At 60.6% G+C, this 54084-nt stretch carries 55 protein-coding genes and 2 tRNA genes (2 of these 57 cut by a window edge); 32 read left to right on the forward strand and 25 right to left on the reverse strand.

Annotated features, from left to right (window positions below; all coding sequences use genetic code 11):
* The 3 genes from msrB to IOD17_RS07330 all read left to right on the forward strand — a co-directional run.
* Nucleotides 1-290, forward strand: the 3' portion of a protein-coding gene (gene msrB / locus IOD17_RS07320) for a peptide-methionine (R)-S-oxide reductase MsrB (protein ID WP_233684400.1). 109 nt of this gene lie to the left of the window's left edge; the window shows 290 of its 399 coding nt (coding positions 110-399); its start codon lies off the left edge, out of view; it ends in the stop codon at nucleotides 288-290.
* A gap of 110 nt (nucleotides 291-400) precedes the next feature.
* Nucleotides 401-886 (forward strand): glutathione peroxidase, encoded by a 486-nt coding sequence (locus IOD17_RS07325; protein WP_233684401.1) that lies wholly within the window; start codon nucleotides 401-403, stop codon nucleotides 884-886.
* Nucleotides 883-1359: a MarR family winged helix-turn-helix transcriptional regulator gene (locus IOD17_RS07330; RefSeq protein ID WP_233684402.1), complete on the forward strand. Its 477-nt coding sequence runs from the start codon at nucleotides 883-885 to the stop codon at nucleotides 1357-1359. The genes IOD17_RS07325 and IOD17_RS07330 overlap by 4 nt, the downstream gene beginning before the upstream one ends.
* Here the strand turns inward: IOD17_RS07330 and IOD17_RS07335 are convergent.
* On the reverse strand, nucleotides 1335-3647 hold the full coding sequence (locus IOD17_RS07335; RefSeq protein WP_233684403.1) for a response regulator: 2313 nt from the start codon (nucleotides 3645-3647) through the stop codon (nucleotides 1335-1337). The two genes, IOD17_RS07330 and IOD17_RS07335, sit on opposite strands and share 25 nt — an antisense overlap.
* Before the next feature lie 99 nt (nucleotides 3648-3746).
* On the opposite strand from IOD17_RS07335, the gene IOD17_RS07340 reads away from it, so the two are divergent.
* Entirely contained in the window at nucleotides 3747-4640 is an 894-nt protein-coding gene (locus IOD17_RS07340) for an ATP-binding protein (protein ID WP_233684404.1), read from the forward strand.
* A complete protein-coding gene (locus tag IOD17_RS07345) occupies nucleotides 4633-5115 on the forward strand; it encodes a GAF domain-containing protein (RefSeq protein WP_233684405.1) in 483 nt (160 codons plus the stop codon). The genes IOD17_RS07340 and IOD17_RS07345 overlap by 8 nt, the downstream gene beginning before the upstream one ends.
* Nucleotides 5116-5187: 72 nt before the next feature.
* Here IOD17_RS07345 and IOD17_RS07350 read toward each other — a convergent pair whose 3' ends face one another.
* On the reverse strand, nucleotides 5188-5958 hold the full coding sequence (locus IOD17_RS07350) for a hypothetical protein (RefSeq protein WP_233684406.1): 771 nt from the start codon (nucleotides 5956-5958) through the stop codon (nucleotides 5188-5190).
* Nucleotides 5959-6182: 224 nt separating this feature from the next.
* On the opposite strand from IOD17_RS07350, the gene IOD17_RS07355 reads away from it, so the two are divergent.
* Nucleotides 6183-6258, forward strand: a tRNA-Glu gene (locus IOD17_RS07355).
* A gap of 22 nt (nucleotides 6259-6280) precedes the next feature.
* A tRNA-Gly gene (locus IOD17_RS07360) sits at nucleotides 6281-6356 on the forward strand.
* A 126-nt stretch (nucleotides 6357-6482) separates the two neighbouring features.
* On the opposite strand, the gene IOD17_RS07365 is transcribed toward IOD17_RS07360, so the two are convergent.
* A complete protein-coding gene (locus IOD17_RS07365) occupies nucleotides 6483-6893 on the reverse strand; it encodes a PA2817 family protein (RefSeq protein WP_233684407.1) in 411 nt (136 codons plus the stop codon).
* A gap of 64 nt (nucleotides 6894-6957) precedes the next feature.
* The gene (locus IOD17_RS07370; RefSeq protein WP_233684408.1) at nucleotides 6958-9405 is read right to left on the reverse strand and encodes an acyl-CoA dehydrogenase; all 2448 of its coding nucleotides are present in this window, start codon (nucleotides 9403-9405) and stop codon (nucleotides 6958-6960) included.
* 152 nt (nucleotides 9406-9557) lie between these two features.
* Here IOD17_RS07370 and IOD17_RS07375 point away from each other — a divergent pair, with 152 nt between their 5' ends.
* From IOD17_RS07375 to IOD17_RS07395, 5 genes are all read left to right on the forward strand, one after another.
* Nucleotides 9558-10217, forward strand: a complete 660-nt coding sequence (locus tag IOD17_RS07375) for a transglutaminase-like domain-containing protein (RefSeq protein ID WP_233684409.1) — start codon at nucleotides 9558-9560, stop codon at nucleotides 10215-10217.
* A 204-nt stretch (nucleotides 10218-10421) separates the two neighbouring features.
* Nucleotides 10422-11354 (forward strand): ABC transporter ATP-binding protein, encoded by a 933-nt coding sequence (locus tag IOD17_RS07380; protein WP_233684410.1) that lies wholly within the window; start codon nucleotides 10422-10424, stop codon nucleotides 11352-11354.
* Between the two features lie 11 nt (nucleotides 11355-11365).
* Complete coding sequence (locus IOD17_RS07385) at nucleotides 11366-12145, forward strand: ABC transporter permease (protein ID WP_233684541.1); 780 nt, start codon at nucleotides 11366-11368, stop codon at nucleotides 12143-12145.
* A 91-nt stretch (nucleotides 12146-12236) separates the two neighbouring features.
* Nucleotides 12237-13268: an efflux RND transporter periplasmic adaptor subunit gene (locus tag IOD17_RS07390; RefSeq protein ID WP_233684411.1), complete on the forward strand. Its 1032-nt coding sequence runs from the start codon at nucleotides 12237-12239 to the stop codon at nucleotides 13266-13268.
* On the forward strand, nucleotides 13265-16333 hold the full coding sequence (locus IOD17_RS07395; protein ID WP_233684412.1) for an efflux RND transporter permease subunit: 3069 nt from the start codon (nucleotides 13265-13267) through the stop codon (nucleotides 16331-16333). Before IOD17_RS07390 ends, IOD17_RS07395 begins: the two co-directional genes overlap by 4 nt.
* A 164-nt stretch (nucleotides 16334-16497) precedes the next feature.
* On the opposite strand, the gene IOD17_RS07400 is transcribed toward IOD17_RS07395, so the two are convergent.
* Entirely contained in the window at nucleotides 16498-17505 is a 1008-nt protein-coding gene (locus IOD17_RS07400; RefSeq protein WP_233684413.1) for an NADP-dependent oxidoreductase, read from the reverse strand.
* A gap of 224 nt (nucleotides 17506-17729) precedes the next feature.
* On the opposite strand from IOD17_RS07400, the gene IOD17_RS07405 reads away from it, so the two are divergent.
* Nucleotides 17730-18491 carry an SDR family oxidoreductase gene (locus IOD17_RS07405; RefSeq protein WP_233684414.1) on the forward strand — a complete coding sequence of 254 codons (762 nt, stop codon included), beginning with the start codon at nucleotides 17730-17732 and terminating at the stop codon, nucleotides 18489-18491.
* 153 nt (nucleotides 18492-18644) lie between these two features.
* A complete protein-coding gene (locus IOD17_RS07410) occupies nucleotides 18645-19529 on the forward strand; it encodes a bile acid:sodium symporter family protein (RefSeq protein WP_233684415.1) in 885 nt (294 codons plus the stop codon).
* A gap of 61 nt (nucleotides 19530-19590) precedes the next feature.
* Here IOD17_RS07410 and cysB read toward each other — a convergent pair whose 3' ends face one another.
* The 5 genes from cysB to IOD17_RS07435 all read right to left on the reverse strand — a co-directional run bounded on the left by cysB (nucleotide 19591) and on the right by IOD17_RS07435 (nucleotide 23570).
* Nucleotides 19591-20565 (reverse strand): HTH-type transcriptional regulator CysB, encoded by a 975-nt coding sequence (gene cysB / locus IOD17_RS07415; protein WP_233684416.1) that lies wholly within the window; start codon nucleotides 20563-20565, stop codon nucleotides 19591-19593.
* Between the two features lie 112 nt (nucleotides 20566-20677).
* Nucleotides 20678-21178, reverse strand: coding sequence for a universal stress protein (locus tag IOD17_RS07420; protein WP_233684417.1), 501 nt, complete (start codon nucleotides 21176-21178; stop codon nucleotides 20678-20680).
* Between the two features lie 143 nt (nucleotides 21179-21321).
* The gene (locus IOD17_RS07425) at nucleotides 21322-22227 is read right to left on the reverse strand and encodes a 5'-nucleotidase (RefSeq protein ID WP_233684418.1); all 906 of its coding nucleotides are present in this window, start codon (nucleotides 22225-22227) and stop codon (nucleotides 21322-21324) included.
* A 9-nt stretch (nucleotides 22228-22236) separates the two neighbouring features.
* The gene (locus tag IOD17_RS07430; protein WP_233684419.1) at nucleotides 22237-23184 is read right to left on the reverse strand and encodes a putative 2-dehydropantoate 2-reductase; all 948 of its coding nucleotides are present in this window, start codon (nucleotides 23182-23184) and stop codon (nucleotides 22237-22239) included.
* Nucleotides 23184-23570, reverse strand: coding sequence for a thioredoxin (locus tag IOD17_RS07435; protein ID WP_233684542.1), 387 nt, complete (start codon nucleotides 23568-23570; stop codon nucleotides 23184-23186). Before IOD17_RS07435 ends, IOD17_RS07430 begins: the two co-directional genes overlap by 1 nt.
* Between IOD17_RS07435 and IOD17_RS07440 the strand changes: the two genes are divergently transcribed.
* Nucleotides 23569-23988, forward strand: coding sequence for a PilZ domain-containing protein (locus tag IOD17_RS07440; RefSeq protein WP_233684420.1), 420 nt, complete (start codon nucleotides 23569-23571; stop codon nucleotides 23986-23988). The genes IOD17_RS07435 and IOD17_RS07440 overlap by 2 nt on opposite strands.
* Before the next feature lie 226 nt (nucleotides 23989-24214).
* Nucleotides 24215-25291, forward strand: coding sequence for a 3-deoxy-7-phosphoheptulonate synthase (locus IOD17_RS07445; protein ID WP_233684421.1), 1077 nt, complete (start codon nucleotides 24215-24217; stop codon nucleotides 25289-25291).
* A gap of 192 nt (nucleotides 25292-25483) precedes the next feature.
* Here IOD17_RS07445 and IOD17_RS07450 read toward each other — a convergent pair whose 3' ends face one another.
* The 3 genes from IOD17_RS07450 to IOD17_RS07460 all read right to left on the reverse strand — a co-directional run bounded on the left by IOD17_RS07450 (nucleotide 25484) and on the right by IOD17_RS07460 (nucleotide 27886).
* The gene (locus IOD17_RS07450) at nucleotides 25484-26680 is read right to left on the reverse strand and encodes a benzoate/H(+) symporter BenE family transporter (RefSeq protein WP_233684422.1); all 1197 of its coding nucleotides are present in this window, start codon (nucleotides 26678-26680) and stop codon (nucleotides 25484-25486) included.
* Nucleotides 26680-27291 carry a LysE family translocator gene (locus tag IOD17_RS07455; RefSeq protein ID WP_233684423.1) on the reverse strand — a complete coding sequence of 204 codons (612 nt, stop codon included), beginning with the start codon at nucleotides 27289-27291 and terminating at the stop codon, nucleotides 26680-26682. Before IOD17_RS07455 ends, IOD17_RS07450 begins: the two co-directional genes overlap by 1 nt.
* A 151-nt stretch (nucleotides 27292-27442) precedes the next feature.
* Nucleotides 27443-27886 (reverse strand): MarR family winged helix-turn-helix transcriptional regulator, encoded by a 444-nt coding sequence (locus tag IOD17_RS07460; protein ID WP_233684424.1) that lies wholly within the window; start codon nucleotides 27884-27886, stop codon nucleotides 27443-27445.
* 111 nt (nucleotides 27887-27997) lie between these two features.
* Here IOD17_RS07460 and IOD17_RS07465 point away from each other — a divergent pair, with 111 nt between their 5' ends.
* The 5 genes from IOD17_RS07465 to tatA all read left to right on the forward strand — a co-directional run bounded on the left by IOD17_RS07465 (nucleotide 27998) and on the right by tatA (nucleotide 33702).
* Nucleotides 27998-29155 carry a PLP-dependent aminotransferase family protein gene (locus tag IOD17_RS07465; protein ID WP_233684425.1) on the forward strand — a complete coding sequence of 386 codons (1158 nt, stop codon included), beginning with the start codon at nucleotides 27998-28000 and terminating at the stop codon, nucleotides 29153-29155.
* Nucleotides 29156-29188: 33 nt separating this feature from the next.
* Entirely contained in the window at nucleotides 29189-29791 is a 603-nt protein-coding gene (locus tag IOD17_RS07470) for a glutathione S-transferase family protein (RefSeq protein ID WP_233684426.1), read from the forward strand.
* A gap of 113 nt (nucleotides 29792-29904) precedes the next feature.
* On the forward strand, nucleotides 29905-31839 hold the full coding sequence (locus IOD17_RS07475) for a DEAD/DEAH box helicase (protein ID WP_233684427.1): 1935 nt from the start codon (nucleotides 29905-29907) through the stop codon (nucleotides 31837-31839).
* Nucleotides 31840-31980: 141 nt separating this feature from the next.
* A complete protein-coding gene (locus IOD17_RS07480; RefSeq protein WP_233684428.1) occupies nucleotides 31981-33456 on the forward strand; it encodes an inorganic phosphate transporter in 1476 nt (491 codons plus the stop codon).
* A gap of 30 nt (nucleotides 33457-33486) precedes the next feature.
* Nucleotides 33487-33702, forward strand: a complete 216-nt coding sequence (gene tatA / locus IOD17_RS07485) for a twin-arginine translocase TatA/TatE family subunit (RefSeq protein WP_325175661.1) — start codon at nucleotides 33487-33489, stop codon at nucleotides 33700-33702.
* An 81-nt stretch (nucleotides 33703-33783) separates the two neighbouring features.
* On the opposite strand, the gene IOD17_RS07490 is transcribed toward tatA, so the two are convergent.
* Nucleotides 33784-34185, reverse strand: a complete 402-nt coding sequence (locus IOD17_RS07490; protein WP_233684429.1) for a hypothetical protein — start codon at nucleotides 34183-34185, stop codon at nucleotides 33784-33786.
* 114 nt (nucleotides 34186-34299) lie between these two features.
* Here IOD17_RS07490 and IOD17_RS07495 point away from each other — a divergent pair, with 114 nt between their 5' ends.
* Both IOD17_RS07495 and IOD17_RS07500 read left to right on the forward strand, forming a co-directional pair.
* On the forward strand, nucleotides 34300-34698 hold the full coding sequence (locus IOD17_RS07495; RefSeq protein ID WP_233684430.1) for a hypothetical protein: 399 nt from the start codon (nucleotides 34300-34302) through the stop codon (nucleotides 34696-34698).
* An 82-nt stretch (nucleotides 34699-34780) separates the two neighbouring features.
* Nucleotides 34781-35287 (forward strand): cupredoxin domain-containing protein, encoded by a 507-nt coding sequence (locus tag IOD17_RS07500; protein ID WP_233684431.1) that lies wholly within the window; start codon nucleotides 34781-34783, stop codon nucleotides 35285-35287.
* Nucleotides 35288-35360: 73 nt separating this feature from the next.
* On the opposite strand, the gene IOD17_RS07505 is transcribed toward IOD17_RS07500, so the two are convergent.
* The gene (locus IOD17_RS07505; RefSeq protein ID WP_233684432.1) at nucleotides 35361-35732 is read right to left on the reverse strand and encodes a glutaredoxin family protein; all 372 of its coding nucleotides are present in this window, start codon (nucleotides 35730-35732) and stop codon (nucleotides 35361-35363) included.
* Between the two features lie 123 nt (nucleotides 35733-35855).
* Here IOD17_RS07505 and IOD17_RS07510 point away from each other — a divergent pair, with 123 nt between their 5' ends.
* The gene (locus IOD17_RS07510; RefSeq protein ID WP_233684433.1) at nucleotides 35856-36092 is read left to right on the forward strand and encodes a DUF3820 family protein; all 237 of its coding nucleotides are present in this window, start codon (nucleotides 35856-35858) and stop codon (nucleotides 36090-36092) included.
* A gap of 131 nt (nucleotides 36093-36223) precedes the next feature.
* Here the strand turns inward: IOD17_RS07510 and IOD17_RS07515 are convergent, their stop codons facing one another.
* The 4 genes from IOD17_RS07515 to IOD17_RS07530 all read right to left on the reverse strand — a co-directional run bounded on the left by IOD17_RS07515 (nucleotide 36224) and on the right by IOD17_RS07530 (nucleotide 40146).
* Nucleotides 36224-37819, reverse strand: coding sequence for a malate:quinone oxidoreductase (locus IOD17_RS07515; protein ID WP_233684434.1), 1596 nt, complete (start codon nucleotides 37817-37819; stop codon nucleotides 36224-36226).
* 425 nt (nucleotides 37820-38244) lie between these two features.
* Complete coding sequence (locus IOD17_RS07520) at nucleotides 38245-39108, reverse strand: lipopolysaccharide biosynthesis protein (RefSeq protein ID WP_233684435.1); 864 nt, start codon at nucleotides 39106-39108, stop codon at nucleotides 38245-38247.
* A 58-nt stretch (nucleotides 39109-39166) separates the two neighbouring features.
* A complete protein-coding gene (gene folE, locus IOD17_RS07525) occupies nucleotides 39167-39715 on the reverse strand; it encodes a GTP cyclohydrolase I FolE (RefSeq protein WP_233684436.1) in 549 nt (182 codons plus the stop codon).
* 89 nt (nucleotides 39716-39804) lie between these two features.
* Complete coding sequence (locus IOD17_RS07530; protein ID WP_233684437.1) at nucleotides 39805-40146, reverse strand: winged helix-turn-helix transcriptional regulator; 342 nt, start codon at nucleotides 40144-40146, stop codon at nucleotides 39805-39807.
* Nucleotides 40147-40233: 87 nt separating this feature from the next.
* Between IOD17_RS07530 and IOD17_RS07535 the strand changes: the two genes are divergently transcribed.
* Nucleotides 40234-40782 carry a carboxymuconolactone decarboxylase family protein gene (locus IOD17_RS07535; protein WP_233684438.1) on the forward strand — a complete coding sequence of 183 codons (549 nt, stop codon included), beginning with the start codon at nucleotides 40234-40236 and terminating at the stop codon, nucleotides 40780-40782.
* 8 nt (nucleotides 40783-40790) lie between these two features.
* On the opposite strand, the gene IOD17_RS07540 is transcribed toward IOD17_RS07535, so the two are convergent.
* From IOD17_RS07540 to IOD17_RS07550, 3 genes are all read right to left on the reverse strand, one after another.
* A complete protein-coding gene (locus tag IOD17_RS07540; protein ID WP_233684439.1) occupies nucleotides 40791-41348 on the reverse strand; it encodes a Smr/MutS family protein in 558 nt (185 codons plus the stop codon).
* A 326-nt stretch (nucleotides 41349-41674) separates the two neighbouring features.
* A complete protein-coding gene (locus tag IOD17_RS07545; protein ID WP_233684440.1) occupies nucleotides 41675-41995 on the reverse strand; it encodes a hypothetical protein in 321 nt (106 codons plus the stop codon).
* Nucleotides 41996-42110: 115 nt separating this feature from the next.
* On the reverse strand, nucleotides 42111-42707 hold the full coding sequence (locus IOD17_RS07550; protein ID WP_233684441.1) for a cysteine hydrolase family protein: 597 nt from the start codon (nucleotides 42705-42707) through the stop codon (nucleotides 42111-42113).
* Nucleotides 42708-42861: 154 nt separating this feature from the next.
* Between IOD17_RS07550 and IOD17_RS19305 the strand changes: the two genes are divergently transcribed.
* Together IOD17_RS19305 and prmB are read left to right on the forward strand one after the other, a co-directional pair.
* Nucleotides 42862-42996: a hypothetical protein gene (locus IOD17_RS19305; protein ID WP_267925363.1), complete on the forward strand. Its 135-nt coding sequence runs from the start codon at nucleotides 42862-42864 to the stop codon at nucleotides 42994-42996.
* A 71-nt stretch (nucleotides 42997-43067) separates the two neighbouring features.
* A complete protein-coding gene (gene prmB / locus IOD17_RS07555) occupies nucleotides 43068-44000 on the forward strand; it encodes a 50S ribosomal protein L3 N(5)-glutamine methyltransferase (protein WP_233684442.1) in 933 nt (310 codons plus the stop codon).
* On the opposite strand, the gene IOD17_RS07560 is transcribed toward prmB, so the two are convergent.
* Nucleotides 44001-47477 (reverse strand): PAS domain-containing hybrid sensor histidine kinase/response regulator, encoded by a 3477-nt coding sequence (locus IOD17_RS07560; protein WP_233684443.1) that lies wholly within the window; start codon nucleotides 47475-47477, stop codon nucleotides 44001-44003.
* A 242-nt stretch (nucleotides 47478-47719) separates the two neighbouring features.
* On the opposite strand from IOD17_RS07560, the gene IOD17_RS07565 reads away from it, so the two are divergent.
* Nucleotides 47720-48289 (forward strand): GNAT family N-acetyltransferase, encoded by a 570-nt coding sequence (locus IOD17_RS07565; RefSeq protein WP_233684444.1) that lies wholly within the window; start codon nucleotides 47720-47722, stop codon nucleotides 48287-48289.
* 3 nt (nucleotides 48290-48292) lie between these two features.
* A complete protein-coding gene (locus IOD17_RS07570) occupies nucleotides 48293-49123 on the forward strand; it encodes an AraC family transcriptional regulator (RefSeq protein WP_233684445.1) in 831 nt (276 codons plus the stop codon).
* Here IOD17_RS07570 and IOD17_RS07575 read toward each other — a convergent pair.
* Together IOD17_RS07575 and IOD17_RS07580 are read right to left on the reverse strand one after the other, a co-directional pair.
* Complete coding sequence (locus IOD17_RS07575) at nucleotides 49120-49911, reverse strand: hypothetical protein (protein WP_233684446.1); 792 nt, start codon at nucleotides 49909-49911, stop codon at nucleotides 49120-49122. The genes IOD17_RS07570 and IOD17_RS07575 overlap by 4 nt on opposite strands.
* A gap of 64 nt (nucleotides 49912-49975) precedes the next feature.
* On the reverse strand, nucleotides 49976-50959 hold the full coding sequence (locus tag IOD17_RS07580) for an alpha/beta hydrolase (protein ID WP_233684447.1): 984 nt from the start codon (nucleotides 50957-50959) through the stop codon (nucleotides 49976-49978).
* Nucleotides 50960-51121: 162 nt separating this feature from the next.
* Between IOD17_RS07580 and aroC the strand changes: the two genes are divergently transcribed.
* From aroC to IOD17_RS07595, 3 genes are all read left to right on the forward strand, one after another.
* Entirely contained in the window at nucleotides 51122-52213 is a 1092-nt protein-coding gene (gene aroC, locus IOD17_RS07585) for a chorismate synthase (RefSeq protein ID WP_233684448.1), read from the forward strand.
* A gap of 128 nt (nucleotides 52214-52341) precedes the next feature.
* Entirely contained in the window at nucleotides 52342-53493 is a 1152-nt protein-coding gene (locus IOD17_RS07590; protein ID WP_233684449.1) for an MFS transporter, read from the forward strand.
* A 58-nt stretch (nucleotides 53494-53551) separates the two neighbouring features.
* Nucleotides 53552-54084, forward strand: partial view of an acireductone dioxygenase gene (locus IOD17_RS07595; RefSeq protein ID WP_233684450.1) — the 5' portion only. The gene runs 16 nt beyond the window's last position; only the first 533 of its 549 coding nucleotides appear in the window; its start codon is at nucleotides 53552-53554; its stop codon lies off the right edge, out of view.

A 54084-nucleotide genomic window follows, 5' to 3' on the forward strand; every position in this document is an offset into this window, starting at 1 on the left:
ACGACAGCAAAGTACCGGGCATTTATCACTGCGCCTGCTGTCAGGCCGAGCTGTTTGATTCGGATGCCAAATTCGATTCCGGTAGCGGCTGGCCCAGCTACTTTCAGCCGGTCAGCAGTGAAGCCATCGCCAGCCTGGATGACTTCAGCCACGGCATGCACCGTATCGAAGTGAAATGCGCCAAGTGTGATGCCCATCTGGGGCACGTGTTTCCCGATGGGCCGGTGCCGACGGGGTTACGCTATTGCATCAACTCTGCGGCGCTCAAGCTGGTGCCGCGCGCCGAGTAGTCATGCCACAGGCCTGCCATCAGCAGGCCTTATTTATGAGCAATTAAATTGCATGCAATTTAATTGCTCGCTATTGTGTGCCGACTTTAACTCTTCTAGGGATGACGCACATGAGCAATGCACTCTTCGATATTCCGGTCACCACCATCAAGGGCGAGCAGAAAACCCTCGCGGATTTCGGCGGCAAGGCCGTGCTGGTGGTCAACACGGCCAGTAAGTGCGGCTTTACCCCGCAGTACAAGGGTTTGGAGAACGTCTGGCAGCAGTACAAGGACAAAGGTCTGGTGGTGCTGGGCTTCCCCTGCAATCAGTTTGGCAAGCAGGAGCCAGGTGACGAGGGGGCGATTTCCGAGTTTTGTGAGCTGAACTTCGGCGTCAGCTTCCCGCTGTTCAAGAAGGTTGATGTGAATGGCAGCGATGCCCACCCGCTGTTCGTCAACCTGAAGAAAAGTGCGCCAGGCCTGCTCGGCAGTCAGGGTATCAAGTGGAACTTCACCAAATTCCTGGTCAGTGCCGATGGCAAGGTGATCAAGCGTTTCGCTCCAACCACCAAACCTGAAGACCTGACAGCCGAGATCGAAGCGCTGCTGAAATGACTCAGGCCAGTCTGTACGCGGATGAGGAGGGGCTGCAGCTGGACAACCAGCTGTGCTTCAAGCTGTACGCCGCTTCACGGGCGGTGATCCGCGCCTACAAGCCGATGCTTGATCAGCTCGGCCTGACGTACCCGCAGTACCTGGCGATGCTGGTGTTGTGGGAATGGCAGCAACAACCGCCGGCACTGCCGACGGTCAAAGCGTTGGGCGAGAGGCTGTTGCTGGACTCCGGCACGCTGACGCCGCTGCTCAAGCGCCTGGAGTTGCAGGGGCTGTTGCAGCGTAGGCGTTCGCTCAGCGACGAGCGTGAGGTGCACCTGGCGCTGACGGACGCCGGCTGTGCTCTGCGTGAACAGGTGTTGCCGTTGAAAAGCCAGCTGCTGTGTGAGCACGGTGTTGATCTGGATGCGCTTGCGGCGTTGCGCAGCCAGGTTGGCGGGCTGCTGGATCAGTTTATGGCGCTTAACCACTGATCGAGCAGTGCCGCCAGCTCATCTTTGCGGAACGGCTTGGCCAGGTAGTCGTCCATCCCGGCCGCGCGGCAACGGTCGCGCTCGTCGGCCAGGGCATTGGCTGTCAGTGCGATGATTGGCAGTTTGGCGATGGCCTCTTTCTGGCGAATCCGGCGAGTGGTCTCGTAGCCGTCCATAACCGGCATGTTGCAGTCCATCAGGACCAGATCGACATGCTGCGTTTCCAGCAGGCTCAGGGCCTCAGCGCCATGGTTGGCCAACAGCACTTCGCAGCCGAGTTTGCCCAACATGCCCTTGGCCACCAGTTGATTGACCGGGTTGTCCTCAACCAGCAATACGCGCGCCTGACGGCTGCGTGGCGGTTCGTTGTGGGTCTGGCGTGGCGGGTTGTCGTCCTGGTTCAGGCTGTGGCGCAAGGCCTGCAACAGCGCCTGGCGTGACAGCGGCCGGGCCAGTTGTTCGATGGGCGCGAGGTTGTCCACCTGCTCGCTGCTGAGAAAATTGCCGTAGGCACTGACCAGTAGGATGGGCAGGCTGGAGGTCTGCCGCCATTCCTGTAAGCGCTGCGGACAGTCACTGATCAGCAGGTCAGCGTGCAGGTCATTCAGTGGGCTGTCGGTATCCAGTTGCTGATAGTCCAGGCCCCAGTTCGGCAGCAGGCTGGCCAGTTGTGCGTTGAGCCCTGAGCTGGCTGGGGTCAGGCCGATGATGCGGCCGTGCAGCTGCGTAGGCTGCAGTGTGCCACCCAGGCTGGGCAGGGGCAGGTCGATGCAGAAGGTGCTGCCAAAGCCTTCGCGGGTTTCCAGGCTGAGCTGGCCGCGCATGGCTTCACACAGGCGGCGGGTCAGCGCCAGGCCCAGCCCGGTGCCGCCAAACTGACGGGTAATGCCGACTTCGGCCTGGGCGAAGGGGTGGAAGATACGGCTCTGCGCGTCCTCGGCGATGCCGATACCTGTGTCGCGCACGATAATCCTGACGCCATTGGCCTGTGGGCTGACGCTGATATCGACGCGACCAAAACGGGTGAATTTCAGGGCATTGGACAGCAGGTTGCTGACAATCTGCCTGACCCGGGTCGGGTCGCCCAGCAATTGGTTCGGCAGTTGTGGGTCGATCAGGCAGGTCAGTTCTACCCCAGGTACGGCATTCTGCGAGAGCAGGCTGGCGGTTTCCTCGACCATGCTGCCGAGATCGAAGGGGATGTGTTCCAGTTCGAGCTGGCCGGCTTCGAATTTCGACAGGTCGAGAATGTCGTTGAGCAACTCGACCAGCACTTTGCCGGAGTCGTGGGCAATCGACAGCTGCTGGCGTTGTTCATTGTTTAGCGGCCCGTCCAGCGACAGTGCCAGCATGCCCAGCAGGCCATTGAGCGGGGTACGGATCTCGTGGCTCATGTTGGCGAGAAATGCCGAACGCGCCTGGGCCATGTCCAGTGCGGTGCGTTTGGCCTGTTCCAGCTCACGATTGGAGTCGAGCAGGCGGCTGTTGGCCGCTTCCAATTGCTCGGTACGGGCTGACACCATGTCTTCCAGCTCGGCCAGGTAGCGGGTCAAGCGGTCTTCGGCCTGCTGACGCTGCTCGATTTCGTTGGCAATGCTGCTCAACTGGCGGTTGGTCACGTCGACCAGCACGCCGATCTCATCGCGCTCATGGTTGGCCGGGTAGGGTAGTTTGGCGCTGCTTGGGCTGCGCAGGTCGCGCTCGCTGAGCGCGCGGATAAAGCCGGTCAGTGGCTTGGTCAGCATGAAGTAGAACAGCACCAGCAGGATCAGCGACAGCAGCAGGCTGCGGGCGAAGCCGGTCAGCAGGGTCAGTAGCGAGCGTTTGAGAAAGTGGCTGCCAAAGGCGTAGGTGTCGACTTCCAGGCTGAGGCGGCCCAGTGCTTCATCGGGGGAATGGCTGACAAACAGGGCGGTTTCAAAGTGCCGGCGCTGGCCGAACATGAAGTCGCTGAGTACCCGGTAGCGACTTTCCATGGCGGGACGGCTGACGCTGGCCAGGGTCATCTGGTTGTTGTCGATGATCTGCGCGCTGATCACTGCTGGTGAGCGCAGCAGGCCCAGCACCAGCTCCTGCGCCAGCTCGGCGTCGATGTTGTAGGCGATACGCGCAGCCGGGTTGTGGCTGATTTCCATCAACGCATTGATCTCGCGGTTGATGGAGGCATCTTCGCTGGCATAATCGATGCCCACTTGAATCAAGCTGAGCGCCGTGCCGAGGATAAAGGCCACCAACACGGTCAAGCCTGCCTGTTTGAACGACAGGCGTTGGGTTAGCGCTATATCCATATGGGCTGGTAATTCTCGTGTTGAATCGCCTGCCAAGCATAGCCCAAGTGATTTACCACACGGCAGTGTCTGGGCTGCCGGAAAACTCTGGAGTGTGTCGTGGATTCGCGTTTAGGTGATTTTTTAGTGCGTGCGGATGCGTTACTGGCGCGTTTGGAGCCTTTGCTGCCGGTTTTGCGCCCGCAGATCGACTGGCAGCAGAGCCTGGCGGCACGTTGGCAGCGTGAGGGGCGCAGTGGTTTTCTTGCGCCGCTTCAGGTCAGTCTGGATATGAATCTGGATGATCTGATCGGGGTGGATCGTCAGCGCGCCCAGTTGGCGCGCAACACCCAGCAGTTTATCCAGGGCCTGCCGGCCAACCATGCCTTGCTCTGGGGCGCGCGTGGTACGGGTAAATCATCGCTGGTGCGGGCGCTGCTGGCCGAGCACGCGCCAGCCGGGTTGCGCCTGATTGAAATCGAACGCGATCACCTGGCCGATCTGCCGCGTATCGTCGAGCAATTGAGCGGCTTGCCGCAGCGTTTTGTGCTGTTCTGCGACGATTTGTCGTTCGAGGACGGCGAGGGTGATTACCGCATGTTGAAAACCGTGCTCGATGGTTCTCTGGAGCGTGCGCCTGACAATGTGCTGCTGTATGCCACCTCCAACCGTCGTCATCTTCTGCCGGAAAAACAGAGCGACAACGAGAACTGGCAGCGGGTAGATGGCGAGTTACATCCCAATGAGGCGGTGGAGGACAAGATCGCGCTGTCCGATCGTTTTGGTTTGTGGTTGTCGTTCTATCCCTTTACCCAAGAGCATTTTCTCGATGTGGTCAGGCATTGGGTGGGGGTACACGCTGCCCAGGCCGGGTTGGTCTGGCAGTGGCATGAGGAACTGGAAAAGGCTGCGATACGTTGGGCCTTGGGGCGCGGCAATCGTAATGGACGCTGCGCCTATCAATTCGCCCGTGACTGGGTGGGGCTGCAATTACTGAGTAAGGCTGATGATTGATCTACAACAACGCGGGCAAGGGCTCGATGGCTATCCATTGCTGGTGGCGCAGTTGCAGGCGCTGCTGGCCGATGAGCGGGATTTTATTGCCAACGCGGCGCAGTTTTCGGCGTTTCTGTTTCAGGAACTGAGTGACCTGAATTGGGCGGGGTTCTACCTGGCTCGTGGCGAAGAACTGGTATTGGGGCCGTTCCAGGGCAAGGTGGCGTGTGTGCGCATTCCTTTTGGTCGGGGCGTCTGCGGTGCGGCAGCGGCCAGTGGTGAAACCCAGCGGGTTGAGGATGTGCACGCCTTTGCCGGGCATATTGCCTGCGACAGTGCCTCCAATAGTGAGCTGGTGGTTCCGTTGTTCAAGCATGGACGTCTGCTCGGCGTGCTGGACCTCGACAGCCCACGGCTGGCGCGTTTCAGCGCCGAAGACCAGGCCGGCATCGAGCAGCTGGCCCAGGTATTTATCGAGCTGACGGATTGCTGAGTGCCTGAGTTGATAAGAAAAGCCCGGCTTTGCCGGGCTTTTCTTATGCAGTGGGTTTGTACGTGCCTGGGTTCAGTCGTAGATGTTCTTCTTCTTCCACTCGTCATCGCCGCCGAGCGAGTCCAGGCCTGCGTCCAGCTCACTGGTCTGGCTGCTGCTGGGCTTGCTGTTCTCCAGCACCAGGGCGTTGGCACGTGCCAGTTGTTCCTCGAATTTCTTCAGAGCGTTTTGATAGGGCGCTGGATCAGGTTGCTTGCGCAGGTATTGCACGCCACGTTCGAATGCCAGACGTGCCTGGCCGGGTTGATTCTGCTGCAGCGCTTGGTTGCCGAGGTTGCCGAAGAACTCGATGTGCACCTGGGTCAGCATATGGCGGACTTCTTTTGCCCAATGTTTGGCTTCGCTGGCATTGATGATGCCTTCCTTGGTGCAACGGCTCAGTTGGCCGTGCAGGTTTTCCAGCTGGAAGCGCACATCCTTGGCTTTGGCTTCATTGATGATGGGTTGCGGCGGGTTGTTTACGGTGACGGCTTCGCCCTGGGCAATCAGTTTGCGCAGCTCCTCAATGCGCGCCTTGAGCGCATTGTTGCCCTTGTCAAAAGGCAGCATGCGTTCGCTGAAGTGCAATTGCAGGCGGCTTAGCAACAGCTTGAGGGCAGGCGTCATCAATTGGCCGGGGAGTGCTTCGGCGAGGTCCGTGCAGCGGCGCAGGCGATCATTGAGGTCGGCCTTGATGCGCGCTTTCTCCAGTTTGTTGTTCTCGACCATATGATTGATGTAGGCAATGCCCATCAGAATGACGATGCCTGCAACAATCAAAATGGTAATCACGAGTGGGGACATGGTGGAGCCTCTCGTTCACCGGTTTTTCCGTCCGAGTGTAGTGCCTTAGCCTGGAGGCTGATAGAGCTGCATCACATTCGTAGCTGAAGTCGTTGATTTATAAAATTTTTTACGCGGAGGTTGACGAGCCTTTAAAGGCTCCATAGAATGCGCGCCACTTCGTAGCGCAAAGCCTCACGGCAAAACGTGTAGAAGCCGGATAGAAGTTGTAGTTTCCGGGCAGCGTCCCCTTCGTCTAGTGGCCTAGGACACCGCCCTTTCACGGCGGTAACAGGGGTTCGAGTCCCCTAGGGGACGCCATTTTTGTTGTACCAAGTTGTATGCGGGAATAGCTCAGTTGGTAGAGCACGACCTTGCCAAGGTCGGGGTCGCGAGTTCGAGTCTCGTTTCCCGCTCCATTTTCTTTCGATAGAAAGCAACAGAAACGCCGCTCACTGAGCGGCGTTTTTGTATCTGCTGTTTTTACAGCATGTAAAAAAGCCCGCCGGTGGTGCCGTGCGGGCTTTTTTATTTCTGGCTACGGCTTAGTGTGTGCCGCCCTGAGCTGGCATGGCCAGCAGTTGCTTTTCCTGATTCCAGTCGAAGGGCTCGTCGTTTTCTTCGGCGTAGAAGCGGCGTTCCTCGAGGGTCTGGTACATCTCGATTTCTTCGTCCGGCATAAAGTGCAGGCAGTCACCGCCGAAGAACCACAGCAGATCGCGCGGTACCAGGTGGGCGATTTGCGGGTAGCGCTGAAATATCTGGCTGATCAGATCCTGGCCCAGGTAGAGGCTGGCTTCCGGGTCGCTAGGCAGGTCGCTGAGCAGTTCGTCGTAGCGCTCCAGGTACATGGCGTGGCTGTCATCGAGAATCTGCTCGGCTTCGCCCAGGGCGACCAGGATGGTGCGCAGGTGCTGCAGCAGAGTGAGGTGATGGTCGATGTGGGTGTTGGCCATGGGGTAATCCTGTAGGGGTAAAACGGGCGCGCAAGTATAAGGCTCACGTCGCCCGCTGTCCTCGTTAGCGCACCTTGCCGGCTTCCAGCGTCAGTTTTTCCTTGGCAAAGTCGTCGACATCAATCACCACCCGCCGCGCTGCTTCGGCCTGTTGCAGGCTGTGGGCTTCTTCCGGATTGAGAACCCCAGCAGCCAGCGCAGCATCAATCAGGCTTTGCCCTGGCAGTTCCTGTACCTGGCCGGCTTTGACGGCCTTGTGCAGTTTCTTCTGCAGGCCCTGGACGTTCCGCAGCAAGTTCACCGCGTATTGCAGGGCGCCCACCGGGTCCTGTTCAGCCTGTGGGCGATAGCAGCCTTCGAGTAACTCCTCCAGTGCCGGGTCACCACTGTTGCGGCCGATAATGCTGGCCACCTCGGCGTCCAGTTTATCGCTTGGGCCTTTGTGACGGCGGCCCAGTGGCAATACCAGTACGCGCAGGGCGCAGCCAAGCAGTTTGCTGGGGAAATTGCTGAGCAGCTCTTCCAGCGCTTGTTCGGCTTTGCCCAGGCTTTCTTCCACGGCCCAGCGCAGCATTGGTTGCGAGTGCTCCGGATAGCCGAGGTCGTGGTAGCGCTTGAGTGCGGCAGAGGCCAGGTACAGGTGGCTGAGTACATCACCGAGGCGCGCCGACAGGCGTTCGCGACGTTTCAGTTCGCCGCCGAGCAACATCATGCTGGTGTCGGCGAGCAGGGCGAAGGACGCGGCCAGGCGGTTGAGGGCGCGGAAATACGGACGGCTGATACGGTCGCCCGGCACCTGGCTGAAAACGCCAAAGCCGAGGCTGAGCAGCAGGCTGCTGGCAGCGTTGCTCACGGCAAAACCGATGTGTTGCAGCAGCAGTTCATCGAACTCCTGCAGCGCCTGATCCTGGTCTTCGCGGCTGACCAGGGCCATTTCCTTGAGCACGTAGGGATGGCAGCGAATTGCGCCCTGACCAAAGATCATCAGGTTGCGCGAAAGGATATTGGCCCCCTCCACGGTGATAAAGATCGGCGCACCTTGCCAGGAGCGCGCCAGGTAGTTGTTCGGCCCCATGACGATGCCCTTGCCGCCGTGTACGTCCATGGCGTGGCTGATGCACTCACGGCCACGTTCGGTCAGGTGGTACTTGAGAATGGCCGAGAGCACCGAGGGTTTCTCTCCCAGGTCCACCGCATTGGCCGTGAGGATGCGTGCGCTGTCCATCAGCCAGGCATTGCCGGCGATCCTTGCGAGGGCTTCCTGAATGCCTTCAAACGCGGACAGCGGCACGTTGAACTGCTCGCGCACCTGGCTGTACTGGCCGGTGGTCAGGCTGGTGAACTTGGCCGCGCCGGTGCCGACGGCCGGCAGGGAGATGGAACGGCCCACGGACAGGCAATTCATCAGCATCATCCAGCCCTTGCCGAGCATTTCTTCACCGCCGATCAGGTAGTCCAGCGGCACGAACACATCCTTGCCGGAGTTCGGGCCGTTCATAAAAGCCGCGCCGAGCGGCAGGTGGCGGCTGCCGATTTCGACGCCAGGCGTGTCCGTGGGCACCAGAGCCAGGCTGATGCCGAGGTCTTCCTCTTCACCCAGCAGATGCTCGGGATCGTAAGCCTTGAAGGCCAGGCCAAGCAGGGTGGCGACGGGGCCGAGGGTGATATAGCGCTTTTCCCAGTTCAGGCGCAGGCCGATGACTTCCTGGCCTTGCCACTGGCCTTTGCAGATGATCCCGGTATCCGGCATGGCGCCAGCGTCGGAGCCGGCCAGGGGGCCGGTGAGGGCGAAGCAGGGAATGTCTTCACCGCGCGCCAGGCGCGGCAGGTAATGATCACGCTGCGCCTCGGTGCCGTAGTGCAGCAGCAGCTCAGCCGGACCAAGTGAGTTGGGCACCATTACGGTGGAGGCCAGGTCGCCGGAGCGGGTGGCCAGTTTCATCGCCACCTGGGAGTGGGCATAGGCGGAAAAGCCCTTGCCGCCATATTGCTTGGGGATGATCAAGGCGAAGAAACCGTGTTGCTTGATATGCGCCCAGGCGTCGGCGGGCAGGTCCATCTGCTGGCCGATCTGCCAGTCACTGACCATGGCGCACAGCGCTTCGGTCGGGCCGTCGATAAACGCTTGTTCTTCCTCGGTGAGTTGCGCCTTGGGGTAAGCAAGCAGGGTGTCCCAGTCCGGCCGGCCGCTGAACAGTTCGCCATCCCACCACACCGTACCGGCTTCAATGGCGTCGCGTTCGGTGGCCGACATCGGCGGTAGTACGCGCTTGAACCAGGCAAACAGCGGCGCAGTGAACAGATTGCGGCGTTGCTCGGGCAGCAGCAGTGGCAAGGCCACGGCCAGCAGGAGCAGCCAGAAAATACCCATCAACCAGGCGGGTGCATGGCTGAACACGCCCATCAGAATCAGCAAGCCGGCGACTATGCCGAGGGCGGGCAGGGGCGCAGTGCGGCGGTGGGCGAGAAAGGCCGTGCCGAGCAGTAGGGCGAGTAACCAGAGAGCGAGCATGCAGAATCCTCCATGATGACAATGCGTGTGTACGCACCATCACGAGCGTAGTCGTCATTGATGGCGACAAGAGCGGTGAGCTTGGCCGAATCGTCGTGACATTGGCCGGAGCCGCGTCGTTAGACTGGATTCTCAGTTATGGAGAAACCCCGATGCGTGAATACCTCGAGCCCGGCCGCTTCATCGATAGTGACCACCCCGCGCTGGTGGAGTTCGCAGAAAAGTTTCGCGGCGCCAGTCGCGACCCACGCGAACAGGCTGTCAGCCTGTACTACGCGGTGCGCGATGAAATTCGCTACAACCCCTATGTCTTCAGTCGTGATGCCGAAACGTTGAAGGCCAGCCACGCATTGCAGGCGGGAGAGAGTTACTGCGTGCCCAAAGCCACCTTGCTCGCCGCCTGCGCCCGGCATTGCGGCATCCCAGCGCGCATCGGTCTGGCGGATGTGCGCAACCACCTGGCCACTCCACGGTTGTTGGAGATGCTGCGCAGCGAAGTGTTCGCCATGCACGGCTACACCGAGTTGTACCTGGGCGAGCGCTGGGTCAAGGCCACGCCAGCGTTCAATTTGGCGCTGTGCCGGGTATTCAAGGTGGCGCCGCTGGAGTTCGATGGTCTGAGCGACAGCGTATTCCACCCGTTCAACCAGCAGGGCGAGCGTTATATGGAATACCTGCACGACCACGGTCAGTTTGCCGATGTGCCGGAGCCGCTGTTCTTCGGTCATCTGGCCGTTTGCTACCCACATCTGTTTGCCGAGGATGCGTTGTCGATCAGTGGCGACTTCGCCGCCGAGGCCCAACCAGACTGATCTATCGACCGGGCTGATAAGCACCATCGGCAACTGCCGCGTTTAATCTGCGCTCGGCACTGGTAGGCTGCTGCCCAGCTCGGGGCTGGCAGATTTCCCTCAAAGGGCTGCGGTGCAGGTGTGCCAGGCGCTAGACTTGGGCCACTTCGCGCTGTTGCTGCGTCCTTCTCTATTCCTCTTATTCAATCAGGTGTGCGCATTTTTATGAGTACCGCTCTGTCCATTCGCCAGTTGACCAAGACCTATGGCAACGGCTTCCAGGCGCTGCATGGCATCGACCTGGACGTGGCTGAAGGCGATTTCTTCGCCTTGCTCGGCCCCAACGGTGCCGGCAAATCCACCACCATCGGCATTCTTTCCACCCTGGTGACCAAGAGCAGCGGCACGGTGAACGTGTTCGGCCACGACCTGGACAAACAACCTTCGGCGCTTAAACGCTGCCTGGGTGTGGTGCCGCAGGAGTTCAACTTCAACCAGTTCGAAAAAGCCTTCGATATCGTCGTAACCCAGGCCGGTTATTACGGCATTCCGGCGAAAATCGCCAAGGAGCGCGCCGAGCAATACCTCAATCAGCTCGGTTTGTGGGGCAAGCACAACGTACCGTCACGCGAGCTGTCCGGCGGCATGAAGCGCCGCCTGATGATCGCCCGTGCGCTGGTGCATCAGCCGCGTCTGTTGATTCTCGATGAGCCGACGGCCGGGGTGGATATCGAACTGCGCCGCTCGATGTGGAGCTTTCTCACCGAGCTGAACGAGCAGGGCATCACCATTATCCTGACCACCCATTACCTGGAAGAGGCCGAACAGCTATGCCGCAATATCGGCATCATCGACCACGGACGGATTGTCGAGAACACCAGCATGAAGGACCTGCTGAAGAAACTGCACGTGGAAACCTTCCTGCTTGACCTCAAGGACGCCCAGTTGGTCGCCCCGCAGCTGATGGGTTACCCCGCGCAACTGCTCGATGCGCATACCCTGGAAGTGCAGGTGGACAAGGCCCAAGGCATTACTGAGCTGTTCCGTCAGTTGGCCTTGCAGAAGATTGAGGTGCTCAGTTTGCGCAACAAAACCAACCGCCTGGAGGAACTGTTCGTCTCCCTGGTCGAGAAAAACCTGGCGAAGGTGGCGTTATGAGCACGGCTTATCTGAACTCCGAATTCACCGCCAACATGGTGGCGCTTCGCACCATCGTTTACCGCGAAATTCGCCGCTTTACTCGCATCTGGCCACAGACCCTGCTGCCGCCGGCGATCACCATGGTTCTGTACTTCGTGATCTTCGGCAACCTGATCGGCAGCCAGATCGGCGACATGGGTGGCTTCACCTATATGGAGTACATCGTGCCGGGGCTGATCATGATGTCGGTGATCACCAACTCTTACGGCAACGTGGTGTCGAGCTTCTTTGGCAGCAAGTTTCAGCGCTCCGTTGAGGAGTTGATGGTGTCGCCGGTATCGCCGCACATCATCCTCACCGGCTATGTGATCGGTGGTGTGCTGCGCGGCCTGGCAGTGGGGCTGATCGTCACCGTGCTGTCGCTGTTCTTCACTCACCTGCAGGTGCACCACCTCGGTGTGACCGTGCTGGTGGTGCTACTGACCGCGACCATCTTCTCCCTCGGCGGTTTTATTAACGCCGTGTATGCGCGCAACTTCGATGATATTTCGATCATCCCGACCTTTGTGCTGACGCCGTTGACCTACCTGGGCGGGGTGTTCTATTCGATCAGCCTGCTGCCACAGTTCTGGCAAACGGTGTCGCTGGCCAACCCGGTGCTGCATATGGTCAACGCTTTCCGCTATGGCATTCTTGGCGTTTCCGACATCCGCATCGGCGTGGCCATCGCCTTTATGCTGGTCGCCACCGCTGTGCTGTATGGCGTGTGCATCCGCTTGCTGGTCAGCGGTCGGGGCATGCGCCAGTAACCGGGCAGCCAACATCGGGAAACATTTTTAACGGCTGATCTGTGCGGCTCGGCCGTTAGACTCAGCCTCTACAAAGAATTAGGGGTTGTATATGTTTGCCCGCACACCTGCTCTGCTCGGTACAGCTGTTCTGTTGTGTTCGCTCATCAGTGGGCAGGTGCAGGCCAATGAAGGACCACTGGTCGAGGTGGTCAAACCCGAGCGCAGCCTGGTGCGTGATGAACTGGTGACCTTCGGTTCGCTGCGCCCCGACGAGTCGGTGATGATCCGCCCGGAAATCGCCGGGCGCGTGGCGCAACTGCATTTTCGCGAAGGCCAGCGGGTTGCCGTCGGTGAGTTGCTGGTCAGCCTGGATGATTCAATTGCCCGCGCCGAACTGGCCCAGGCACGGGCCAATCTGAACCTCGCGGAAAAGAATTTCGAACGTGCGCAGATGCTGTTCAAGCGCGGTGCCAGCAACGCTCAGGCGCTGGATGAAGCCAGCGCCCAGCAACAGGCCTCGCGCGCCAGCCTGGCATTGTCCCAGGCGCGCCTGGACAAGACGCGCATTGTTGCCCCTTACGATGGTGTGTTGGGCTTGCGCGCCGTCAGCCCCGGCGATTACCTCAGCGAAGGTCAGGACATCGTCAACCTGGAGGTGCTCGATCCGCTCAAGGTGGATTTCCGCATTCCGCAGAAGGCCGTCAGCCAGATCCGCCTTAAGCAGGTCATCGAGATCAGCCTGGATGCCTACCCGGGTGAGCGCTTCAAGGGCGAGATCTTCGCCATCAACCCGCGTCTGGACGAAGCTGGGCGCAGCCAGGCGATCCGCGCCAACCTCAACAACAGTGAAGGCCGCTTGAGCCCCGGGCAGTTCGTGCGCGTCTCGGTGATCCTCGCCGAGCGGCCGAATGCCCTGGTAATCCCGGAAGAAGCCATCATGCCGGTGGGTGAGCGCCTGCTGGTCAACCTGGTGGTGGCGGGCAAGGTCGAGTTGCGTGAGGTCAAGTTGGGCAAGCGTCTGACCGGCAAGGTCGAGGTGCTGGAAGGTCTGCAGGGCGATGAAACCCTGATCAGCGCCGGTTGGCAGAAGGTTCGTGCTGACATGCCGGTGCGCACCAAGGTGGCGGAGCAGCGCTCATGACCCTGTCGGATATCTGCATCCGCCGGCCGGTATTTGCCACGGTCCTCTCGCTGATTGTGGTGCTGCTCGGTTTGATGGCTTACGACCGCCTTGCCGTACGCGAGTACCCGAATATCGATGTGCCGATTGTCACGGTCAACGTCACCTATCCCGGCGCCAGCCCGGAGATCATGGAATCCCAGGTCGCCCAGCCGATCGAGGATGTGCTGTCGGGTATCGACGGGCTGGATTTCGTCAGCTCCATCAGCCGCTCGGAAAACACCCAGATCACCGCGCAGTTCCGCCTGGGCAGCAACTCCGATGAAGCCGCCAACGATGTCCGCGACCGCCTGGGGCGTGTGCGTGGCCTGCTGCCGGATGAAATCGCCGAGCCCATCGTGCAGAAGGTCGAAGCCGACGCCCAACCGGTGATCTGGATCGCCTTCTACAGCGAACGCTACAGCGCCATGGAGATCACCGATGTGCTGGAGCGGGTGATCAAGGATCGCTTGCAGACCATCCCCGGCGTTTCCGAAGTGCAGATTCGCGGCGCGCGTACCTTTGCCATGCGCATTTGGCTGGATCCGGAAAAGCTCGCTGCGCACAACCTCACCGTGCAGGACGTGGAAGACGCTCTGCGCCGGCAGAACGTCGAGATTCCGGCCGGGCGCATTGAATCGCAGCAGCGCGAATTCACCGTGCTCTCGGAAACCGACATGAACACCCCGGAGCAGTTCAACCAACTGATCCTTGATGATTCACGCGGTTACCTGCTGCGCCTGGCGGATGTGGGCTATGCCGAAATCGGTGCGCAGGATGAGCGCAGCATCGTGCGTTACAAAGGCAAGCCGGCGGTGTCGATGGGCATGATCAAACAGGCCACTGCCAACCCGCTGGACATCTCCGATGGCCTGGCGGCGGCCATGCCCGACGTGCGTGCGCTGCTGCCCGATGGCATGGAAATGGCGGTGGCCAACGACAACTCGCAGTTTATTCGCGAGTCGATCGACAACGTGTTTATCACCATCTGGGAAGCGGTGGGGCTGGTCATCCTGATCATCTTCATCTTCCTGCGTTCGTTGCGCGCCACCATCATCCCGCTGGTGACCATCCCGGTGTCGCTGATCGGCGCGTTTGCCCTGATGAGCCTGATGGGTTTCACCATCAACACCCTGACCCTGCTGGCCATGGTACTGGCCATCGGTCTGGTGGTGGACGATGCCATCGTCATGTTGGAGAACATCCACCGGCATATCGAAGAAGGCATGGCCCCGGTGCAGGCGGCGCTCAAGGGCAGCCGCGAGATTGCCTTTGCGGTGATCGCCATGACCCTGACCCTGGCCGCCGTGTTTGCCCCCATCGGCTTTATGCAGGGCACCACAGGCAAGCTGTTTACCGAGTTTGCCTGGACCCTGGCCGGCGCGGTGCTGGTGTCCGGTTTTGTCGCCCTGACCCTGACGCCGATGATGTGCGCACTGCTGCTCAAGCCGCATCAAGCCGGCGAGCGGCACAACCGCGTGTACAACCTGATCGAAAACTTCCTCAACGGCCTGACCTACAGCTACAAACACCTGCTGACCAAGGCGCTGAACCTCTGGGTGCTGGTGGTCGGTCTGTTGGTACTGACCATCGTGGCCTGCGTGCTGCTGTTTGCCGGGCTCAAATCGGAGCTGGCACCCACCGAAGACACCGGTACCATCATCGGCGTGTTCAATGGCCCGGATGGCGCCACCATCAACTACACCGGGCGCTATGCCCGTGAAGTCGAGGCGGCCTACGCGAGTATCCCCGAGACCAATCGCTACATGGTGATTGCCGGCTTCCCCACGGTGGCTCAGGGCATTTCCTTTATGAAGCTGGAAGACTGGGCCGACCGTTCGCGCAGCCAGTTCGAAATTCGCAATGAGCTGCTGCCCAAGTTGCAGGACATCGCCGGCATTCGCGCCTTTCCGGTCAACCGGCCGCCCCTGGGGCAGAGCGCGCGTAACCAGCCGGTGAACTTCGTGATCCGCTCCTCCATGGAGTACAGCGAGTTGCAGAGTTATGTCGATGAGCTGCTTAACGCGCTGCGCGATTACCCGGGCCTGGAAAGCCTGGACAGTGATCTCAAGCTCAACGCACCGCAGCTCAAGGTCGCGGTTAACCGCGAACAGGCCGTAGCCGTGGGCACTGATGTGGCCACCATCGGCCGCAGCCTGGAAAGCCTGTTCGGCAGCCGCCAGGTGACGCGCTTCAAGCAGAACGGTGAGCAGTACGACGTGCTGGTGCAGTTGCAAGGCGTCGACCGTAGTAACCCGCAGGATCTCGACCGCGTGTATGTGCGTGGACGTGACGACAGCATGGTGCAGCTGTCCAACCTGATCGAGGTGCGCGAGACTGTGGCGCCGCGCGAGCTTAACCACTTCAACCAGCTGCGTGCGGTGACGGTGAGCGCCAACGTCGGCTCTGGCTACACCTTGGGTGAGGCCTTGGCGCATCTGGAGGCGACGGCGCGCACGGTGTTCCCGGCGGAGACGCAGTACGACTACACCGGCACGTCGCGAGACTTCAAGGAGTCCAGTGCGGGCATTGCACTGATCTTCGCGCTGGCTTTGGCGTTTATCTTCCTGGTGCTGGCGGCGCAGTTTGAAAGCTTTACTGACCCGCTGATCATCCTGTTCAGTGTGCCGCTGTCGATGGCCGGGGCCTTGCTGGCGCTGACGTTATTCGGCGGCACGTTGAACATCTACTCGCAGATCGGTCTGGTGACGCTGATCGGCCTGATTACCAAGCACGGCATCCTGATCGTCGAGTTTGCCAACGTGCTGCTGCGTCAGGGCCATGAACTGCGCGGTGCGGTAATTGAGGCGTCGGTGCAGCGTCTGCGGCCGATTCTGATGACCACCGGGGCGATGGTGTTGGGTTCGGTGCCGTTGGCAATTGCCACCGGAGCCGGTGCGGAGAGCCGGCAGCAGATTGGTATGGTGATTGTCGGCGGCCTGTTGGTAGGCACCTTCTTCACCCTGTTTGTGATCCCGACCCTGTACATGCTGCTGCGCCGCTGGCGGCCGATTAAACAGGAAAGTGAGGAAGTGGCGGTTGCGTAGGATGGGTTAGGCGCTTGGTCTGATCTTGAACTGTCGAGATTCTTGTCGCGCCGTAACCCATCATGGCAATGGCAGCCAATATCGCACTGATGGGTGACGCCGCCCGGGCAATGCGCTCTTGCCTTGTCATCACCTAGGCGGCTAACCCATCCTACGGGAGGGTGTTACTCGACCTTAAGCACCAGCTTGCCGAAGTTCTCGCCGCTGAACAGCTTGAGCAAGGTTTCCGGGAAGGTCGTCAGGCCGCTGACGATATCTTCCTTGGACTTCAGCTTGCCGCTGGCCAGCCAGCCGCCCATCTCAGCAGCCGCTTCGGCAAAGCGCGGGGCGTAGGTCATCACCACCATGCCTTCCATGCGTGCACTGTTGACCAGCAGGTTGAGGTAGTTGGCCGGACCTTTGACCGCCTGTTTGTTGTTGTACTGGCTGATCGCCCCGCAGATCACCACCCGTGCCTTGAAGGCCAGGCGGGTGAGCACGGCGTCGAGAATGTCGCCGCCGACGTTATCGAAATACACGTCCACCCCTTTGGGGCACTCGCGCTTGAGGCCGGCGATCACGTCTTCGTTCTTGTAGTCGATGGCGCCATCGAAGCCCAGTTCATCGATCAGGAACTTGCACTTGTCCGCACCACCGGCAATGCCGACCACGCGGCAACCCTTGAGCTTGGCGATCTGCCCGGCCACGCTGCCGACCGCGCCGGCGGCGCCGGAAATCACCACGGTTTCACCGGCTTGCGGCGCGCCGACATCGAGCAGGGCGAAGTAGGCGGTCATGCCGGTCATGCCCAGTGCCGACAGATACAGCGGCAGCGGCGCGCGCTTGGGGTCGACCTTGTAGAAACCCTTGGGCTCACCGAGGAAGTAATCCTGTACGCCCAGTGCACCATTTACATGATCACCGACGGCAAAGTCCGGGTGCTGCGAGGCGATTACTTCACCGACGCCGAGGGCGCGCATCACTTCACCGATACCGACCGGTGGGATGTAGGACTTGGCGTCGTTCATCCAGCCACGCATGGCCGGGTCCAGCGACAGGTAGGCGTTCTTCACCAGTATTTGGCCGGGACCGGGTTCACCGACGCTGGTTTCCACATAGCTGAAGGTCTCGCGGCTGGGCAGGCCGACCGGGCGTTGGGCAAGCAGGAACTGGCGGTTGAGTGGGGTAGTCATGGCAGGTACTCACTGAACGGAAAGCCTGTTGATAGCCCGTGCTGATCAGTGGGGCAAGGTTTGCCCGTGGGCCGAATGCTTGTAAATCCATTCGAGTGATAGCTGTGCTGGGGTGTTAATCACTCATTTCGATGGGGCTATCACCAGCAGTTTGATAGTGCTGCCTTGCTACGCAGCAGCTGATTAGACTCGACGCAGTTTCTAATCCTTGCGAGGACACGCAGATGAGCTTGAGCTTTTCCGGCCGGGTTGCCCTGGTCACCGGTGGTGCTGCTGGTATTGGTCGTGCCACGGCACTGGCATTCGCCAACGAAGGCCTGCAGGTGGTGGTGTCCGACGTCGATGTCGAAGGTGGCGAAGCGACCGTGGCGCTGATCCGTGAAGCCGGCGGTGATGCGCTGTTCGTGCGCTGCGACGTGACCCGCGATGCCGAGGTCAAGGTGCTGATGGAGCGTACGCTGGGCGCCTATGGCCGTCTGGACTACGCCTTCAACAACGCCGGCATCGAGATCGAGAAGGGCAAGCTGGCCGAAGGCAGCGAAAGCGAGTTCGACGCCATCATGGGCGTCAACGTCAAAGGCGTGTGGCTGTGCATGAAGCACCAGATCCCGCTGCTGCTGGCCCAAGGCGGTGGTGCCATCGTCAACACCGCGTCGGTGGCTGGTCTGGGCGCGGCACCGAAGATGAGCATCTATGCCGCGTCCAAGCATGCGGTGATCGGCCTGACCAAATCGGCGGCGGTCGAGTATGCGAAGAAGAAGGTGCGGGTCAACGCGGTGTGCCCGGCGGTGATCGACACCGACATGTTCCGCCGCGCCTATGAAGCCGACCCGAAGAAGGGCGAGTTCGCAGCTGCCATGCACCCGGTCGGGCGCATCGGCAAGGTCGAGGAAATCGCCGCTGCCGTGCTGTACCTGTGCTGCGATAACGCAGCGTTCACCACTGGCCAGGCACTGGCGGTGGATGGTGGGGCGACCGCGATCTGACGCTTAGCGGGTTGCGATAAAAAAGGTGCCCATGTGGCACCTTTTTACATATGGGGCCTCCCAGCCTGGACGATTGGCCGCTAAAGTCACTGCGAACGCCATCACGCTCTCGCCAGAATCGTCGCGCTGTCCCGATCCCGGAGTAGAACAATAATGACTGCTGACCCGTTACTGACCCTGTTTCTTCCCATTGCCCTGGGCATCATCATGCTCGGCCTGGGTCTGTCGCTGACCCTGGCCGATTTCGCGCGGGTGGTGAAATTCCCTAAACCAGTGCTGATTGGCCTGGCTTGCCAGCTGTTGCTGCTGCCGCTGGTGTGCTTCTTTCTGGCCAAGGCGTTCGGCTTGGCTCCGGCGCTGGCGGTTGGCCTGATGCTGCTGGCCGCTTCACCAGGCGGCACCACGGCCAACCTGTACAGTCATCTGGCGCATGGCGATGTGGCGCTGAATATCACCCTGACGGCGGTCAATTCGGTGATTGCCGTGCTGACCATGCCGCTGATCGTCAACCTGTCGCTGGCTTATTTCATGGACGGTGATCAGGCGCTACCGCTGCAGTTCACCAAGGTGGTGCAGGTGTTTGTCATCGTCCTTGGTCCGGTGGCCATCGGCATTTGGCTGCGCAGCCGCTTCCCAGGTTTTGCCGCGCGTATGGAAAAGCCGGTGAAGATCATCTCCGCGCTGTTTCTGTTGATCATCATCCTTCTGGCGGTGGTCAAGGACTGGCAGACCTTCGTCGATTACGCGCCTCTGGTAGGCGGTGCGGCGCTGGCCTTCAACCTGATCAGCCTGGCGGTGGGCTACTGGGTGCCGCGTCTGTGCAAGCTCAGCTTGCGTCAATCGATTGCTATTGGCATGGAGATCGGCATTCACAACGGCACCCTGGCGATTGCCTTGGCACTCAGCCCGATGCTGCTGAACAACGCGACCATGTCGATCCCCGCAGCGATCTACAGCATCATCATGTTCTTTACCGCAGCTGCCTTCGGCTGGTGGGTCAACTTCGTCCATGGCAAAGAGTTGAAAGCCACCGAATAGATATGGCCGAGCATGAAAAAGCCCGTCACTTGGACGGGCTTTTTCATGCCTGCTGATTGGCTCAGTGCAGCGGCAGTTCAACGCCTTCGAACAGCTCTTCCAGCTCGACCTTGCTGTGGCACTGTACGGCCTTGGCCATAACGTCGCGGGTCAGGTGCGGGGCGAATTTCTCGATAAAGTCGCACATAAAACCGCGCAGGAAGGTGCCGCGGCGGAAGCCGATCTTGGTCACGCTGGCCTCGAACAGGTCGCCGGCATCCAGCACCACCAGGTCCGGGTCGAGTTTGGGGTCGATCGCCATCTTGGCCACGATGCCAACACCCAGGCCCAGGCGCACGTAAGTCTTGATCACGTCGGCGTCGGCAGCGGTGAACACCACTTTCGGCGTCAGGCCGCGATGGCTGAAGGCTTCGTCGAGTTTCGAACGGCCGGTAAAACCGAAGGTGTAGGTGACGATTTCATGCTCGGCCAGGGCTTCCAGGGTCAGCTTCGGTAGCTTGGTCAGTGGGTGGCCCTGGGGCACGATCACGCAACGGTTCCAGCGGTAGCAGGGCATCATGATCAGGTCGTTGAACAGTTCCAGGCCTTCAGTGGCGATGGCGAAATCCACGGTGCCATCGGCGGCCATTTCGGAAATCTGTGTCGGTGTGCCCTGGTGCATGTGCAGAGCTACGTCCGGGTACTGTTTGATAAAGGCGCTGATCACTGGCGGCAGGGCGTAGCGCGCCTGGGTGTGAGTGGTGGCAATCGACAGGGTGCCTTTTTTCTCGTTGGAGAATTCCTGGGCAATCTGCTTGATGCTTTCAACCTTGCGCAGAATCTCGCCAGCGGTGTTGATGATACGTTCGCCGGCTGGAGTGATGCGGGTCAGGTGCTTGCCGCTGCGGGCAAAGACTTCCACGCCCAGTTCGTCTTCCAGCAGGCGTATCTGTTTGCTGATGCCGGGCTGCGAGGTGTAGAGGCTTTGTGCGGTGGCAGATACGTTGAGGTCGTGATGCGCGACTTCCCAGATGTAGCGCAGTTGTTGGAGCTTCATAAAAATCCCTCAAAGCAAAAAGACGGCCGTTCAGGTTACCGGCGTTTTATATAACCATAATGATGATTAAAGCATTAAATCTAGACCAAATATCTAAAAAGACCGCCTTTATTCAAAGTTCTCCACGACTACGGTGTTGCAGCATCGGCACCAGGTACACCGGCACTTCGGAAAGCTGCACCAGGCGCGAAGCCGTCCGTCCCAGGGGAATGTCCATATCGGTACCGTGGCTGTGGCTACCTAGGACCAGCAGATCCACGCCGAGTTGCTGCGCTTCATCGAGGATTACCAACGGTGGATCACCCTGGACCACGCGTACTGCCTTGATCAGATCCAGGTCATGCAGCGCTTCGCCGATCTCATCGCGAAAGCCCTCCAGCACTCGCTGTTCGATGCTGGCCATCACGGTACTCAGGCCGTTGGTGCGCAGCTCCTTGAGCCGCTCTTCATCCAGGTAGGTTTGCAGCACCGATTCGGCAAACAGACCCATGGGCTCCACCGCGTGCACCACATACAGGCTGGCATTGAAAGAGCGGGTCAACGCCAGAGCGTGTTGCAGGATGTAGGGGGCATACAGACCCAGATCAGTGGCATACAGAATCGAGCGAATCATTCGGCCTCCTTGACTGCCTGACTGGCGGGCCTGATCTGAGCTTAGCAGTGCCATCGGCAAGTCAAAGAAACCACAGGTTTTGAGGACGAATGGTTATATAGGTATAGGGGGAAGAGGGCGCTGATGGCCCTCATGCGTAGGAATTAGAGTTGTGGTTCGTTACTGATGCCGTGCGGTACGTGACCGGTGGCGACCACTTCGCGGGCTTTTTCGCAGTGCCCGGCCTGGTCGTCGAAGAACACATCGGCGCCGAAGGTTTCCAGAATCGCGGCTTTTTCCAGGCCGCCGAGGAAGAACGACTCATCCAGACGAATGTTCCACTCGCGCAGGGTGCGGATCACCCGCTCATGGGCTGGCGCCGAGCGCGCGGTGACCAGTGCCGTGCGAATCGGGCACTGCTCTTCCGGGAACTCCTGTTGCAGGCGGTGCAGGGCGGCGAGGAACGGCTTGAATGGGCCGCCGCCGAGCAGCTCACGGGCTGACTGCCGTTCGTGGCTCTGGAAGGCTTCCAGGCCGGCCTGTTGATAGACCCGCTCGGATTCATCGGAAAACAGCACGGCGTCACCGTCGAAGGCGATGCGCAGCTCGTTGCTTGCCGCCCGGCGTGCGCCACCGGAGAGGATGGTCGCCGCACCGAAACCGGCACGCAGCGCGCTGCGCACATCTTCGGCGTGAGTGGAGAGAAACAGGTGGCAGCCGAAGGCGGCCAGATACGGATCGGGGCTGCGTCCACCGACAAAGGCTGCGCGGGAGATGCCCAGGCCGTAGTGCTGGATCGAGTTGAAGGCGCGCAGGCCGGTGTCAGCACTGTTGCGCGAGACCAGAATCACTTCAACGCGCTGCTGCTTGAGGGTGGTGTTGATCTGCAGCAGCTTCTCCACCAGGGGAAAGGCATCGCCAGGGGGGAGGATTTCGTCCTCATGCTCGATCTGGTATTGGCGATAGGCCTCGACGCCCTGGCTTTCATAAACCTGGTGGCTGTCGCGCAGATCGAACAGCGCCCGCGAGGAAATCGCCAGCACCAGTTTGTCGCCTAATCCCTTGCTCATGACGGTGTCCTATTGCGCGCGTTGTTCGAGAAAACGCAGGGTCTGATACAGCATCTCGGTGCGCGGCATGGCGTAACCGGCTTGGGCCGCAGCGGCCAGTGGTGCGGCATAGATGGCGTGCAGTTCCAGCGGGCGTTGCAGGGCGAAGTCGTGGTACATGCTCGGCAGGTAGTCCGGCATATGGTCGGTGGCGGCGAGCAACTTGCCGGCAAAGCCTGCGGGCAGCTGATAGCCGCAGGCACCGGCGGCATCCACCACTTCCTGCATGATTGCCTCGATCAGCGCGCGGCTGTCGGCGTTGCCCATTAGCGCCGTGGTGGCGCTGTTGAGCAGCACCGCCAGGCCGTTGTAGGGCACGTTCCACACCAGCTTTTGCCAGCGCGCCTGGTTCAGTTCGGCCATGGCGGTGGAGTCCAGCCCGGCAGCCTGGAACAGTGCACAGCCTTGTTCGAGGATCTGCTGACGGCCCTCGGCATCGCTCGTCGGGCCGGAGTGATAGCCCAGGTTGACGTTGCCCAGCGCCTGATGTTCGACCACTCCTGGTGCACTGCGATGCGCGCAGATATAGCAGAGGCCGCCCAGCAGGTGCAGCGAGTCCGGCAGCAGCGGGCGCAGTTCGTCTTCCACGGCCAGACCATTCTGCATCAGCACCACTTTGGCGCCCGGTGCGGCTGCCTGGCTGATCAGCGGCGCCAGTTCGGCGTTGCTGGTGGTCTTGGCGCCGATCAGCAGCCAGTCGCATGGCGGCATGTCGCTGACCGACTGATACGCCTGCACGTTATCCAGGTGCAGGCTGCCATGCACAGTACTGTTGACCTGCAGGCCCTGACTGGCGACAGCGGCGAATTCACTGCGCAGCAGAAAGTGCACATCAAAACCGGCGCGGGCCAGCATCAGGCCATAAAAACCGCCAATTGCGCCGGAGCCGAGAATGCCGATACGGGGTGTTGCAGTCATCAGGGAAGTTCCTCTGCAGGGCGCGACAGGGCAGTGTCCAGCGCCTGGGTGAGTTCGGCGCTGTGCAGGCGGCTGTGCAGTGCGCCATAAAATTGGCCATCACGTACGGCAAACAGGGCCGGTAGATGGAATACCTCGTAACGTGCCACTAAACCGCCATTGTTGGCCGCATCGACCCAGGCCAGGCGCTGCACGGGCAGCGGCAGTTTGCCCAGTTCACGGCGCGCCCAACGGCAACTGGCACAACCTATGCTGGTAAATATCAGCAGTGAAGTGCCGGGCAAGTCGAGTAGATGGCGATCTGCATCTAAATCGGTCAGTTCCAGCTCAGTCACTATACTGCCCAATGTGGTATCAGATTGATGGCATCCGAGGTAGTCATAGATGCGTCACTTTCTGCGTCATCCCAGTGATATGCCGGTTGAATTGGTGCTGCGTAAACAGGCGTTCGTGCCCAAGCAGCGGCTCAACAATATCAGCCTCGGCGGTGTGGCTTGCAACTCCAACCGCGCTTTTCGCCGTGGCACAGCCATCGAGTTGCGTATTCCGCTGTTTGGCGAGCATGCGCGTTACCCTGGGCTGGTGGCCTGGTGTCGCAAGCAGGAGGACAAGTACCTGGTCGGTATTGCCTTTGTTGATGAAGACACCCTGTTTCGCGCGCGCATGGTCGAGCAGGTCTGCCAGATTGAACATTACCGTCATCAACGTGAGCAGGAGCTGGGCTGCAGTCTGCCGATTGAAACGGTGGCGCAGGAATGGATCAGCCAGCATGCCGCCGAGTTCTCCCGCGCCAGCCTGAATTAGTGATTGCCCGCCTGCAGGTCGCGGAAAAACCTGGGCGAGGCGGTTTTTAACGCGATATTGCCAACGCAGGTAGTCTTTCGGCGACCTACCAAGCCCATTGTCGAGCCAGGCCTTTACGCGCTAAGGTTCGGCTTCCCCGCTGTGCTCATATTGCTGTGCTCCGCCACACGGGGATCGCTGGCGGCCGGCACCCGTGACCTGATGACTCTGACTGATGAATAGCACGATGGCTGATTTACCGATTGATGACCTGAACGTTGCCTCCAACGAAACCCTGATCACCCCCGCACAGCTCAAGCGTGAAATTCCGCTGACCGAAGCTGCCCTGCGCACGGTTGCCAGTGGTCGTGAGGTGATCCGCAATATTCTCGATGGCAAGGATCATCGTCTGTTCGTGGTGGTGGGTCCCTGCTCGATCCATGACATCAAAGCTGCCCACGAGTATGCCGGGCGCCTCAAGGCACTGGCTGCTGAGCTGTCGGATAGCCTGTATCTGGTCATGCGGGTGTATTTCGAGAAGCCGCGTACCACCGTTGGCTGGAAAGGGTTGATCAACGACCCGTTCATGGACGACTCGTTCAAGATTCAGGACGGCTTGCACATCGGTCGTCAGCTGTTGCGTGATCTGGCTGAAATGGACTTGCCGACTGCCACAGAAGCCCTGGACCCGATTTCCCCGCAATACCTGCAGGACCTGATCAGCTGGTCGGCCATTGGCGCACGTACCACCGAGTCGCAAACCCACCGTGAGATGGCCTCGGGTCTTTCCTCGGCTGTGGGCTTCAAGAACGGCACTGACGGTGGCCTGACCGTGGCGATCAACGCCCTGCAGTCGGTCTCCAGCCCGCACCGTTTTCTCGGCATCAACCAGGAAGGTGGCGTGTCCATCGTCACCACCAAAGGCAATGCCTACGGTCACGTGGTGCTGCGCGGTGGCAACGGCAAGCCGAACTACGACTCGGTGAGTGTTGCCGTTTGTGAGCAGGAACTGACCAAAGCCGGCATCCGCCCGAACATCATGGTCGATTGCAGCCACGCCAACTCCAACAAGGACCCGGCCCTGCAACCGCTGGTGATGGATAACGTCGCCAACCAGATCCTCGAAGGTAACCAGTCGATTGTCGGCCTGATGGTGGAAAGCCACTTGGGCTGGGGCAATCAGTCGATTCCCAAGGACCTCAGCCAGCTCAAATACGGCGTGTCCATCACCGATGCCTGCATCGATTGGGAAAGCACCGAGAAAACCCTGCGCGGCATGCATGCCAAGCTCAAGGATGTGCTGCCGAAACGTCAGCGCGGCTGATTACAACGGCTGCAATAAAAACGGGCTTATGCGTTATGCATAAGCCCGTTTTTTATGACCTGCCATCCATGGCAGTCACCCTTCGGGCCGTCACTCCGCGACGTTAAAAATCGTTCCAGACGATTTTTTATTGCCTGCTATGCAGTTAGCCCTCAACTCTTAGGGCGGGTTGAGCGCAGCGATACCCATCACTCAATCGTCCCGCTTGCCCCAGTTGAGAATCGCCAGGGTCAGCAGCCCCGCAACAATCCCCCAGAACGCCGACCCCACCGAGAACAGGGTCATGCCCGAGGCGGTGACGAGAAAGGTGATCAGCGCCGCTTCGCGCTCTTTCGGCTCGCTCATGGCTTGCGTCAGGCCGCCAATGATCGAGGCGAACAGGGCGAGGGCGGCGATGGATAGGATCAGCGCTTTCGGCAACGCGGCAAACAGCGCGGCCAAGGTGGCACCGAAGATGCCGGCGATGCCATAGAACACCCCGCACCAGATGGCGGCGGTATAGCGTTTTTTCGGGTCTTCGTGGGCTTCCGGGCCGGCGCAGATCGCTGCGCTGATGGCCGCCATATGAATGCCATGGCTGCCGAACGGCGCCAGTAGCATCGACGTCAGGCCGGTGGCGCTCAGCAGTGGGCTGGCCGGCACGTCATAACCGTTGGCGCGCAGCACGGCCATGCCCGGCAGGTTCTGCGAGGCCATGGCAACGATAAACAGTGGGATGCCGATACTGATGATTGCCGCCAGGGAGAAGCTCGGGGTGGTCCATTCCGGCACCGCCAGTTGCAGCTCGAAATGCTCGAAGTTGAGCAGGCCGAAAATCGCAGCCAGTACGCTGCCGACGATCAAGGCGGCGAGCACGGCGTAGCGCGGCAGCAGGCGTTTGCCCAGCAGGTAGGCGATCAGCATGGCCACTACCAGCAGCGGCTGTTGCTCGGCCGCGTTGCAGATTTCCAGGCCGATCTTGAACAGCACGCCGGCCAACAACGCGGCGGCGATAGAGGCGGGGATACGGCGCATCAGGCGGTCGAAGGTGCCGGTCAAACCGATCAGCACAATCAGTGCCGAAGCGAAGATATAGGCACCAATCGCCTCGCTATAGGGCACGCCGGGCAGGCTGGTGATCAGCAGGGCGGCACCAGGGGTGGACCAGGCGATCATGATCGGCGCGCGGTAGCGCAGCGACAGGCCGATGCAGCAGATTGCCATGCCAATCGACAATGCCCAGATCCACGAGGAAATCTGCCCGTTGGTCAGACCTGCAGCCTGGCCAGCCTGGAACATCAGCACCAGCGAGCTGGTGTAGCCGGTAAGCATGGCGATAAAGCCGGCGACTACCGCCGAGGTCGAGGTGTCGGCCAATGGCCGTAAGCGGGTTTGCGGTAGATCGTGCATCAGAGCAATCCAGTGTCGGCAAAGATGGGATACAGCGAGGCGACCAGCAGCAGGGCCATGCCGATATTGAAGATACGCAGCGCTCGGGCGTTACTCAGCCAGTTGCGCAGCAGGCTGCCCGCGACCGTCCACAGACCGACGCTGGGGCAGTTGACCAGGGCGAACAGCGCGGCGATCAGCAGCACGTTGACCACAAAGTTTTCCTGCGGGGTGTAGGTGGTAATGGCGCCGATGGCCATGATCCAGGCTTTCGGGTTGACCCACTGAAAGGCCGCCGCCTGCAGAAAGGTAAAGGGTTTACCCACGGACTTGCCGCCATCCTGTGGTGCTCCGGAGCCGGCAATCTTCCAGGCCAGGTACAGCAGGTAGGCCGCGCCCAGGTAGCGCAGCACGCTGTGCAGCAGCGGTACTTGCTCGAACAACTGGCCCAGGCCGAGACCGACCGAGGCCACCAGCAACATAAAACCCAGGCTGATGCCGAACATATGCGGCAGGCTGCGACGCAGGCCGAAATTCACCCCGCTGGCCAGCAGCATCATATTGTTCGGCCCCGGCGTAACCGAGGTGACAAAGGCGAAGGCGATAAAGGCGAGCAGCAGTTCGGTGGTCATGGCGCAGGCTCATAGCACTTATTGGGGCAGTACTGATCAGCCTAGGGGCAGATGCCCAGAGCGTCGCGGTACAGCGATGCAGGCAATGGGCGGTACAGTTTCAGGCAGCTTGTTTGTGGCGTCAGTACAGTTTTATACCGGGAGTGCTCTCTCAGCTTTCACTGGCGCTGTTATGCAGGGTTTGGTTGACCTGCAACCAGCCGCTGACGGCGGTTTCCCCGGCTTCACTGAATGCCCGCTGCAGCAGCTTGGCTTGCTCACGGCGCAGGGCCTGTTCCAGCTTGGCGCCTTCAGCCGTAAAGCCGAGCAGTCGTTTGCGCTTGTCGTCTTCAGCGGCAAGGCTCTGCACCAGGTTCATTTCCAGCAATTGGCGCAGGGGAGTGTTCAGCGCCTGCTTGCTGACGCCCAGGTAGCCGAGCAGTTCTTTCATGCTCAGCCCTGGGTACTTGGCGATAAAGAACAGAATGCGGTGATGCACCCGTGACAGGCCGCGGCGCGCCAGCATCTCATCGGCCTTGGCGGTAAACGCCTGGTAGCCGAAGAAGAAGGCTTCCATGGCCGTCTGCTGAGTGGTTGTGCTCTTGAGGTCAAGCATTAAGGTCAAGCCTATTGACGTATTCGGGTTGATCGTCGTAGTTTCAGGCAAACAGAATTTCGGTCAAACAGTTTGACCTATTTTTATTTGCCTTTGCTACCGGTGATATCCATGGCCTTCTCCGAACGTGTTGCCCGCCTGAAAAGCTCCCTGATCCGTGAAATCCTCGCCGCGGCGCAGCGTCCGGAAGTCATGTCCTTTGCTGGCGGGTTGCCGGCCGAACCCATGTTGCCGAAGGTCGAATGGGCCGATATGCCGGCGAGCATGGGTCAGTACGGCATGAGCGAAGGCGAGCCGGCGCTGCGTGAGGCGATTGCCGCCGAGGCTCGCGCTCTGGGCGTACCCTGCGAGGCCAGCCAGGTATTGATCGTCAGCGGTTCGCAGCAGACGTTGGACTTGGCCAGCAAACTGTTTATCGATCCGGGTACCGAAGTGCTGCTCGAGGCGCCGACCTACCTGGCCGCGCTACAGGCCTTCCAGCTGTTCGGCGCTGATTGCATCGCCGTGCCGCAGGAAGCCGACGGCCCGCAGATCGACGCTTTGCGCCAACGTCTGCAGAACCACAAACCGGCCTTTGCCTATCTGATCCCGACCTTTCAGAACCCATCGGCGGTGCGTTACAGCGAAGCCAAGCGCGACGCCGTGGCGGCGCTGCTGGATGAGTTCGGCGTGACCCTGATTGAAGATGAGCCATATCGCGAGCTGGTATTCGATGATGGCAGTGCCACGCCGATTGTCAGCCGTCTGCAAAAGGCCAGCTGGATTTACACCGGCACGGTGTCGAAAACCCTGCTGCCTGGCCTGCGCGTCGGCTACCTGATTGCGACGAAGGACTTGTTCCCTTACCTGTTGCGCCTCAAACAGTCGGCGGACCTGCACACCAACCGCATCGGTCAGTGGCAGGCGCTGCAGTGGCTGGGCAGCGAGAAATACCGTGGCCACCTGGCCGAGCTGCGCGACTTCTACCGTATCCGCCGTGATGCCATGCAGGCGGTGCTGGAAGAACATTTCAGCGACCTGGCCGACTGGCAGGTACCCCAGGGCGGTCTGTTCTTCTGGCTGACCCTCAAGCAGCCGCTGGACACTCGCACGCTGCTGGCGCCGGCGCTGGCGCAGAACGTGGCGTTTATGCCGGGTGAGCCGTTCTTTATCGACCCGGACGCCAACCCTGGCCATTTGCGGCTTAACTTCAGCCACGTCGCACCGGAGCGCCTGAACGAAGGTCTCAAGCGTCTGGCCGAGGTGATTCGTCAGGCGCAAGCAAGCTAATCCACGCGGTCAAGCAGATTGGAGGAGGGCGATATGTACAAGGTTTATGGCGATTACCGCTCGGGCAACTGCTACAAGGTCAAGCTGATGCTGCACCTGCTGGATCAGCCCTATCAGTGGAGCCCGATCGATATCCTCAAGGGCGAGACCCAGAGCGATGCCTTTCTGGCCAAGAATCCCAACGGCAAGATCCCGGTGCTGGAGCTGGACGACGGCACCTGTCTGTGGGAATCCAATGCCATCCTCAACTTCCTCGCCGACGGCAGCGCGTTTCTGCCCAGCGAGCCGCGCCTGCGCACTCAGGTGCTGCAGTGGCAGTTTTTCGAGCAGTACAGCCATGAGCCTTATGTCGCGGTGGCGCGCTTTATTCAGCTCTATCAGGGCCTGCCTGAAGCGCGCCGTAGCGAGTATGAGGAGTGCCATGTGCGCGGTCACAAGGCACTCAAGGTGATGGAGAAGCAGCTGCAGCGCACGCCCTATCTGGTTGGCGAGAACTTCTCGATTGCCGATATCGCCCTGTACGCCTACACCCACGTGGCGGGCGAAGGCGATTTCGACCTGGCCCCATACCCGGCCATCCGAACCTGGCTGGCGCGGGTTGCCAGTCATCCGCGCTATATCGGCATGCTCGATTGATAACCGCCGGGTGAACTGAGCGGTGAGAGGCCTGCGCGTTCTCACCGCTCAGTCGCCAGCTCGCCGTAAAAAGCACTTATCATTCAACGATCTATCTTCTGTCTGGGTCGCGAATGCCAACTGCTGTTCAGCGTTACAAGCGGCTGTTGTCTGCCGCTCTGGCGCGTTACTTCCCCCATACCACAGCCTATCTGCGTGCCGAGCGTGAAGCGGCTGCGCCGTTAAAAAAACCTGCACCACGGGCCAAAAAAGCGCCTGCCAAGGGCCAATCGGCTAGCGCGAAGCCGCCGGCTAAACCGCGCCGCGCTGCCAGTAAACCCAGCACTCAAGGTATTGACGGGCCGGCCATGCTGACGGTCGAAGCCGCGCAAGCTCGGGCCATGCGCGAGCAGGTGGCGCGGGCGGTGACGGCTGGGTTGCTTAGCGCGCCATCGGCTGAGCAGTGGGCGATGATCCTCAGCAATCATCCGCTGACACGCATCTTCGCCGGGGCAGGTTCGGGCAAGTCCACCACGCTGGTGCTGCGGGTGGTGTTTATGTTCTGTCACCTGGGCATCAAGCCCGAGCAACTGACGGTGATTTCCTTTACCAATGCGTCCTGCGCCGAACTGCGCGAACAGCTGCTCAAGGTGTTGGGCTTCTTCAACTATCCCTTCGATGCCGTGCAGGCGCGCCAGTGCGTGCGCACTTTCCACTCGGCCATGGGCAGTGTGGCCAAGAGTGCGCTGGGTAATCCGCGTTGGTTCGAACAGCTGGATGATCCGCGGGCGGCGAGTCGTGAACTGGATAACCCGCTCAGCGCCGGACGCTTGCGCCCAGCCCAGCAACGCCTACTGAAACAGGCTTACCAGCAATGCTATGCCGAGCAGCCGGTTTTTCGTCAGCAGGTGCACAGCCTGTTGCAACTGCCGATGCCGCCGCTTGAGAGGGGGCGTCAGGCTAAGGCCCCACTGGATCCGTACCGGCTGGCGGGCGAGTTCAGCGCTGCGCCGTTGTATGAGGCCTTTTATGCCCAGGCCGAGTTTGCCGAGAGCATTGGCATTGAGCTGTCGGCTTTGCAGCCGCAGAACGTTGAGACTGCAGCGCCGGTACGCGGGTTTCTTGAGGCATTGCGGCTGTTCTGGCCGTACTTCGAGCGCGCTTTGCAGGCGCAGGGTTTGATGACGTTTAACGGTGCCTTTGCTGAGCTGACGGCGCGGCTTAATGCCGACGGGAAAAGTGTTGCGCCAGAGCTGCTGGCGCCATTTAGCCATCTGCTGATCGACGAATTTCAGGACATCTCGCCGCAGATCGTGCAGTGGTTGCAGGCCGTGCAGTGTTGCCTGGCCGGGCAGGGTGCAGCCGTCAGCCTGATGGCCATCGGCGATGACTGGCAGTCGATCTACGGCTGGCGCGGCAGCTCGCCGCAGCTGTTTATCGACTTCGACCGGCACTTTCCCGGTAAAGGCAAAGCCAAACGCAGCGCCGTGCTGACCCTGGCCAACAACTACCGTTCGATTGAGCCGATTATCCGTGACGCTGAAGCGCTGCTCGGCGACGTGCAGCACAAACAGGCGAAGGCCAGCCAGGCGATCAAAGCTACCCAGCCAGGTGATCATGGCGTGCGCCTGATCCAGCGCTTCGACAGCAAGGCACGCCTGCCGGAGCTGCTCAAGCAGATCCGCGAACAATGCGCCTACGCCGCCGCGCGCAACAGCCGTGAGCGCAATGCGGTGCTGCTGCTTAGTCGGCGCAACGAACCGCTGCAGGCCATTATCGCGCAGCTGGACAAGAAACTGCCGGTCAAGGCCTACACCATCCATCGCGCCAAGGGCTTGCAGGCCGAAGTGGCGATCATCCTTGATGAGTGCCAACCGCCCGAGTCGCACCCGCTGCGCAATGCGCTGTATGCCTGTTCGGGATTCTTCAGCAACAGCTACGACCAGGCTATGCAGGATGAAAGCCTGCGCCTGGCCTATGTGGCGATCACCCGTGGCGTCAGTCGGGTGTTCTGGTACTGCCAGAAGACCCAGGGTGCAACGCGTATTCTGGCGGCGCGCGGGCGTTAGCGTCGAGCTGGCAGGCCTGTGTGTGGGGGCTCTAGCTGGCTGACTGCACCGATGAGTGGCATGCAAGTATCTGTGGGCGGGCTACTGCTTTTCTTTGGCGCATTTGTGACAATGCGCGCCCCTAATCCAGAGTGCTCTTGCATGCTCTCGCTTTTCTCAGGCCTGGACACGTGGCTGATTGTCAGCCTGGTACTTGCACTTACCTTTGTGCTGGCATTTGAATTCATCAACGGTTTCCACGACACCGCCAACGCTGTGGCCACCGTGATCTACACCAAGGCGATGACGCCGAATCTGGCGGTGTTCTCCTCCGGAGTGTTCAATTTTCTGGGCGTGCTGTTGGGCGGTGTAGGCGTGGCCTATGCCATCGTCCACCTGCTGCCGGTTGAGCTGCTGATCAATGTGGATACCGGGCAGGGCTTGGCCATGGTGTTCTCGCTGTTGGCCGCTGCCATTTTGTGGAACCTCGGTACCTGGTACCTGGGCATCCCGGCATCCAGCTCGCACACCCTGATCGGCTCGATCCTGGGCGTGGGGCTGGCCAATGCGCTGCTCACTGAAATCACTGTCGCGGAAGGGGTGAACTGGCAGAAAGCGACTGACATCGGCCTGTCTCTGCTGCTTTCGCCGATCGCCGGCTTTGCCGTCGCCGGGTTGTTGCTGATTGGCCTGAAACTGTGGAAGCCGCAGTCGACCATGCACACCTCACCCGAGCAGCGTGCCGAAGAGAAAGGCAAGAAGCATCCGCCGTTCTGGAACCGTCTGGTGCTGGTGTCCTCTGCCATGGGTGTGAGCTTTGTGCACGGCTCCAACGATGGTCAGAAAGGTATTGGCCTGATCATGCTGGTGCTGATCGGTATCGTGCCGGCGCAGTTTGCCCTGGACCTCAACAGTACTACCTACGAGATCGCCCGTACTCGCGATGCGGCCACCCACCTGGGTGAGTTCTACCAGCGCAACGCCGACTCGTTGTCGGAGTACCTGGCGCTGGGCAAGAACAATCGCACCGAGCTGCCGAAGGTCTACCGCTGTGATCCGAAGCAGACCGAAGCGACCCTGGTTGCGTTGCTGAAAACGCTGGAAGGGGTGCGTAACTACACTGAAGTGCCGGATGCAGCGCGTATTGATATGCGCCGCTACCTGTTGTGCCTGGATGACGCGGCTCGCAAGGTTGGCAAACTCGACCTGTTGGACAGCCGCGAAAAAAGCGACCTGGAAAAACTGCGCAAAGACCTGACCGCCACCACGGAATATGTGCCTTTCTGGGTGGTGATCGCTGTGGCCCTGGCGCTTGGTCTGGGTACCATGGTGGGCTGGAAGCGCGTGGTACTGACTGTTGGCGAGAAGATTGGCCGTGGTGGCATGACCTATGCCCAGGGCATGAGTGCTCAGGTGACGGCGGCCGTGGCGATTGGCTTGGCGAACGTCTTCAGTCTGCCGGTGTCGACCACCCATGTGCTGTCTTCAGGGGTTGCCGGTACCATGGTGGCCAACCGCAGCGGTCTGCAGGCCGGCACGGTGCGCAATATTCTGCTGGCCTGGGCGCTGACGCTGCCCATCTCGATGACGCTGGCAGCTGGTTTGTACCTGTTGGTTAACTTCATCTTCATCAACTGAGTCGCTCGCGGAGCGCAACGGAGCAGAAAGATGGGCGTGTTTGATATCAAACATTGGTTGGTCCTGCTGGTCGTTGTAGTGCTGGTGTTCGGCACCAAGCGTCTGAAAAATGCCGGGTCCGATCTCGGTGAGGCGATCCGCTCGTTCCGCAAGGCTGTGCGCACTGAGGATGAGGCGGTCGAGGCTACTGCTGCAGCGAAAGCTGAACCGGTTGCCGCAACCAGTGTGAGTCAGCAGCAGCGCTGATCACTACTGCACATTCCATTGAAACGACAACGGCCATGATCGCGCGATCATGGCCGTTGTCGTTTCAGGCGTCGTATGGCGTCAGGTGTCACGCAGCAGGTCATTGGCGTTGAGCAGGCTGTAGGCGATTTCCGGGCGTTTCTCCAGGGCGCGACGGATAGCCGTGGGGATCGATTGACGGGTTTTGCGGCACAGCCCTGGCAACTCATCGATCTGAATGGCAATACCGCGCATGCTGCGCACCTCATTGAAACCTGGGGCAACCGCGACGCGCACACCGAGCTGCTCGTAGATGCGCCGCTGCATCTTCTCCAGATCCGCCAGACTCTCGAGGTTTTCCAGGCGCTCGAGCAGGCGTTTTTCCTCCGTGCGGGTTAGCAACAGGATGCGTACGTCGCTGCTGGCGCTCTGCAACAGCTGCTCGCGCCCGCAATCGCAGGCACCGGGTGGGCAGGGTTGACGCAAGGATGGAGGGTTGCTCATGGGCTCCGATCATAGCCAGCTGCGAGCGGTTTTGCCCATGCTTGGGTGTGGACAAAATGCGTATTGCGCGGATAATCCGCCAGCACCGCCATTGCTGAAAATAGCCCTGTTGCCATGCGCGTTTTGCGAATTGCCCTGATCTGTCTGCTGATGCTCGCTCTCCCTGCGCAGAGTATGGCGGCTATCAGCATGCAGTTATGCGCGGTTACCCAGCAGTGCGGGGCGTCGGCCCAGGTTGACTCGCAGATGGCGGCGCATCATCCGGCTGCGTCTGCCAAGGCCTCGGCCCACGGTGTGCATCACGCCAGCGACATCTCCAACACCTCCATATCTGCTGCCGATAGCAGTCTGTGCAGCCTCTGCGCTTTTTGTGTCGGCGCGGTGGCCCTGAGCCATGTGCGGGTCAGCAGCGCTGTGCCACAAGCGGCAGAGCCCTCTCTGGCGCGGCTGGATCAATTTATCGGCTTTATCAGCGAACCCCTCGAACGTCCCCCGCGGTTATTTCTCGTCTGAACAGTGTGTTGCTGTGTGCTGCCAGCGCTCTGGTGCGTCTGGCCCGCAGCGTTTATTCAGTTTCTAATTCGAGAACCTAACCATGAGTGCATCTTCAAACATCTTCGCATTGCTGTTGAGTGTGGGCCTTCTGTTGGCCAGCGCTACTGCTCTTGCCGCTGGCGAACATCAGGGCGGGCATCACGCGGCGGCGTCGACCCAGCAGAAAACCTGGGGGATTGCCGGTGATTCGCAGCGGGTCAGCCGTACCATCGAAATCAGCATGAACGATCAGATGCGTTTCAGCCCTGACCAGCTTGAAGTCAAACAGGGCGAAACCATCCGCTTTATCCATCGCAATGAGGGGCAGGTCATGCACGAGTTTGTGCTCGGTACCCAGGCTGAGTTGCAGGAGCATGCTGCGATGATGGCGCAGTCAGCGGGTATGCCAATGCAGCATGACTCCCCGGACATGACCCATGTCGCACCGGGGCAGCGCGAGGAGCTTGTCTGGACCTTTAACCAGGTCGGTGAGTTCGACTTTGCCTGCCTGATTCCCGGCCACTACCAGGCTGGTATGGTCGGCAAGGTGCGGGTGTTGGCCAACTGACTGCATGGCTGGCTCGTCAGCCGGGTACTAAAACAACCGGGGCCGCTATCGCTATGCGACCCCGGTTGCTTGTTCAGACAGCAGCGAAGCGCTCGTTGAGATAAGCAATGATCGCTTTGGACTCGTACAGCCAGGTGCTCTGGCCGTTTTCTTCGATGCGCAGGCACGGCACCTTGATCTTGCCGCCTTGTTGTTCCAGCTCGCTGCGCGCCTGGGCGTCGTTCTTGGCGTCGTGCAGGGCCACCGGCACATTCAGCTTGTGCAGGGTGCGGCGGGTTTTTACGCAGAACGGGCAGGCGTGGAACTGGTACAGCGCCAGGCCCGCGGCGCTTTGCTCGACCGCAGCCTGCGCTTCTGGGGTACGTTTGAGCTTGGCCGGACGGCTGATCCAGTCGAGGAAGATGATCAACTGGCCGAGGCCAATGCGCAGTGCCTTGATAATCATGCGAGGGCAAACCTTGGGTCGATAAACAGGGGCGCGCAGCTTACCCGAGTTTTTCCGCCTTGGCCCGACCCTGGGCCGAACGGCATAATCCGTGTCCGATTTTCTGCCTCCGGCGAGCCTGCGATGAAACCTGAAGACCTGTTATTGCTGGTGACCTGTGAGATGCCGTTCGGCAAATACAAAGGCCGTATGCTCGCCGATCTGCCGGGTAACTACCTCAACTGGTTTGCCCGCGAAGGTTTCCCTCAGGGAGAGATCGGTCGGCTGCTGGCGTTGATGCAGGAGATTGATCACAACGGCTTGTCGGGCCTGCTCGACCCACTGCGAACCAAGCCGCGGGTGCTGTTCAAGGGCCAGTAGGCATTTCACTGCGCAATAAAAAACCGGCTTATGGCCGGTTTTTTATTGCGCGCCGTCCATGGCCGCAGCATGTGTCGCGCGAGGCGACGGTAAACAGTGCTTCTGGCAATTTGCATTTCCCAACAGGCGCTTTACTGCGCCTGGCTGAGCTCTGGGGTGAGAGCCAGCGGCGGCACTTCAACGAACTCCAGTTGCAGGCGCTCACTGCTCCAGGCGCGGGTCTTATTGGTCAGCGCCAGGTCGTCGTTCAGCTTTTGGCCGTAAGACGGGATGATTTCTTTCAGTTTGGTTTGCCACTCAGGACTCTGCATCTCGTTCTTGAAGGTCTTCTCCAGCACCGAGAGCATGATCGGTGCGGCCGTCGAGGCTCCCGGCGATGCGCCGAGCAGGGCGGCGATGCTGCCATCGGCGGCGCTGACCACTTCGGTACCGAACTGCAGGACGCCGCCGTGTTCGGCGTCTTTCTTGATGATCTGCACGCGCTGACCCGCCTGGATAAGCTCCCAATCCTCCGATTTGGCATTGGGGAAGTACTCGCGCAGCGAATCCATGCGGTCTTCCTGGCTGAGCATCAGCTGGCCCATCAGGTAGGTGCTGAGCGAGAAATTATCGATGCCGGCGTGGGTCATCGGCAGGATGTTGTCGGTGGTCAGGGCGCTGAAGGTGTCGAGCAGCGAGCCGTTTTTCAGGAACTTGGTGGAGAAGGTGGCGAATGGGCCGAACAGCAGCACCTTCTTGCCATCGATCACCCGGGTGTCCAGGTGCGGTACGGACATCGGCGGCGAACCGACCGAGGCTTTGCCGTACACCTTGGCCTGGTGCTGAGCGACGATTTCCGGGTTGCTGGTGGCGAGGAACGAGCCGCCGACCGGGAAGCCGGCATAGCCTTCGGCTTCGCTGATGCCGGACATCTGCAGCAGCTTCAGCGCCGCACCGCCGGCACCGATAAACACGAACCTGGCGTTGATGGTTTTCTCGGCGCCGCCGTTGCCCAGGTCGGCCACCCGTACATTCCAGGTGTTGTCGGCGTTGCGTTCGATGCCGCGCACTTCATGCCGCAGGTTGAGGCTGACGTTGTCCTGCTGGCTTAACGAGCCGAACAGCTGGCGGGTGATTTCGCCAAAGTTGACGTCGGTGCCAATCGACACGCGAGTGGCTGCAAGCTTTTGCCCGGGCTCGCGGCCTTGCATCACCAGCGGTACCCACTGGCCGATCTGCTGCGGGTCTTCGGAATACTCCATACCGCGAAACAGCGAACTGGCCTGCAGCGCCGCATGGCGCTTCTTGAGGAATTCGACGTTGTCATCGCCCCAGACAAAGCTCATGTGCGGTACGTTGTTGATAAACGAAGGCGGGTTGTTCAGCACCTTGCGCTCAACCTGATAGGCCCAGAACTGTTTGGAAATCTCGAAGGATTCGTTGATCGCCACCGCCTTGCTGATATCGATGCTGCCATCGGCCAGCTCGGGGGTGTAGTTCAGCTCGCAGAAGGCCGAATGGCCGGTGCCTGCGTTGTTCCAGGCGTTGGAGCTTTCGCTGGCCACCTGATCGAGGCGCTCGTAGATATCGATGCTCCAGCCCGGCTCCAGCTCGTTGAGGTAGGTACCCAGGCTGGCACTCATGATGCCGCCGCCAATCAGCAGCACATCCACGGTTTTTTCCGACTCGGGGTGCTTGGCGCAGCCAAGCAGGCTCAGGCACAGCAGGGGCAAGAGGAGTTTTTTCATTAAACCAATCATCTTATCGGTGAAATCAGTGTGACGACCTGGGCGACACGGGATCAGGCGTGTGGCAATAGCCTGCATGCCCGTCGGCGGGCGACAGGCGCAGGGCAGGTGTACGGGGACGTCGTGTGCGTAACGGCAGTGGCGTTGGCAGCCGGCAGCTTGGTCAGCTATAGCGCGGGCGACTGTCGTGGCGGGGCTATCGCAAGAAGCATGCCTGCCACGCCAACGCTTCTGGCTGCGGCGTTCTGCCGCCTGTCAGCATGCCTGGCGGGGTTCAGGAGTGGCGTGATCTCGCCATATTCCAGCGGTCTTGCTATAGCAGGTGGCGGAACATCGCCACCTGCTATAGCAAAGGACAGACAGAAAACCGGCTCATGGCCGATTTCTTTGTGGTGATGATTAAGTTTAAGGGTCAGTCAGATTTCTCAGGCGTGCAGCATTTTGCGCAGTTCTGTTTGCGATATTTTTGGTATCAGGCTGTGCGGTACACGGCTTTTTTCTGACAGGTTGAAAACTTCGAAAACTCCTTTTTTGATGACTGATTTAGCCATTAATTTAAAACTCGGGAGTATGTTTCTGTGCCAGTGAATATCCAGGTTGCTAGGTGTAGAACCTTCGCCTTTCTCATAAAATCGACCAGCACTTGAGTTCATATCCATGCCGATGGCGAATACTTTGTTGAAGCCGACGTGATAGGCTAGTTGAAGTCCGCCGAAAAGAATTGTTCGGCCGCCATAGTAGCCTTTTGACAAGTCGAGACTAAAGCCGATGCCGTTTTTCTTACGGCCTAGCAAGGAGAATTCACAAGCTGCTTCTTTTCGTGCTCTGGCAACTAAAGGGTGCAGCCAATTGGGTATTATTCGATTGTCGTGAATATCTCTATTTACTCGTTCGAATAAGAACACTTTTTTATTTACGAGGGCATCTGGGCGTCGTTTTAAAATTTCTTCGATGACAGGATAGCTGAACGCTAGATTTTCAGCGCTATTAACGCCCTTCATAAAAAGTTCTAGTCGATCACCGACAAAGAATTCGTCATAGCAAATATAAAAAAATGGTTTGATATTGTTACTTTCGCAGAGGCTTATAGAGCCGTTCATGGCGATGACGGGTTTGTCTGTGCAAAACTCTTTGAAGTTGAAATCGCTGGCTGATGGGCCAGATGCGACCAGGAAAACTTCGCCATGCTGCGTTGACTTTATTTCGCTGAATGGCGAGATATGTACCTTGGCTATTCCATTTATGGCAACTGATCGCTCGAGCGATATTTTTATGTTCTGATCTGACATGGAAAGAAGCCACATTTCTAAATGGTTAATACCTAGGTCGTAGATTTACGAGAGTGGGCTAGTTATTGACCAGGCTAAGGAACTCGCTGCGCGTGGCGGCGTTTTCGCGGAACTCGCCGAGCATCACCGAGGTGACCATGGAGGAATTTTGCTTCTCCACGCCGCGCATCATCATGCACATGTGCTGGGCTTCGATCACCACCGCCACACCAAGGGCGCCGGTGACTTGCTGGATGGCTTCGGCGATCTGCCGGCTGAGGTTTTCCTGAATCTGCAGGCGACGCGCGTACATGTCGACGATGCGTGCGACTTTCGACAGGCCGAGCACCTTGCCACTCGGGATATAGGCGACATGGGCCTTGCCTATAAAGGGCAGCAGGTGGTGTTCGCATAGCGAATACAACTCGATGTTCTTCACCAGCACCATTTCGCTGTTATCGGAGCTGAACAGCGCGCCATTGGTGACTTCTTCGAGGGTTTGCTGGTAACCCTTGCACAGGTACTGCATGGCTTTGGCGGCGCGCTTGGGGGTGTCGAGCAGGCCTTCGCGGGACACGTCCTCGCCAAGTTGGCCAAGGATCGCGGTGTAGTTTTGTTCCAGGGACATGATCTTCCTGTGGCACTTGCGGAGATATACAGACGCGCAGGTTAGGGCGGTGCCGCCGGGCTGGCAAGGGCGCGGCACGCCAATTTGCCTCAGTTTTCTGACGTGGGTGGCAGCTGGGCAGCCCAGTTGTCGGCCCACAGGGTCAGTGGCAGGAACTGTTCAACCAGCTCCAGGCCCAGGCGTGATAACTGGTAGCCCCGTTCGCCGTTCTCCAGCAGTTGGGCGTCACGCAGCTCTCCCAGGCGGGTGTTGAGTACCGAGGGTGACAAGCCTGCGCAGCGGTTCTGCAGCTCGCGAAAGTTGGCCGGCGACTGATGCAACTCCCAGAGCACGCGCAGGCTCCAGCGGCGGCCCAGCAGGTCGAGCAGTGCCATGATCGGGCGGCCTGTCTGCGAGCCGCGTACCGGTTGGCCGGGTGTAGGGGTATCCATGAAGGCTCCTTGCTTCTTTTTTAGTAGCGATCTAGAGTGGCCTTGCTACTTTTTTCGTAGCTTAACAGCCTGTCAGGAGTATTGCCTATGTACAGCCCACGTATTCAACCGGTGCAACCACCTTATGCCGCTGATGTGCAGGCGGCGTTTGATCGAGTCATGCCGCCGGGGATGCCGCCGTTGAAACTGTTTCGCAGCATGGCGCACAACCCGCGAGTGCTGCAGCGCTTGCTGGCGGCAGGCTTGCTTGATCGCGGCAGCATCAGCATACGCGAGCGCGAACTGCTGATCCTGCGCACCACGGCACGTTGCGGTGCAGAGTACGAATGGGGGGTGCACGTCGCCGTATTCAATGCTCAGGCGGGGTTCAGTCCAGAGCAGTTGGCTGATACCTGCGCCGTTGTGCCCAATTGTGAGCTATGGAGTTCGGCTGAGCAGGCGCTGTTGGCGTTGGCTGACAGTCTGCATGCCAGCGCAACGCTGGACGACAACCTGTGGCAGCAACTCAGTGCTGAATTCACTGAGTCGCAGCTGATCGAGTGTCTGGTGCTGGTGGGGTTCTACCATGCGGTGTCGTTCGTGGTGAATGGCCTGCGTGTCGAACATGAGGCGCAGACACCCCGCTTTGCCCGTTAGGCGAGGGCCTATTCGTCGCGGTCATCCATCATGGTGCGCTTGAGCATCACGTACACCGCGCCAGTACCGCCGTGCTTGGCCAGGCAGGAGGTAAAGCCGAGCACTTGCGGATGCTGGCGTAGCCAGGTGTTGACGTGACTTTTGATCATTGGTTTGCGGCCATCCATGCGCACAGCCTTGCCATGGGTGACGCGCACGCAGCGCACCTCCAGCTTGTTGGCCTCGGCGATAAATTCCCAGAGGGTGTCGCGGGCTTTTTCCACGCTCATGCCATGCAGGTCGAGGCTGCCCTCGAAGCTGATCTGGCCGAGCTTGAGCTTGCGCATCTGACCTTCCTGCACGCCGTTGGCGGCCCAGTACAGCGGGTCTTCGGCGCCGACGTCGATGACAAACTGATCAGACAGACCATCGACTTTGATACTGTCCACGCGCGCCGTGGCGGCCTGGCGCAGGGTGGCCAGTTGGGCACGGTTGGGCTTCGGTTTGCCGGTGTCGGCGCGGTCATGCTTGATGGGTTTGACGCCGCGTAGTTCGGCTTTGAACAGGGAAAAATCGTCGTCTTGCATTTAGGGTCTGTTACCGTTTTGTCGTGGCTGCGCCGAAGCCTGTTTTAGCGCGAGGCAAGGCACGAGACGCGAAGTTTGGTGTTCCAAATGAGTGTCGAGAAACGCAGTATCGCGCTAAAACAGGCCCGGCCCTTCGGGTTGCGCGAAAAATCTCGCCATGCGGTGTTGGAGGTCTTGGCAAGGGAGCGACCATTACCTGCGTCCTCCGCCTAGCCTGGCGAGATTTTACGCGGCAACGCGGCTCGCGACAAAACGGTAACAGACCCTAGATCTCCGCGAAGGCCGCTAGTGTATCCAAGCTGTCGGTGTTCGTGCTGGGCTGGGCTTCAGTCGCGTTTTTTCAGCAGATGCGGGGCCATGTTCAGGTCGCTGGCGTGGCGTGCACGGCGGCGGCAGCGGCGCCATAGCATGACGCCGACATACAGCAGGGCCAGGCCGATCACGGCGAACAGGCTGGCGGCCACCGTGGATTCATTCAGCGGGCCGAGTACCGAATGCTGGCCGAGCAGAGCCGCAATACCGGCCATGCTCAGCAGAATGCCGAATGTCGCCAGCAGAGCGGCCAGTGCCGCCCCCAGGCGCGTGCGCCAGTTGCCGGCACTACGTGGGCGCAGACGGCGGGCGTCAAAACCATCGGAGAGCTTCATGCCGATTTCCTCATGCCGATTGACTCAGTGGCTATCGGTGCTATGACCGGCCGCTGCCGGTGTGGTTCAACAGTCACTGCCCAGGGTGTGATCGCGCACGCGTTTGTCAGGCGCCTCAGAGCAGCGCGCTGGCGCGTGGCACCACGGCGGCAAAGTTGTCGGCCAGGGCGATCATCTCGGCCCGGTGCATGTCGGCCGCGCTGATCACCTGACCGTCCAGCGTCGGCAGGTCACGGGTGGCGCAGGCTGCATCGACCACGGTGCAACGGTAACCATAGTCCTTGGTGGCGCGCACCGTGGTGCTGATGCTGGAGTGGGTCATAAAGCCGCAGACAATCAGGTCCAACCGGCCGAGGGCTTGCAGACGTTCATGCAAGTCGGTGCCGGTGAAGGCATTGGGCATGCGCTTCTCGACGATGATCTCGCCAGGCAGCGGTGCGGCTTGAGGCAGGTGCAGGCCGCGTGGCCCGCGCGGGTCGAGCAGACCATCGGGGATGCCCAGGTGTTTGACGTGAACGATGGCGCTGCCCAGGTCCCGGGCCGCCGCGAGCAGCTTGGCGATTTCTTCCAGCGCTGCATCCAGCCCTGGCAGTTTCAACACGCCGCTGCGGTACTCCTCTTGCGCATCGATGACCAGCAAGGTCGCATTGCTCAGGCTGGCTGGCGCATGGCCACGGCCTGTAAGGGCAAAGAGCGTTTGTGGGGTGGACATGGCAGCAACTCCAGGCAGACAGACTGCGGCCATTGTCCGCCTGTGCAGCGCTGCTGTGAACCGTTGCGCTGGATGATCTTGCCGGCGACCGGTGCAGCGCGCAGAATCAAGCCCTGGCCGAGGACTGGCGGGTATAAGCAGAAGGAGTTGTGTAATGAGCCTGATCGCCTTGTTTTCCGAATATTTCTGGTTGTTTTTCGCCCTCGCGGTCTCCATCGCCGTGCTGCGCGAACTGTGCATCAAGCGTGATCCACCATCCTCCAGCGAGTCACCCGGCAATCAGTCGTAGCGTGCATGCAGGCCCGCGCTGGTTGCCATGAATGGGCTAGAATGCGCGACTTTTTTCTGCGGAGAGCTGCCGTGAGCGACGCTACAAACGCCTATCCAACCCGTCTGCGCACCATCCGTGATTACATTCGCTGGGCTGTCAGCCGCTTTCATGGCGAAGAACTGTTTTTTGGTCACGGCACCGACAATGCCTGGGATGAGGCCCGCCAGCTGGTGCTGGGCGCGCTGCACCTGCCGTATGAAATCGCCGACAGCTATCTCGACTGTCGCCTGGATGACGCCGAACACCAGCACCTGCACAACTTGCTGCAGCAGCGCATCGAGGCGCGCGTGCCTACGGCCTACCTGCTGGGTGAAGCCTGGTTCTGTGGTTTGCCTTTTATCGTGGATCAGCGCGTGCTGATTCCCCGCTCGCCGATTGCCGAGCTGATCGAGCAGCACTTCGAACCCTGGCTGGCGCAGGAGCCGGCGCGGATTCTCGACCTGTGCACCGGCTCGGGCTGCATCGGTATCGCCTGCGCCTACGAATTCCCCGAAGCTGAAGTGGTGCTCGGTGATTTGTCGTTTGAGGCGCTGGAAGTGGCCAACCAGAATATTGAGCGCCATGGCTTGGAAGAGCGTGTCTACACCGTGCAGGGCGATGGCTTTGCCGGGCTGCCGGGTCAGCGCTTCGATCTGATCGTATCCAACCCACCCTATGTGGATGCCGAGGATTTCGCCGATATGCCGGTCGAGTACCAGCATGAGCCGGAGCTGGGTCTGGCCTGCGGCGAGGATGGTCTGGACCTGGTGCGGCGCATGCTGGCTGAGGCGGCGGACCACCTGAGCGAAAAGGGTGTGCTGATTGTTGAAGTGGGCAACAGCCAGGTGCACGTCGAGGCGTTGTACCCGGAAGTTGACTTCACCTGGCTGGAATTCGAGCGCGGCGGTCATGGTGTATTCCTGCTCGCGGCTGCGCAGTGCCGCGAGCATCAGGCGTTGTTCCGTCAACGCCTGAATGGCTGATCAGCGTAGCGTCAGATGGCGGCTCAGCAGCGCACGTAAGGCCGCCGGTTTGACTGGCTTGCTCAGATAATCCAGGCCGGCGGCATGCACTTGAGCGATCAGTTCGGGGCGGCCGTCGGCGCTGATCACCACGCCCGGCAGTGGCTCGGCCAGGCGCGTGCGCAGCCAGGCCATCAGTTCGGTGCCGGTTTCACCGTCATCCAGGTGAAAGTCCACCAGCGCCAGGTGCGGGCGCACGTTTTCACTCAGCAGATGCTCACATTCCAGCCGATTGCGCGCCGTCCATACCTGGCATCCCCAGCGTGACAGCAGGCTGTACATGCCGGTGAGGATGCTGTCTTCGTTGTCCACGCAGAGTACCTGGGTGCCGGCCAGTGCCTGACCAGGTTGTTCCAGCGCGGCCACGGGTTTCGGCGCTTCGGCCTGCTGCGCCAGGGGTACGGTGACGCTGAATACACTGCCTTTGCCAGGCCAGGAGCGTACTTCCAGTTTGTGTTCCAGCACCCGACACAGGCCGTCGGCAATCGCCAGGCCCAGGCCCAGGCCTTTTTCCGCACGGGTCTGGTGGCTGTCCAGGCGTTTGAACTCCTCGAAAATCACCTTGCGCTTGTCGTCCGGGATGCCGGGGCCGCGATCCCAGACTTCCAGGCGCAACTGCTGGCCCTGGTGGCGTACCCCCAGCAATACGCGGCCCTTGGCATAGCGGAAGGCGTTGGTCAGGAAGTTCTGCAGGATGCGCCGCAGCAATTTGATGTCGCTGTCGATGCGCAGGCTGCTGCTGCGCAGGCGGAAATCCACGCCGTGTTCGGCGGCCAGCACCTTGAATTCCGCGCCCAGGGTGTCGAACAGGCTGTTCAGCGCAAAGGCCTGGCGATCCGGCGTAATACGGCCGTTTTCCAGGCGCGAGATGTCCAGCAAGTCGCTGATCAGGTCTTCGGCCGAACGCAGCGAACTGTCCAGGTGACGCACCAGTTCACGGGCGTCGCTGGGCAAGGCGTCATCCTGATGGGCGAGGGCAGCGGAGAACAGTCGCGCGGCATTCAGCGGTTGCATCAGGTCATGGCTGACCGCCGCGAGGAAGCGGGTTTTCGACTGGCTGGCCGCTTCCGCCACGCGCTTGGCTTCGATCAGCGCCTGGTTCAGCTGCGACAATTCCTGGGTGCGTGCGCTGACCCGCTGTTCCAGGCCTTCGTTGGCGTCCTTCAAGGCGCGCTCGGCTTCACGGAACTCGGTGATGTCGGTAAAACTCATGACGAAACCGCCGCCGGGCATGGGGTTACCGATCAGCTCAATCACCCGGCCATTGGGGAACATGCGCTCAGAGGTGTGCGCCGTGCCCTGGCGCATCCAGTACAGACGCTTGCTGACATGCTCTTCGATGTCGCCATCGCCAAGCAGGCCGCGTTCGGCATTGAAACGAATCAACTCGGCCACCGGCCGACCGACATACACCTGACCATCGGGGTAGTTGAACAGCTCGATATAGCGGTGGTTCCAGGCCACCAGGCGCAGCGACTGGTCAACCACGCTGATGCCCTGGGTGATGTTCTCGATCGCGCCCTGCAGCAGCGCGCGGTTGAACTGCAGCACCTCCGAGGCTTCGTCGACGATGCGCACCACATCTTCGACGTGCATCTCGCGGCCTTCGATGGCCGCCTTGACCACGGCGCGGGTCGAGGATGCCCCCAGTACACCAGCCAGCAGCCGTTCGGTGTGGGCGATCCAGTCGCTGGTAGCGGTCTGGTTGGGGTCGAAACCCTTGCCCTGACGGTAGGCAAAGCGCATGAAACTCTGCCGTGCGCGGTCTTCGCCGACAAAGCGGTTGGCCAGTAGCAACAGGTCGCCGACCTGCACTGCGAGCATGCTGCGGTTGCTCGGTTTGTTGCCCAGGTCGTGGCCGATAAAACGTCCGGCCTGCCAGTGCTCGGCCATGCGGGTGCGCGAGAACCAGGAAACCCAGGCAAACAGCAGGAAATTACCGGCCAGCGAGAGCACCACGCCGCGGGTCAGAGGGTCGACCTGAAAGCCAATCGGGGCATACAGCAGGCTGTGCAGGCCGGGGAAGGTTTCCAGTGGCCAGCCCAGGCCGCGAGCCACCAATGGCATGACCAGGGTGTAGAACCAGATCAGTCCACCAAAGAACATACCGGCAAACACGCCCTGGCGGTTGGCCTGCTTCCACACCAGAGCACCGAACATCGCCGGAGCCAGCTGGCCAATAGCGGCAAAGGACACTTGGCCAATGGTGGCCAGGCTGGCGTTGGAGCCGAGCAGGCGATAGCACACGTAGGCCAGCAGCAGAATCAGCACGATGCTCACCCGGCGCGCGGTGAGCATCCAGTGGCGGAACGCCTCGAACGGCCGCTCGGTGTTCTGCCGACGTAGCAGCCAGGGCAGCAGCATGTCGTTGGAAATCATGGTGGAGAGTGCCACCGAGGCGACAATCACCATGCCGGTGGCCGCCGAGGCGCCGCCGATAAAGGCCAGCATGGCCAGTGCGGGATGTGCTTCGGCAAGCGGCAGGCTGATGACGAAGGAGTCCGGGGTGATGCCGGCCGGCAGCAGCATCTGTCCGGCGAGGGCGATGGGCACCACAAACAATGCGGCGAGGATCAAGTAGGCGGGGAACACCCAGCGCGCTAGGTTGAGGTCCTTGGGCTCGATGTTCTCCACCACGGTCACATGGAACTGCCGCGGCAGGGCGATGATGGCGATCATCGCCAGACCTGTCTGGGTCATCATTGCCGGCCAGTTGACGGTTTCGGCCCAGAAATCCTCCAGCTCGGTGCTGGCCTTGGCCTGGCTGAACAAGTCGGCAAAACCGTTGTACAGCCCGTAGGTGACAAAGGCACCGACGGCGAGAAAGGCCAGCAGCTTGACCAGCGACTCGAAGGCAATCGCCAGGACCATGCCGCGGTGGTGCTCGGTGACATCCAGGTTGCGCGTGCCGAACAATATTGTGAACAGCGCCAGGACCAGCGAAACGATCAGCGCAGTGTCCTGGGCGCTGGTGCCGCTGGCGCTGGCCCCTGCGCCAATCAGCAGGTTGACCCCCAGCACGATGCCCTTGAGCTGCAGCGCGATATAGGGCAGCACGCCGACCAGGCAGACCAGCGCTACCACCACCGCCAGCGCCTGGGACTTGCCGTAGCGCGCAGCAATGAAGTCGGCAATCGAGGTGATGTTCTCCTGTTTGCTGATCATCACCATCTTCTGCAGCACCCAGGGTGCGAACACCAGAATGATGATTGGCCCCAGGTAGATCGGCAGAAATGACCACAGCTGTTCGGCGGCCTGACCGACTGCGCCGAAGAATGTCCAACTGGTGCAGTACACCGCCAGCGACAGCGAGTACACCCAGGCCCGCACGCGCGGCGGCATGGGCGTGGCGCGGCGGTCGCCATAGAAGGCAATGGCGAACAGGGTGGCCATGTAAATCAGCGCTACTGCGGCGATCAGCCCACTGGACAGGGTCATGCAAGCTCCGAAAGCAAACTATAGGGGGCGGCCGGGGTCATATCTGGCAGCGCAGCGGCTGCCCAGAGCCTAGCGCATCAGCGTCCGCGGCAGATGATGTGCGTCAGTCTCGCAGCAAAGTGGCGGTGCGTCAGGTGCGACCAAGGTCGCACGGACATAGAGCCCCTTACTGTTGTGGATTGTGCACACTGATTGGCCCTGTTAGCGTGTCGCGCTTGCGACTCTGTCCGAGGAGGGACCCTATGTTCAAGCCGCAACTGATTACCCTGCAACGTGGCGGATTACGCATCGAACCTATGGTCGATGCCGATATTCCCGCGCTGATCAGTCTGGCCGACGCCAATCGTCAGGAGCTGATCTACATGAATGGCAGCCAGCGCCTGGACTGGTATCGCCAGGGCTTGCTCGAGCAGCGCGAAGGACGAGCCTTGCCTTTTGTTATTCGCCTGGGTGACCAGTTGGTGGGCACCACCCGTTTTGGCGACTTTATGAACACCTTGCCGGCGGCGGAGATCGGCTGGACCTGGCTGGATCGTAGCCAGCACGGCACGGGCCTGAACACCACCATCAAGTACCTGATGCTACGGCATGCCTTCGAGAACTGGAGCATGGTGCGGGTGCAACTGAAGACCGCTGCCAGCAATCTGCGTGCACAGCGCGCCATCGAAAAACTCGGTGCGCAACGTGAAGGGCTGCTGCGCAATCACCGTCGCCTGGCCGATGGCCGCCTGGATGATACGGTGCTGTACAGCATCACCGATCACGATTGGCCGGCGCTCAAGCAGCAACTGGAGGCGCGTTTCGGCGGTTGAGGCATGGCCCAGGCAAGCAGCGAACAGACACATTTCTGGCAAGCCCCCGAGTTGGGTGGCATTGAGCTGCTGCACGCGCATTATGTCGAGCAGCGGTTTTCCCCGCATGTACACGAAGGTTTTGTGTTCACCGTGATCGAGCACGGCGCGCAGCGCTTTCGTCATCGCGGCAGTGATCATCTGGCGCCTGCGGGCAGCATGGTGCTGATCAACCCGGACGAGCTGCACACCGGCTCCAAGGCCCATGAGCAAGGCTGGCGTTACCGCGCGTTCTATCCGAATAACGCCCAGGTTTGCGGGGTGTTGGCCGAGCTTGAGTTGGGGCGTCAGGGCATGCCGTCTTTTGCGTTCAGTGTGCTGCAGGACGTCCAGCTGCATCACCAGTTTCAGGCGCTGCATCAGTTGCTTGATCAGCAGGCCTCGGCGTTGCAGCTGCAAACCGCCTGGCGTGAAGCGATCCTGTTGCTGTTTCAGCGTCATGCACGTCTGCCAGAGGGGCTGACGCCGGGGCATGAGCCGCTGGCCGTAAGCCGCGCCAAGGAATTGCTCAGCAGCCAGTTGGCAGCGCCGCCGTCGCTGGAGGAGTTGGCCCGGTCGGTGGGCTTGTCGGCCTTTCATTTTGCCCGGGTGTTTCGTCGTGCCACCGGCTTGCCGCCGCACAGCTGGCTGATGCAGCGCCGCCTGGAGCAGGCGCGGGCACTATTACGCAATGGTTGTGCACCGCTGACGGTGGCCATGCAGCTGGGCTTTGCCGACCAGAGCCACCTGAGCCGGCAGTTCAAACAGGCCTATGGCGTGGCACCGGGGCAGTATCGTCAGGCCAGTAGCCGTTAGCGGGTGGCAATCCAGATCAGCAACCCCGCCTGGAACACACAGAATGCCACCAGGCAGGTGATGGTGAAGCGCAGGCCGCTATCTTCGCGTTTGAAAACCGCGATGCGTTCTTCCAGTTTGCGAATTTTTACGTCCTGTTCGCGCAGGCTCTGATCAGCCTGTTGCAGCATGCTGGCCGCATCCAGCAGTTCGACGATCTGCACTTTTTCCGTGTGCCAATCGCTGTGCAGCGCGCTGACTCTCGGCGCGCCGCATTGCGCCTTGATCTGCAGCGGGTCGAGGTATTCGACCACAAAGCCCTGGGCCTGCAGACAGTGGTCGCGGCGGGCACGGGCTTCCTCGGTAAAGGCGTCCTTGCTCGGCAAGGGGCTGTGCTGCACCTGGTAGTGGGCGAAGTGCTGACGCGCCCAGGCAACCCCCTGGGCCAGCAGAAAACGTCCCAGGCCACGGTTTTCCGGCTCTACATGCAGGCCTTTGTCCGGGCCGAAACGCACCAGGCGCTGCTCGTGATCGGCCCACACTTCGAGGATGTTCTGCTCCTTGCGTACTCGTTGTCCGGGCAGTTGCAAGGTCAGACGCAGCAGGCTGTGCTGCTTGCCCAGGCGCTCGACGCGGCCGAACTGGATAAAGCGCAAGGGCCGCGCCCCAGTGTGGCGATCGGTGGGCAGGGCGGCCAGGCGCAGCAGGCGAAAGTGTTCGGGCGGCAAATCGGCCCAGGGGTGGGCCTGCTCGACGACCTCCTGCGGGGCGGCGTCGGTATCGGTTTGTGTCTCTGGGCTGTCGGTCATACACGGCGATCCTGTGCGCGACATCTTCAGGTGTCGTCTGATGCGCTTATCGGCCGCCGCTCGGCTAACTGGAGGCTGGCTTTTTGCCGCTGCGCTGGATGAACTGGGCGATCTGCTCGCCAAGCCCCTGTGCCAACGGTAGCCGAGGATTGTCATAGCTGGCCAGTTGCGTCGGTAAATCCACTGCGCTGATGCGCAGCATATGGTTCATCCCGGGGATGATCAGCAGCACGGCATCCGGCTTGGCGGCCTGCAGCGCCTGGGCATCGGCGACACTGACCTGAATATCATGGCTGCCTTGCACAATCAGCGCCGGGATCTGCAGACGGGCAAAGGCCTGGCCGGGGTCTTGCCGCAGCAGTGAAATCAAATAAGGCTGCACGCTGGGGCGAAACAGCACCTGCAAGGGCTTGGGCACTTGCGGCGTGAGTTGCCCGGCCAACAGGCGGTCGAGCAGGTGATAACTCTGTGCCAGTTGATCTGGCGGCAGGCGCGCTGCCAGTTGTTCACGCAGCAGTTGGTCGATCGGTCGGGAGCTGCCGGCAATCGCTACCAGTGCATCGGCCTGAGCCTGCTCGGCCGCCAGGCTGGCAATCAGCGCGCCTTCGCTGTGGCCGATCAGGATCAGCCGATCAAATGCCGGGTTGGTCTTGAGCTGTTGCGCCCAGCCGATGGCATCGCTGACATAGCCCGCGACGCTCAGGTCGCGTTCATCCGGCGTGGCGGCGCGGCTGGCGGCTACACCGCGCTTGTCGTAGCGCAGGCTGGCGATGCCCTGCTTGGCCAGGCTCTGGGCCAGGCGTTTGAGGCTGTCGTTATGCCCGCCTTCAGGGTTGTTGCCGTTACGGTCGGTGGGGCCGGAGCCGGCAATCAGCAGGGCAACCGCTACCGGCGAAGTGCCGCTGGGTTTGAGTAAGGTGCCATACAGGGTGCCCTGCGCGGTCGGCAGGCGTACTGACTGTTCCACACTACCGTGTGTGACGGTCTGTGGGGCGGCGTGCAGCAGGGTGGTGCTCAACAGAAGAGGCAACAGAAGGGCTCGCAACATGGGGGGACAACTGCCAGGGAGGAAACCCTTGGACGTTTATTGGCCCTGAAGGTTCGAGGATGATCTGGGCGAACGCCACGGGTATACTCGCCGCCTTCACTCAAATAGGGTCTTGCGCGCATTGGCGCGGCCCTGCGCTGATTTTCGCGGAGCGTTTTGCACATGTCCGGCAATACCTACGGCAAGCTGTTCACTGTCACCACTGCTGGCGAAAGCCATGGCCCGGCATTGGTCGCCATTGTCGATGGCTGCCCGCCAGGCCTGGAAATCAGCCTGGAAGACCTGCAGCGCGACCTCGACCGGCGCAAGCCCGGCACCAGCCGGCATACCACCCAGCGCCAGGAAGCCGATGAAGTGGAAATTCTCGCCGGGGTGTTCGAGGGCAAGACCACCGGTTGCTCGATTGGTCTGCTTATCCGCAATACCGACCAGAAGTCCAAGGACTACTCGGCGATCAAGGATTCCTTCCGCCCGGCCCATGCCGATTACACCTATCACCACAAATACGGCATCCGCGACTACCGCGGTGGTGGCCGCAGCTCGGCGCGCGAGACGGCGATGCGTGTTGCCGCTGGCGCTATTGCCAAGAAGTATCTGGCCACTCAGGGCATCGTGATTCGCGGCTATATGAGTCAGCTGGGGCCAATCGAAATCCCGTTCAAGACTTGGGAAAGCGTCGAGCAGAACGCCTTTTTCAGCCCCGATCCGGACAAGGTGCCGGAGCTGGAGGCCTATATGGACCAGCTGCGCCGTGATCAGGATTCGGTCGGCGCGAAAATCACTGTGGTCGCCGAAGGCGTAATGCCAGGCCTGGGTGAGCCGATTTTCGACCGCCTGGACGCCGAATTGGCCCATGCGCTGATGAGCATCAACGCGGTCAAGGGTGTGGAAATCGGTGCGGGCTTCGCCAGTGTGGCGCAGCGCGGCACCGAGCACCGTGACGAGATGACCCCTGAAGGTTTCCTCTCCAATAATGCCGGCGGCATTCTCGGTGGGCTTTCCAGTGGTCAGCCGATTGTGGCGCACCTGGCGCTCAAGCCGACGTCGAGCATCACCACGCCGGGGCGCTCGATCGATATTCACGGCAACCCGGTGGATATCATCACCAAGGGCCGTCATGACCCGTGCGTGGGCATCCGCGCCACGCCGATTGCCGAGGCGATGATGGCCATTGTGCTGATGGATCATCTGCTGCGCCACCGCGCGCAGAATGCCGATGTGCGGGTCAGCACGCCGGTGCTGCCACAGCTGTGACTGCCCGGGTAGGTTGGGTTGAGCGCAGCGAAGCCCAACGGCGGCCGACTCGGCAGCGCAGAAAGATGATTTATCGCGTGTTGGGCTTCGTCGCTGGCTCCTCAACCCAACCTACGTCTGGGTAAGCCATGCCTTCTGTGTTGCCCTATTGGCGTTTGTCTGGTTTCTACTTCTTCTATTTCTCGCTGCTCGGTGCCACCGCGCCGTTCCTTGCGTTGTATTTCGATCACCTGGGATTTTCCGCTGCGCGGATCGGTGAGCTGATCGCCATTCCCATGCTGATGCGCTGCATTGCGCCAAATATCTGGGGCTGGCTGGGTGATTACAGCGGTCAGCGGCTGGCCATTGTGCGTTTTGGCGCGCTGTGCACGCTGCTGTGTTTTGCCGGCATCTTTATCAGCCAGAGCTACGCCTGGCTGGCGCTGATCATGGCGCTGCATGCGTTCTTCTGGCACGCAGTGTTGCCGCAGTTTGAGGTGATCACCTTTGCCCATCTCAAGGAGCAGGCGGCGCGCTACAGCCAGATCCGCCTATGGGGCAGCATTGGCTTTATCGTCGCGGTGGTGGGGCTGGGCAAGTTGTTCGAACTGCTCAGTCTGGATGCCTATCCCTGGGCACTGATCCTGATCATGGGCGGTATCGTGCTGAGCAGCTGGTGGGTGCCCAATGCGCAGCCGCAGATGCGCCCCAATACTCAGGAGCAGGGCGGCTTTCTCCAGCAGCTGCGCCGGCCGGGGATTCTTGCCTTTTACCTCAGTGTCGGCCTGATGCAGCTGAGCAATGGCCCGTACTACACCTTTCTCAGTTTGCACCTGGAAGCGCTGGGCTATTCGCGCGGGGTGATCGGCCAGCTGTGGGCGCTGGGCGTGCTGGCCGAGATTGTGCTGTTTATGTTTATGGCCCGCTTGCTGGCGCGCTACTCCCTGCGTACCGTGCTGCTGGCGAGTTTTCTGATTACCGCCGTGCGCTGGCTGTTGCTGGGCAATCTGGCTGGGCATCTGCCGGTGTTGCTGTTTGCCCAGTTGATGCACGCCGCGACCTTTGGCAGTTTTCACGCGGCAGCCATGCACTTTGTCCAACGCAGCTTTGCTGATCGCCAGCAGGGCCAGGGCCAGGCCTTGTATGCCGCGCTGGCGGGCGTCGGGGGCGCGCTGGGGGCATTGTATTCCGGCTACAGCTGGCACAGTCTCGGCGCAGCCTGGACCTTTGCCATCGCCAGCCTGATTGCCCTGGCGGCTGCGGTGATCACCGCAGGTTATCTGCGTGATGAGCGGCCCTGAGCCCTTATCTGTTGAATTGAACCGCTGAATTGAAGCCGACTGTACGAGAGTCTTGAGCATGAGCAGCCTGACCGTCTACCACCAGTCTTCGCCCGAGTACCCGAACAAGCTGCTGACTCACGTCGAGGACATCGCCAGCACTCTGGCTGCTGTTGGTGTGCAGTTCAGTCAGGTGCCGGTTCAGCAGGCGGTCACGGCCGGTACAACCAGTGACGAGCTGCTGGCGGCCAGCCGAGTGCAGGTCGACCAGTTGCTGAGCCAGCATGGTTATGCCTACGCCGAGGTGCTGAGCCTGTGTGATGAGCGCGGTGAGGGCAGTGAGCTGGCCCGCAGACTGCGTGCAGAGCAATGCTGTCAGCCGGCCCACCTGCATTACTACCTGGCCGGTCGTGGCCTGCTGGCGCTGCATATCGGCGAGTACGTCTACAACCTGTTGTGCGAAAAGGGTGATCTGCTGCGGTTGCCCGCCGGCACGGCGCACTGGTTCGATGGTGGCGAGCATCCACGCTTTGCCGTACTGCGCCTGTTTGACAGCGCGCAGGTGCCGGATTTTGTGCCTGTCGCGGGTGATTTTGCCGCCGCCTTTGCGGG

Origin of the sequence: Pseudomonas anguilliseptica, assembly GCF_021375795.1 — a bacterium.
Lineage (GTDB): Bacteria > Pseudomonadota > Gammaproteobacteria > Pseudomonadales > Pseudomonadaceae > Aquipseudomonas > Aquipseudomonas anguilliseptica_A.

What these genes read in the sequence shown, in the direction of transcription:
- IOD17_RS07410 (WP_233684415.1), top strand. Translation starts at nt 18,645, where the DNA reads ATGACTGCTGACCCGTTACTGACCCTGTTTCTTCCCATTGCCCTGGGC.
- IOD17_RS07550 (WP_233684441.1), bottom strand. Translation starts at nt 42,707, where the DNA reads ATGTCCACCCCACAAACGCTCTTTGCCCTTACAGGCCGTGGCCATGCG.
- IOD17_RS07365 (WP_233684407.1), bottom strand. Translation starts at nt 6,893, where the DNA reads ATGGCCAACACCCACATCGACCATCACCTCACTCTGCTGCAGCACCTG.
- IOD17_RS07480 (WP_233684428.1), top strand. Translation starts at nt 31,981, where the DNA reads ATGCTCTCGCTTTTCTCAGGCCTGGACACGTGGCTGATTGTCAGCCTG.
- IOD17_RS07470 (WP_233684426.1), top strand. Translation starts at nt 29,189, where the DNA reads ATGTACAAGGTTTATGGCGATTACCGCTCGGGCAACTGCTACAAGGTC.
- IOD17_RS19305 (WP_267925363.1), top strand. Translation starts at nt 42,862, where the DNA reads ATGAGCCTGATCGCCTTGTTTTCCGAATATTTCTGGTTGTTTTTCGCC.
- IOD17_RS07390 (WP_233684411.1), top strand. Translation starts at nt 12,237, where the DNA reads ATGTTTGCCCGCACACCTGCTCTGCTCGGTACAGCTGTTCTGTTGTGT.
- IOD17_RS07545 (WP_233684440.1), bottom strand. Translation starts at nt 41,995, where the DNA reads ATGAAGCTCTCCGATGGTTTTGACGCCCGCCGTCTGCGCCCACGTAGT.
- IOD17_RS07400 (WP_233684413.1), bottom strand. Translation starts at nt 17,505, where the DNA reads ATGACTACCCCACTCAACCGCCAGTTCCTGCTTGCCCAACGCCCGGTC.
- IOD17_RS07590 (WP_233684449.1), top strand. Translation starts at nt 52,342, where the DNA reads ATGCCTTCTGTGTTGCCCTATTGGCGTTTGTCTGGTTTCTACTTCTTC.
- IOD17_RS07425 (WP_233684418.1), bottom strand. Translation starts at nt 22,227, where the DNA reads ATGAGCAAGGGATTAGGCGACAAACTGGTGCTGGCGATTTCCTCGCGG.
- IOD17_RS07325 (WP_233684401.1), top strand. Translation starts at nt 401, where the DNA reads ATGAGCAATGCACTCTTCGATATTCCGGTCACCACCATCAAGGGCGAG.
- IOD17_RS07445 (WP_233684421.1), top strand. Translation starts at nt 24,215, where the DNA reads ATGGCTGATTTACCGATTGATGACCTGAACGTTGCCTCCAACGAAACC.
- IOD17_RS07580 (WP_233684447.1), bottom strand. Translation starts at nt 50,959, where the DNA reads ATGTTGCGAGCCCTTCTGTTGCCTCTTCTGTTGAGCACCACCCTGCTG.
- IOD17_RS07530 (WP_233684437.1), bottom strand. Translation starts at nt 40,146, where the DNA reads ATGGATACCCCTACACCCGGCCAACCGGTACGCGGCTCGCAGACAGGC.
- IOD17_RS07375 (WP_233684409.1), top strand. Translation starts at nt 9,558, where the DNA reads ATGCGTGAATACCTCGAGCCCGGCCGCTTCATCGATAGTGACCACCCC.
- IOD17_RS07460 (WP_233684424.1), bottom strand. Translation starts at nt 27,886, where the DNA reads ATGCTTGACCTCAAGAGCACAACCACTCAGCAGACGGCCATGGAAGCC.
- IOD17_RS07560 (WP_233684443.1), bottom strand. Translation starts at nt 47,477, where the DNA reads ATGACCCTGTCCAGTGGGCTGATCGCCGCAGTAGCGCTGATTTACATG.
- IOD17_RS07350 (WP_233684406.1), bottom strand. Translation starts at nt 5,958, where the DNA reads ATGTCCCCACTCGTGATTACCATTTTGATTGTTGCAGGCATCGTCATT.
- IOD17_RS07495 (WP_233684430.1), top strand. Translation starts at nt 34,300, where the DNA reads ATGCGCGTTTTGCGAATTGCCCTGATCTGTCTGCTGATGCTCGCTCTC.
- folE (WP_233684436.1), bottom strand. Translation starts at nt 39,715, where the DNA reads ATGTCCCTGGAACAAAACTACACCGCGATCCTTGGCCAACTTGGCGAG.
- IOD17_RS07395 (WP_233684412.1), top strand. Translation starts at nt 13,265, where the DNA reads ATGACCCTGTCGGATATCTGCATCCGCCGGCCGGTATTTGCCACGGTC.
- IOD17_RS07515 (WP_233684434.1), bottom strand. Translation starts at nt 37,819, where the DNA reads ATGAAAAAACTCCTCTTGCCCCTGCTGTGCCTGAGCCTGCTTGGCTGC.
- IOD17_RS07405 (WP_233684414.1), top strand. Translation starts at nt 17,730, where the DNA reads ATGAGCTTGAGCTTTTCCGGCCGGGTTGCCCTGGTCACCGGTGGTGCT.
- aroC (WP_233684448.1), top strand. Translation starts at nt 51,122, where the DNA reads ATGTCCGGCAATACCTACGGCAAGCTGTTCACTGTCACCACTGCTGGC.
- IOD17_RS07345 (WP_233684405.1), top strand. Translation starts at nt 4,633, where the DNA reads ATGATTGATCTACAACAACGCGGGCAAGGGCTCGATGGCTATCCATTG.
- IOD17_RS07335 (WP_233684403.1), bottom strand. Translation starts at nt 3,647, where the DNA reads ATGGATATAGCGCTAACCCAACGCCTGTCGTTCAAACAGGCAGGCTTG.
- IOD17_RS07430 (WP_233684419.1), bottom strand. Translation starts at nt 23,184, where the DNA reads ATGACTGCAACACCCCGTATCGGCATTCTCGGCTCCGGCGCAATTGGC.
- IOD17_RS07330 (WP_233684402.1), top strand. Translation starts at nt 883, where the DNA reads ATGACTCAGGCCAGTCTGTACGCGGATGAGGAGGGGCTGCAGCTGGAC.
- IOD17_RS07540 (WP_233684439.1), bottom strand. Translation starts at nt 41,348, where the DNA reads ATGCAAGACGACGATTTTTCCCTGTTCAAAGCCGAACTACGCGGCGTC.
- IOD17_RS07440 (WP_233684420.1), top strand. Translation starts at nt 23,569, where the DNA reads ATGCGTCACTTTCTGCGTCATCCCAGTGATATGCCGGTTGAATTGGTG.
- IOD17_RS07500 (WP_233684431.1), top strand. Translation starts at nt 34,781, where the DNA reads ATGAGTGCATCTTCAAACATCTTCGCATTGCTGTTGAGTGTGGGCCTT.
- tatA (WP_325175661.1), top strand. Translation starts at nt 33,487, where the DNA reads ATGGGCGTGTTTGATATCAAACATTGGTTGGTCCTGCTGGTCGTTGTA.
- IOD17_RS07455 (WP_233684423.1), bottom strand. Translation starts at nt 27,291, where the DNA reads ATGACCACCGAACTGCTGCTCGCCTTTATCGCCTTCGCCTTTGTCACC.
- IOD17_RS07475 (WP_233684427.1), top strand. Translation starts at nt 29,905, where the DNA reads ATGCCAACTGCTGTTCAGCGTTACAAGCGGCTGTTGTCTGCCGCTCTG.
- IOD17_RS07535 (WP_233684438.1), top strand. Translation starts at nt 40,234, where the DNA reads ATGTACAGCCCACGTATTCAACCGGTGCAACCACCTTATGCCGCTGAT.
- IOD17_RS07380 (WP_233684410.1), top strand. Translation starts at nt 10,422, where the DNA reads ATGAGTACCGCTCTGTCCATTCGCCAGTTGACCAAGACCTATGGCAAC.
- IOD17_RS07370 (WP_233684408.1), bottom strand. Translation starts at nt 9,405, where the DNA reads ATGCTCGCTCTCTGGTTACTCGCCCTACTGCTCGGCACGGCCTTTCTC.
- IOD17_RS07520 (WP_233684435.1), bottom strand. Translation starts at nt 39,108, where the DNA reads ATGTCAGATCAGAACATAAAAATATCGCTCGAGCGATCAGTTGCCATA.
- IOD17_RS07465 (WP_233684425.1), top strand. Translation starts at nt 27,998, where the DNA reads ATGGCCTTCTCCGAACGTGTTGCCCGCCTGAAAAGCTCCCTGATCCGT.
- IOD17_RS07490 (WP_233684429.1), bottom strand. Translation starts at nt 34,185, where the DNA reads ATGAGCAACCCTCCATCCTTGCGTCAACCCTGCCCACCCGGTGCCTGC.
- IOD17_RS07510 (WP_233684433.1), top strand. Translation starts at nt 35,856, where the DNA reads ATGAAACCTGAAGACCTGTTATTGCTGGTGACCTGTGAGATGCCGTTC.
- IOD17_RS07505 (WP_233684432.1), bottom strand. Translation starts at nt 35,732, where the DNA reads ATGATTATCAAGGCACTGCGCATTGGCCTCGGCCAGTTGATCATCTTC.
- IOD17_RS07420 (WP_233684417.1), bottom strand. Translation starts at nt 21,178, where the DNA reads ATGATTCGCTCGATTCTGTATGCCACTGATCTGGGTCTGTATGCCCCC.
- IOD17_RS07450 (WP_233684422.1), bottom strand. Translation starts at nt 26,680, where the DNA reads ATGCACGATCTACCGCAAACCCGCTTACGGCCATTGGCCGACACCTCG.
- IOD17_RS07565 (WP_233684444.1), top strand. Translation starts at nt 47,720, where the DNA reads ATGTTCAAGCCGCAACTGATTACCCTGCAACGTGGCGGATTACGCATC.
- cysB (WP_233684416.1), bottom strand. Translation starts at nt 20,565, where the DNA reads ATGAAGCTCCAACAACTGCGCTACATCTGGGAAGTCGCGCATCACGAC.
- IOD17_RS07570 (WP_233684445.1), top strand. Translation starts at nt 48,293, where the DNA reads ATGGCCCAGGCAAGCAGCGAACAGACACATTTCTGGCAAGCCCCCGAG.
- IOD17_RS07575 (WP_233684446.1), bottom strand. Translation starts at nt 49,911, where the DNA reads ATGACCGACAGCCCAGAGACACAAACCGATACCGACGCCGCCCCGCAG.